The sequence below is a fragment of the Deinococcus peraridilitoris DSM 19664 genome (genome assembly GCF_000317835.1).
GTDB classification, from domain to species: Bacteria; Deinococcota; Deinococci; order Deinococcales; family Deinococcaceae; genus Deinococcus_A; species Deinococcus_A peraridilitoris.
The window spans coordinates 1517307-1571683 of sequence record NC_019793.1 but is presented as its reverse complement, the minus strand read 5'-3'; the positions used below and the strand labels follow the sequence as shown (position 1 = coordinate 1571683).

General features: G+C 63.7%; 67 protein-coding genes and 1 tRNA gene (2 of these 68 cut by a window edge). 57 read left to right on the top strand and 11 right to left on the bottom strand.

Annotated features, from left to right (window positions below):
* A protein-coding gene (locus DEIPE_RS07775) for a GH39 family glycosyl hydrolase (RefSeq protein WP_015235441.1) crosses the window boundary here: on the top strand, positions 1–340 show its final stretch. 1028 nt of this gene lie to the left of the window's left edge; 340 of the gene's 1368 nt are visible here — the last part of the coding sequence; the start codon falls outside the window, past its left edge; it ends in the stop codon at positions 338–340.
* 67 nt (positions 341–407) lie between these two features.
* Here the strand turns inward: DEIPE_RS07775 and DEIPE_RS07770 are convergent, their stop codons facing one another.
* The 4 genes from DEIPE_RS07770 to ddrC form a co-directional block, all read right to left on the bottom strand.
* Positions 408–2180 carry a discoidin domain-containing protein gene (locus DEIPE_RS07770; protein WP_245557604.1) on the bottom strand — a complete coding sequence of 591 codons (1773 nt, stop codon included), beginning with the start codon at positions 2178–2180 and terminating at the stop codon, positions 408–410.
* Positions 2181–2620: 440 nt separating this feature from the next.
* Positions 2621–3487 (bottom strand): VOC family protein, encoded by an 867-nt coding sequence (locus tag DEIPE_RS07765; protein ID WP_015235439.1) that lies wholly within the window; start codon positions 3485–3487, stop codon positions 2621–2623.
* Positions 3488–3604: 117 nt separating this feature from the next.
* On the bottom strand, positions 3605–4549 hold the full coding sequence (locus DEIPE_RS07760; RefSeq protein WP_015235438.1) for an asparaginase: 945 nt from the start codon (positions 4547–4549) through the stop codon (positions 3605–3607).
* Between the two features lie 67 nt (positions 4550–4616).
* Entirely contained in the window at positions 4617–5342 is a 726-nt protein-coding gene (gene ddrC / locus DEIPE_RS07755) for a DNA damage response protein DdrC (protein ID WP_245557603.1), read from the bottom strand.
* 101 nt (positions 5343–5443) lie between these two features.
* On the opposite strand from ddrC, the gene DEIPE_RS07750 reads away from it, so the two are divergent.
* Positions 5444–5520, top strand: a tRNA-Arg gene (locus tag DEIPE_RS07750).
* Between the two features lie 19 nt (positions 5521–5539).
* Here the strand turns inward: DEIPE_RS07750 and DEIPE_RS07745 are convergent.
* Positions 5540–6754, bottom strand: coding sequence for a site-specific integrase (locus DEIPE_RS07745; protein WP_015235436.1), 1215 nt, complete (start codon positions 6752–6754; stop codon positions 5540–5542).
* 349 nt (positions 6755–7103) lie between these two features.
* On the opposite strand from DEIPE_RS07745, the gene DEIPE_RS07740 reads away from it, so the two are divergent.
* Entirely contained in the window at positions 7104–8588 is a 1485-nt protein-coding gene (locus DEIPE_RS07740; protein WP_015235435.1) for a hypothetical protein, read from the top strand.
* A 70-nt stretch (positions 8589–8658) separates the two neighbouring features.
* Positions 8659–8811, top strand: coding sequence for a hypothetical protein (locus DEIPE_RS23865; RefSeq protein ID WP_157448800.1), 153 nt, complete (start codon positions 8659–8661; stop codon positions 8809–8811).
* Positions 8812–9087: 276 nt separating this feature from the next.
* Here DEIPE_RS23865 and DEIPE_RS07735 read toward each other — a convergent pair whose 3' ends face one another.
* Positions 9088–9723: a hypothetical protein gene (locus DEIPE_RS07735; protein ID WP_015235433.1), complete on the bottom strand. Its 636-nt coding sequence runs from the start codon at positions 9721–9723 to the stop codon at positions 9088–9090.
* Between the two features lie 218 nt (positions 9724–9941).
* On the opposite strand from DEIPE_RS07735, the gene DEIPE_RS07730 reads away from it, so the two are divergent.
* From DEIPE_RS07730 to DEIPE_RS07575, 30 genes are all read left to right on the top strand, one after another.
* Complete coding sequence (locus DEIPE_RS07730) at positions 9942–10178, top strand: helix-turn-helix domain-containing protein (protein ID WP_015235432.1); 237 nt, start codon at positions 9942–9944, stop codon at positions 10176–10178.
* Complete coding sequence (locus DEIPE_RS07725) at positions 10175–10588, top strand: helix-turn-helix domain-containing protein (protein ID WP_015235431.1); 414 nt, start codon at positions 10175–10177, stop codon at positions 10586–10588. The genes DEIPE_RS07730 and DEIPE_RS07725 overlap by 4 nt, the downstream gene beginning before the upstream one ends.
* A gap of 57 nt (positions 10589–10645) precedes the next feature.
* Entirely contained in the window at positions 10646–10825 is a 180-nt protein-coding gene (locus tag DEIPE_RS07720; protein ID WP_015235430.1) for a hypothetical protein, read from the top strand.
* Positions 10822–11157 (top strand): RNA-binding protein, encoded by a 336-nt coding sequence (locus DEIPE_RS07715; RefSeq protein WP_015235429.1) that lies wholly within the window; start codon positions 10822–10824, stop codon positions 11155–11157. Before DEIPE_RS07720 ends, DEIPE_RS07715 begins: the two co-directional genes overlap by 4 nt.
* A complete protein-coding gene (locus DEIPE_RS07710) occupies positions 11138–11386 on the top strand; it encodes a hypothetical protein (protein WP_015235428.1) in 249 nt (82 codons plus the stop codon). The genes DEIPE_RS07715 and DEIPE_RS07710 overlap by 20 nt, the downstream gene beginning before the upstream one ends.
* A complete protein-coding gene (locus DEIPE_RS22100; RefSeq protein ID WP_015235427.1) occupies positions 11386–12060 on the top strand; it encodes an ERF family protein in 675 nt (224 codons plus the stop codon). Before DEIPE_RS07710 ends, DEIPE_RS22100 begins: the two co-directional genes overlap by 1 nt.
* Positions 12038–12367 (top strand): hypothetical protein, encoded by a 330-nt coding sequence (locus tag DEIPE_RS07700; RefSeq protein WP_041230762.1) that lies wholly within the window; start codon positions 12038–12040, stop codon positions 12365–12367. The genes DEIPE_RS22100 and DEIPE_RS07700 overlap by 23 nt, the downstream gene beginning before the upstream one ends.
* A gap of 47 nt (positions 12368–12414) precedes the next feature.
* Positions 12415–12873, top strand: coding sequence for a hypothetical protein (locus tag DEIPE_RS07695; protein ID WP_015235425.1), 459 nt, complete (start codon positions 12415–12417; stop codon positions 12871–12873).
* A complete protein-coding gene (locus tag DEIPE_RS07690) occupies positions 12870–13100 on the top strand; it encodes a hypothetical protein (protein WP_015235424.1) in 231 nt (76 codons plus the stop codon). The genes DEIPE_RS07695 and DEIPE_RS07690 overlap by 4 nt, the downstream gene beginning before the upstream one ends.
* Positions 13097–13378 (top strand): hypothetical protein, encoded by a 282-nt coding sequence (locus DEIPE_RS07685; protein ID WP_015235423.1) that lies wholly within the window; start codon positions 13097–13099, stop codon positions 13376–13378. The genes DEIPE_RS07690 and DEIPE_RS07685 overlap by 4 nt, the downstream gene beginning before the upstream one ends.
* Positions 13375–13560, top strand: a complete 186-nt coding sequence (locus tag DEIPE_RS07680) for a hypothetical protein (protein ID WP_015235422.1) — start codon at positions 13375–13377, stop codon at positions 13558–13560. Before DEIPE_RS07685 ends, DEIPE_RS07680 begins: the two co-directional genes overlap by 4 nt.
* Positions 13557–14483, top strand: coding sequence for a hypothetical protein (locus DEIPE_RS07675; RefSeq protein ID WP_015235421.1), 927 nt, complete (start codon positions 13557–13559; stop codon positions 14481–14483). Before DEIPE_RS07680 ends, DEIPE_RS07675 begins: the two co-directional genes overlap by 4 nt.
* Entirely contained in the window at positions 14480–15859 is a 1380-nt protein-coding gene (gene dnaB, locus DEIPE_RS07670) for a replicative DNA helicase (protein ID WP_015235420.1), read from the top strand. Before DEIPE_RS07675 ends, dnaB begins: the two co-directional genes overlap by 4 nt.
* Positions 15856–16386, top strand: a complete 531-nt coding sequence (locus DEIPE_RS07665; protein ID WP_015235419.1) for a DNA adenine methylase — start codon at positions 15856–15858, stop codon at positions 16384–16386. The genes dnaB and DEIPE_RS07665 overlap by 4 nt, the downstream gene beginning before the upstream one ends.
* Positions 16383–16739: a hypothetical protein gene (locus tag DEIPE_RS23860; protein WP_015235418.1), complete on the top strand. Its 357-nt coding sequence runs from the start codon at positions 16383–16385 to the stop codon at positions 16737–16739. The genes DEIPE_RS07665 and DEIPE_RS23860 overlap by 4 nt, the downstream gene beginning before the upstream one ends.
* The gene (locus tag DEIPE_RS22095; protein ID WP_015235417.1) at positions 16739–19036 is read left to right on the top strand and encodes a DNA cytosine methyltransferase; all 2298 of its coding nucleotides are present in this window, start codon (positions 16739–16741) and stop codon (positions 19034–19036) included. Before DEIPE_RS23860 ends, DEIPE_RS22095 begins: the two co-directional genes overlap by 1 nt.
* Positions 19037–19048: 12 nt before the next feature.
* The gene (locus DEIPE_RS07645) at positions 19049–19717 is read left to right on the top strand and encodes a hypothetical protein (protein WP_015235416.1); all 669 of its coding nucleotides are present in this window, start codon (positions 19049–19051) and stop codon (positions 19715–19717) included.
* A 48-nt stretch (positions 19718–19765) separates the two neighbouring features.
* Positions 19766–20146, top strand: coding sequence for a thermonuclease family protein (locus tag DEIPE_RS07640; RefSeq protein WP_015235415.1), 381 nt, complete (start codon positions 19766–19768; stop codon positions 20144–20146).
* 2 nt (positions 20147–20148) lie between these two features.
* Entirely contained in the window at positions 20149–20337 is a 189-nt protein-coding gene (locus DEIPE_RS07635; protein WP_015235414.1) for a hypothetical protein, read from the top strand.
* Entirely contained in the window at positions 20327–20986 is a 660-nt protein-coding gene (locus DEIPE_RS07630) for a 3'-5' exonuclease (RefSeq protein WP_015235413.1), read from the top strand. Before DEIPE_RS07635 ends, DEIPE_RS07630 begins: the two co-directional genes overlap by 11 nt.
* Positions 20932–21786, top strand: coding sequence for a hypothetical protein (locus DEIPE_RS07625; protein ID WP_169316595.1), 855 nt, complete (start codon positions 20932–20934; stop codon positions 21784–21786). The genes DEIPE_RS07630 and DEIPE_RS07625 overlap by 55 nt, the downstream gene beginning before the upstream one ends.
* Position 21787: 1 nt before the next feature.
* Positions 21788–22057 carry a hypothetical protein gene (locus tag DEIPE_RS07620; protein ID WP_015235411.1) on the top strand — a complete coding sequence of 90 codons (270 nt, stop codon included), beginning with the start codon at positions 21788–21790 and terminating at the stop codon, positions 22055–22057.
* Positions 22054–22305 (top strand): hypothetical protein, encoded by a 252-nt coding sequence (locus DEIPE_RS07615; protein WP_015235410.1) that lies wholly within the window; start codon positions 22054–22056, stop codon positions 22303–22305. Before DEIPE_RS07620 ends, DEIPE_RS07615 begins: the two co-directional genes overlap by 4 nt.
* 34 nt (positions 22306–22339) lie before the next feature.
* Positions 22340–23149, top strand: a complete 810-nt coding sequence (locus DEIPE_RS07610; RefSeq protein ID WP_015235409.1) for a hypothetical protein — start codon at positions 22340–22342, stop codon at positions 23147–23149.
* Positions 23146–23442, top strand: a complete 297-nt coding sequence (locus DEIPE_RS07605; RefSeq protein WP_015235408.1) for a hypothetical protein — start codon at positions 23146–23148, stop codon at positions 23440–23442. The genes DEIPE_RS07610 and DEIPE_RS07605 overlap by 4 nt, the downstream gene beginning before the upstream one ends.
* A gap of 105 nt (positions 23443–23547) precedes the next feature.
* Positions 23548–24039 carry a RusA family crossover junction endodeoxyribonuclease gene (locus DEIPE_RS07595; RefSeq protein WP_015235407.1) on the top strand — a complete coding sequence of 164 codons (492 nt, stop codon included), beginning with the start codon at positions 23548–23550 and terminating at the stop codon, positions 24037–24039.
* Positions 24036–24323, top strand: a complete 288-nt coding sequence (locus tag DEIPE_RS07590) for a hypothetical protein (RefSeq protein WP_015235406.1) — start codon at positions 24036–24038, stop codon at positions 24321–24323. The genes DEIPE_RS07595 and DEIPE_RS07590 overlap by 4 nt, the downstream gene beginning before the upstream one ends.
* Complete coding sequence (locus DEIPE_RS07585) at positions 24320–24598, top strand: hypothetical protein (RefSeq protein WP_015235405.1); 279 nt, start codon at positions 24320–24322, stop codon at positions 24596–24598. The genes DEIPE_RS07590 and DEIPE_RS07585 overlap by 4 nt, the downstream gene beginning before the upstream one ends.
* Positions 24595–24807, top strand: coding sequence for a hypothetical protein (locus tag DEIPE_RS07580; protein ID WP_015235404.1), 213 nt, complete (start codon positions 24595–24597; stop codon positions 24805–24807). Before DEIPE_RS07585 ends, DEIPE_RS07580 begins: the two co-directional genes overlap by 4 nt.
* Positions 24807–25619 (top strand): hypothetical protein, encoded by an 813-nt coding sequence (locus tag DEIPE_RS07575; RefSeq protein WP_015235403.1) that lies wholly within the window; start codon positions 24807–24809, stop codon positions 25617–25619. Before DEIPE_RS07580 ends, DEIPE_RS07575 begins: the two co-directional genes overlap by 1 nt.
* 45 nt (positions 25620–25664) lie before the next feature.
* Here DEIPE_RS07575 and DEIPE_RS22995 read toward each other — a convergent pair whose 3' ends face one another.
* Positions 25665–25823, bottom strand: a complete 159-nt coding sequence (locus DEIPE_RS22995) for a helix-turn-helix domain-containing protein (protein WP_015235402.1) — start codon at positions 25821–25823, stop codon at positions 25665–25667.
* Positions 25824–25875: 52 nt separating this feature from the next.
* On the bottom strand, positions 25876–26298 hold the full coding sequence (locus DEIPE_RS07570; protein WP_015235401.1) for a response regulator: 423 nt from the start codon (positions 26296–26298) through the stop codon (positions 25876–25878).
* A gap of 282 nt (positions 26299–26580) precedes the next feature.
* Here DEIPE_RS07570 and DEIPE_RS07565 point away from each other — a divergent pair, with 282 nt between their 5' ends.
* On the top strand, positions 26581–26835 hold the full coding sequence (locus tag DEIPE_RS07565) for a hypothetical protein (protein WP_015235400.1): 255 nt from the start codon (positions 26581–26583) through the stop codon (positions 26833–26835).
* 72 nt (positions 26836–26907) lie between these two features.
* On the opposite strand, the gene DEIPE_RS24665 is transcribed toward DEIPE_RS07565, so the two are convergent.
* From DEIPE_RS24665 to DEIPE_RS22085, 3 genes are all read right to left on the bottom strand, one after another.
* Complete coding sequence (locus DEIPE_RS24665) at positions 26908–29622, bottom strand: ATP-binding protein (RefSeq protein ID WP_157448799.1); 2715 nt, start codon at positions 29620–29622, stop codon at positions 26908–26910.
* Positions 29623–29666: 44 nt separating this feature from the next.
* Positions 29667–30110, bottom strand: a complete 444-nt coding sequence (locus DEIPE_RS07555; RefSeq protein ID WP_015235398.1) for a response regulator — start codon at positions 30108–30110, stop codon at positions 29667–29669.
* 73 nt (positions 30111–30183) lie between these two features.
* Positions 30184–31824 (bottom strand): GAF domain-containing protein, encoded by a 1641-nt coding sequence (locus DEIPE_RS22085; protein ID WP_015235397.1) that lies wholly within the window; start codon positions 31822–31824, stop codon positions 30184–30186.
* 411 nt (positions 31825–32235) lie between these two features.
* Here DEIPE_RS22085 and DEIPE_RS07545 point away from each other — a divergent pair, with 411 nt between their 5' ends.
* The 22 genes from DEIPE_RS07545 to DEIPE_RS07440 all read left to right on the top strand — a co-directional run.
* Positions 32236–32478 carry a hypothetical protein gene (locus DEIPE_RS07545; RefSeq protein ID WP_015235396.1) on the top strand — a complete coding sequence of 81 codons (243 nt, stop codon included), beginning with the start codon at positions 32236–32238 and terminating at the stop codon, positions 32476–32478.
* Positions 32479–32522: 44 nt separating this feature from the next.
* A complete protein-coding gene (locus DEIPE_RS07540; RefSeq protein WP_015235395.1) occupies positions 32523–33827 on the top strand; it encodes a DNA modification methylase in 1305 nt (434 codons plus the stop codon).
* A gap of 36 nt (positions 33828–33863) precedes the next feature.
* Complete coding sequence (locus DEIPE_RS07535; protein WP_015235394.1) at positions 33864–34118, top strand: hypothetical protein; 255 nt, start codon at positions 33864–33866, stop codon at positions 34116–34118.
* An 80-nt stretch (positions 34119–34198) separates the two neighbouring features.
* The gene (locus DEIPE_RS07530; RefSeq protein WP_015235393.1) at positions 34199–34435 is read left to right on the top strand and encodes a hypothetical protein; all 237 of its coding nucleotides are present in this window, start codon (positions 34199–34201) and stop codon (positions 34433–34435) included.
* Positions 34436–34498: 63 nt separating this feature from the next.
* Positions 34499–35023 (top strand): hypothetical protein, encoded by a 525-nt coding sequence (locus tag DEIPE_RS07525; protein WP_015235392.1) that lies wholly within the window; start codon positions 34499–34501, stop codon positions 35021–35023.
* Positions 35020–36657 carry a phage terminase large subunit gene (gene terL, locus DEIPE_RS07520; protein WP_015235391.1) on the top strand — a complete coding sequence of 546 codons (1638 nt, stop codon included), beginning with the start codon at positions 35020–35022 and terminating at the stop codon, positions 36655–36657. The genes DEIPE_RS07525 and terL overlap by 4 nt, the downstream gene beginning before the upstream one ends.
* Before the next feature lie 13 nt (positions 36658–36670).
* On the top strand, positions 36671–39259 hold the full coding sequence (locus DEIPE_RS07515) for an LAGLIDADG family homing endonuclease (protein WP_015235390.1): 2589 nt from the start codon (positions 36671–36673) through the stop codon (positions 39257–39259).
* 370 nt (positions 39260–39629) lie between these two features.
* A complete protein-coding gene (locus tag DEIPE_RS07510) occupies positions 39630–41162 on the top strand; it encodes a hypothetical protein (protein ID WP_015235388.1) in 1533 nt (510 codons plus the stop codon).
* A gap of 73 nt (positions 41163–41235) precedes the next feature.
* Positions 41236–41613: a hypothetical protein gene (locus tag DEIPE_RS07505; RefSeq protein WP_015235387.1), complete on the top strand. Its 378-nt coding sequence runs from the start codon at positions 41236–41238 to the stop codon at positions 41611–41613.
* 61 nt (positions 41614–41674) lie between these two features.
* A complete protein-coding gene (locus DEIPE_RS07500; protein WP_015235386.1) occupies positions 41675–42880 on the top strand; it encodes a phage major capsid protein in 1206 nt (401 codons plus the stop codon).
* Positions 42881–42929: 49 nt separating this feature from the next.
* Positions 42930–43565, top strand: a complete 636-nt coding sequence (locus DEIPE_RS07495; RefSeq protein WP_015235385.1) for a hypothetical protein — start codon at positions 42930–42932, stop codon at positions 43563–43565.
* 11 nt (positions 43566–43576) lie between these two features.
* A complete protein-coding gene (locus tag DEIPE_RS07490) occupies positions 43577–43924 on the top strand; it encodes a hypothetical protein (RefSeq protein WP_015235384.1) in 348 nt (115 codons plus the stop codon).
* Positions 43924–44355, top strand: coding sequence for a hypothetical protein (locus tag DEIPE_RS07485; RefSeq protein WP_015235383.1), 432 nt, complete (start codon positions 43924–43926; stop codon positions 44353–44355). The genes DEIPE_RS07490 and DEIPE_RS07485 overlap by 1 nt, the downstream gene beginning before the upstream one ends.
* Positions 44345–44782, top strand: a complete 438-nt coding sequence (locus DEIPE_RS07480; protein ID WP_015235382.1) for a hypothetical protein — start codon at positions 44345–44347, stop codon at positions 44780–44782. Before DEIPE_RS07485 ends, DEIPE_RS07480 begins: the two co-directional genes overlap by 11 nt.
* Positions 44783–44805: 23 nt before the next feature.
* A complete protein-coding gene (locus DEIPE_RS07475) occupies positions 44806–45186 on the top strand; it encodes a hypothetical protein (protein ID WP_041230757.1) in 381 nt (126 codons plus the stop codon).
* 23 nt (positions 45187–45209) lie between these two features.
* Complete coding sequence (locus DEIPE_RS07470) at positions 45210–45416, top strand: hypothetical protein (RefSeq protein WP_015235380.1); 207 nt, start codon at positions 45210–45212, stop codon at positions 45414–45416.
* A gap of 59 nt (positions 45417–45475) precedes the next feature.
* A complete protein-coding gene (locus DEIPE_RS07465) occupies positions 45476–46216 on the top strand; it encodes a hypothetical protein (protein ID WP_015235379.1) in 741 nt (246 codons plus the stop codon).
* Positions 46217–46280: 64 nt separating this feature from the next.
* Positions 46281–46934: an HNH endonuclease gene (locus DEIPE_RS25365; RefSeq protein WP_083865748.1), complete on the top strand. Its 654-nt coding sequence runs from the start codon at positions 46281–46283 to the stop codon at positions 46932–46934.
* 1 nt (position 46935) lies between these two features.
* Positions 46936–47244, top strand: a complete 309-nt coding sequence (locus DEIPE_RS07455) for a hypothetical protein (RefSeq protein WP_015235377.1) — start codon at positions 46936–46938, stop codon at positions 47242–47244.
* A 5-nt stretch (positions 47245–47249) separates the two neighbouring features.
* Positions 47250–47621, top strand: a complete 372-nt coding sequence (locus DEIPE_RS07450; protein ID WP_015235376.1) for a hypothetical protein — start codon at positions 47250–47252, stop codon at positions 47619–47621.
* Positions 47622–47698: 77 nt separating this feature from the next.
* Positions 47699–48082: a hypothetical protein gene (locus DEIPE_RS07445; RefSeq protein ID WP_015235375.1), complete on the top strand. Its 384-nt coding sequence runs from the start codon at positions 47699–47701 to the stop codon at positions 48080–48082.
* 1 nt (position 48083) lies between these two features.
* A protein-coding gene (locus DEIPE_RS07440; RefSeq protein WP_015235374.1) for a phage tail tape measure protein crosses the window boundary here: on the top strand, positions 48084–54377 show its 5' portion. The gene runs 2409 nt beyond the window's last position; the window shows 6294 of its 8703 coding nt (coding positions 1–6294); the start codon lies at positions 48084–48086; its stop codon lies beyond the right edge, outside the window.

Sequence of the window (54377 nt, the reverse complement as noted above, 5' to 3'; positions counted from 1 at the left end):
GGCGCGCTCCGGGGCGAACGTCGCGCTGCGCTGGGCTCCGCAGGGTGAAGGTGGACGCTGCTGTGAAGGCAGCCAGGAGAGCCTCTGGAGTGACGTACGTCTGGCGGGCGGCGGCAGGCCCTTTCCGGCGGCGGCCACCACGCAGTCGTTTGTCGAGCACTTTTCCTCGGGGACGCCGCTGGTGAAGGTGCAGTCGTCATCACGCAGCGTGATCGCGCTGGCGTCCGCCAAACGTGTGATGCTGGTCAACACCACGGCGGCAGATGTGCGGGTCACGATCAATCAGCGCCCACCCAGTCTGCTTAAGCCGTTCGCGGTCGCTTTTCTGCCTGTTCCCTGAGCAGGCGCGGAAGTCGGATACAAGAGGCGTCCGGGCATTGCCCGGACGCCTCTTGCTGAGCGCGAATTTACCGCGGGAAGGCACCTGCCGAAGATTTGGGAGCGCCGGACTCCAAAGTGAAGTCACGGTTCCAGGGGTCATCCAGGCGGGGGTTGGCCCAGACGGAGGTGCCGAGACGGCTGCTGTCCTTGACGCCGTTGATGGTGACTTTGTACTGACCGTCGAGCTGGTAGAAGACGTTGCCGCTCTGGTTGATCGGACCATCGGTCCACACGGTGTCCTTGGTGGCGCCGCTGCGGGTCACGATGATGTTGTCGCGCAGGGTCAGGATGTCCGTGCCGCACCCTTCGCCGCAGAAGACCCCGACGTTGGTATTGAAGACCGTGTTGTGGTTGAAGACCGTACCGGGATTGGCCCCCCAGCTGCTTCCCCAGCCCCGGATGACGAGCGCTTCACCGCGGCCGTTGGTGTTGAGGGGCGCGTAGATGTTGTACTCGAAGCGGTTGTACTCGCTGCGGTTGCTGCTGCTGCCGCCCAGTTCGGTGAAGGTGGTGTCGTTGATCGAGGTGTTGTGGTGGAAATAGTTGCGCTTGGCGTAGTACAGCTCCAGGGACGCGCCTTCCACCCCGTAATCCTCGCTGCAGGCGGTGTTGCCCTCAAAGTAGTTGTGCGCCACTTCGTTGTCGTTGCCGTTCACCAGCACACCCCACGCGCCGCTGTCGTTGTCGCCGCCGTCGTCGTTGTTCTTGCTCATCACGTTGTTGTTCGTGAAGCGCGAGCGCAGGATCTTGTTGTTGTTGGCGCCGTCCTCCAGGTGCACGCCGGCGGTCAGGCCGTACGCTTCGGCATTCTGCAGGGTGTTGTTGTTGCTGCCGCTCACGAACGAGAAGCCGATGCGCCAGCCGATCGGCCCGTAGCAGCGTCCGCTGTCGACGCTCCGGGGTTTGTCAGCGGTGGCGCGGAGATTGGCAATGATCTTGTGACTGCCGCGCACGATGACCGCACCCGGGTTGCCGTTACGGATGAGGGGCAGGCTGCCGCTGCCGTACGCGTCGACGATGATGCGTGCGCTGCTGGTGCCACTCCAGCGCAGGTTGAGGGGACCGTTCCAGCTGCAGCCACGCTTGAACAGCAGGCGCTCGCCGGCGTTGAGCCAGCTGTTGTTCACCTTGCCGACACTTCTCCAGGCGCTGCCGGTCGAGGTGCCGCTGTTGCTGTCACTGCCGTTCGAGCAGTCCACGTAGTATGTCCGGCCTCCCGAGTTGGGAACGGACGCGCTGCCGGTGGCTCCCCCCGATGATCCGCCGGTGCCATTGATGACGGCTTCGGTGAGGCCGATGGCGCTGCTCTCGGTGTTGCCGTGATTGGTGACCCGGATGTAGCGCGCACCCTGGTCGGTCACGTTGTAGCGCTCCAGGTTGTTGGTACTGCCGCTGCTGGTGACTTTGCTCAGCACTTTGGTCCAGTTGCTGCCGTCCCGACTCAGTTCGACGTCGAAGGTGGCTTTGCGGTTGGCACCGCGGTAAAAGGCCAGGCTGACCGCGTCGATGGTCTTTTCGCTGCCCAGGTCGAAGCGGATCCAGCTGCCGGTGCCATTGGCGCCCCACCAGCTGCTGAGCGAGTTGTCGTGGGCCTTGCCGGGCGTCGCCGTGCTGCTGTTGCTGCTGCTCGCCGTCGCCGACGTGATGCTCAGCGCGCCATCGCTGGGGAGCGCCAGCAGGTCGATCTGCTCGTCGCCGTTCTGTACGGTATTTTCCAGCTCGGAGGGTTCAGGCGGGTTCGGCTGGGTCAAGGTGCCGCAGGACGCCAGGACGGCGCTGAGGAGGCCGAGACGGATCATCAAATGAGCATGTGGGTAAAACATTGTGACTCCTGAAATAGCGGGTGTTCGTCAGGCAGCAAAAGGGGAATTCCGTCAAGGCTGGGGCCTGTGAAACGGTGAACTGCTCGTGCTGACACCAGCACGCCAAGGCGTGCTGGTTGAATACCCGGTGTCTGCATTTCCTGACAGAACCTTGCAGTCCCGAAAGTGCAGCTACCCAGTGAGGATGACCTAAAGGTTTATTAAAAGAATTTGCCGCGAAGCGCGACCCTGCTTTTCTCATCTTTTACAGAAAGTGAGGGTTAGTGTATTGGTTTATGGTTCATTTCAATGATGAGAGGCTGACGACCAAAGCGTTCTCCCCTGACACAAGGCTGACGGACGCCCTCATTGTTTCCACAGAATCGCAGACGCGAGGTGGCTCTCACAAAGTGCACAACATGAGAAGGTGAACGTGCTCATTTACCGATCCAACCGGGCAGCTGTTGGGTTTGGGGCATGAACTCGAAGACGTGCCCCTCCGGATCGCGAACCACCAGGCTCAGGTCGTCGCGGCCGTGTTCAAGACCGGCCGCCTGCACCAGCCGCTCTACCGCGTCCACATCCGCGTACAACCGGAGCAGCGCGTGGTCTCCACCCAGCATGTCGGCCAGCCCGACTTGCGGGTCCCAGCAGTACAGCCAGCGCTGCGGCGTGCCGTTCCCGTCCCGCTCAGGCTCGCGCGCCAGGGTGAACTGCGCGAAATTGCGATCTTGCTGTGTTTTCGCCAGCGCAAAACCGTAGGCACGCGGTAGGCGCTCCAGCATGGCCTCGAAGTCGAAAAAGGCCAGCGCGGCTTCTCGCAGGCCCACCACCGGCAGCGCGTGCGCCGGTCGATGCAGCGTCCAGGGCGGAAAATAAGGCTGCCGTTCGTCTTGCAGGTTCACGGCGCGCAGCTCCAGGCCGTGGCCGAAAGGATCAAAAAAGTACACGCCCACGTCCGGCTGCTCGTCGGTACCCAGGTTGATGGCCTGCCAGGGCAGACCGTGCTCGCTGAGAATCTCCTGGCAGCGCTCCAGGCTGTCCTCGGGCACCTGCCAGGCGTAATGCAGATGTGAAGCGCCTCGTGCGCCCAGCCGGGCCAGCCGCTCGTCGTTGCGCTGCCGGCTGATGGGTTCCCAGAGGGTCAGGGTCTGGTGCGCATTCACCGAAAATTCGGCGACACCCCGCCTGGCGTCGTGATGCACGGCCTCCAGCCCCAGGACCTGCGAGTAGAACCGCACGCCGCGCGCCAGGTGATTGACTTCCAGCGTCAGGCCGGCAAGATCGAGAATCGGCGACGTCATGGTCCGAGGGTAAAGCTCAGCTCTTTCTCCGGAAAAACAGCAATGTTTCAGGTTGCCCGCGAGTGGACGCGCGACGCGCCGTCCGGCGTTGACCGCTCGTTCGGCAGTCGGGTGCCGTCAGAAGTTTCCCTGCTCGAACACCTCACGGATCTGCTCACGGCTTCGGCCCAGGCTCAGCAGCACGATGAGCAGAATGCGGGCCTTGTGGGCGTTGAGAAAGGAAGCGGGAATGGCGCCGGCACCGACCAGGGTAGCGCCACCACCTGCGTAACCGTACAGCGGCAGCACCGGCCCGGCGTGCGTGCGGGTGGCGATCACCACCGGACGTGCACACGCCGCGATCAGGGCAGGCAGTTCCGGTGGCAGATTGCCGGTGCCCAGGGCGGCAATCACCAGGCCGTCGGCGCGCTGTGCCGCTTCGTGAAAGCCTTCGCCCTGCCAGCCCGCGTAGGCATAAAGAATCTCGACGCGGGCGCTGACCTCCGGGGGCGCAAAGACCGGCCGCTCTTCCGGGCGGGCAAAGAAGCGCAGCCGCTTGCCGTCCACGCGCCCGATAGGCCCCGGGTAACCGCCGAAAGCGCCCAGGGCCGTGGTATGGGTTTTGGTGACCGTGCGCGCATCGAAGACATCCCCACCGAACACGGCCAGCGGACCGCGCCCCCGGGTCTCCGGATGCAAGGCCACTTCGGCGGCGTCACGCAGATTGCCGGGACCGTCCCAGGACGCCTCGCCCGCGTGACGCATCGACCCGGTCAGCACCACGGGAGCATGGGGCGTCAGGGTCAGGTGCAAAAAATAGGCCGTTTCCTCCAGCGTGTCCGTGCCGTGGGTCAACACCACTCCATCGAACGCCCTGCTGACTTTCTCGATCAGGTGACGCAGCCGCTGCATGTGCTCGACCCGGATGTGCGGGCTGGGCAACTGAAACGGCTGGAAGTCGGTGACCTGCACGCCCGGCATCTCGGGAATGGCAGGGGCACTTTGCGGCGTGACGCTGCCCGACCGGGCATCGAAATTGGACGCGATGGTGCCGCCGGTGTGAATCAGCGCGAGAGAAGACATAAGACGTGCCACACCTTAGCGCAAAGTGCCCCCGGCCCATTGGGCCGGGGGCTGGGACGCTGCAGGCTTACGACGCCTGACCCAGGGCGCTTTGCCAGACCTTGCGCTCGTTGTCGGCATTCTTGCGGTGTAGTTCGAGGATTTGCTCATTGCCACGCGCGGCGTGCGCTTCGATGGCCTGGGCGCTGGCCGTTTCCAGGTAGGTCAGCCGCATCAGCTCGCTGGCCGTCATGCCGTCGCGGGTGTCGCGCACACCCCGCTCACGACGAAAGGCAGCCGAGTTCATGTTGAGGACGCTGCGGTTGGACAGCGAGCTGACCTGCTGAAATACGCTGCCCTCCCCGCCGTGCCGAGCGACCGTGCTCATGAAGCGCTTGCGGGCCTCGACGCTCTCGAGCCGGGCACTGAGCCAGCGTCGCTTTTCGCCTTCCGGGTTGCGCTCGGCGATTTCGGCTGCGAGGCGCACGTCACCTTCGAGATAGCCGGCGAGCATTTCGCGGGCGCGTACACGCCAGCGCTTGGCTTCGGGGGTCTGCAGTGCAAAGGCAAGCAGCGAGAACTGGTCGTAGGACAGCGTGGGTTCGGCGCCGTGCGGCGCGCCGAAGTCGTAGTGACCTGTTCCCAGGTCGTATTTGGCACAGAGCAGCTCCCAGTTGCCTTCGTCTTCTCCCAGGGCGCGCAGGGCGTCAAGGGCACTGAGCCGCCCGTCGGGAGAGGTGCGGGCGGTGTACTTGCCAAGTTTGGTGAGGGAGACCGCGTACATCCGTACCTCCTGTTGGGCAGTGTCAGTCATGTAAATATATTGCCACAATTATGCTTTTAACATAATAAGCTGGCTTACATCCGCCCTGGTCAGCGTGGTGCCGGGAGAGTATAATGCCCGTCTGACAGCGGGCGCTCGTAGCTCAGTCGGATAGAGCGGGGGACTCCTAAGCCCTAGGCCACAGGTTCGATTCCTGTCGAGCGCACCAGCACCAGGACGCCATTTCTTCAGCTGGCGTCCTGTCTTTTTTTGCCCTTTGACGGCAACATGACGGCAACGTTTCCCTCACCGCCCTCGGCTGCCATCACCCGATCCACCGCACTGCCGAACAACCGCGACGCGGACCAGGCGGTCGCCTTGCGCATCCGCTTGCTCGAATGCACGTACGTCTTGAGGGTAAAGGCGATGTTCTCGTGTCCCATCCGGTCGCTGATCAGCTTCAGCGGCACCCCTGCCTCGTACGCGATCGAGGCGTAACAGTGCCGCAGGTCATACAGCCGGATGCGGGGTACGCCGGCCGCCTCCATCACCGACCGGAATACTTTGGCGAGGTAGGTTTCCGCCCAGGCTTTCCCGACTGGTGTGGCGAACACCAGGTCGGTGTGCTGCCATCGGTCCCCCGCCAGCTGGCGCTCGAGCTGCTGGCGGGATTGCCAGGTGCGCAACACGTTGATGGTGTCCTCATCGAGGTCCACGGTCCGGCGGGACTTCGGGGTTTTCGGTTCGCCGATGTCCGCCTTCCCAGCGATGAAGGTGATGGTCTGCCGGACGTGCAATTCATGATGCTCGAAATCCACATCCTGCCAGCGCAAACCGAGCATTTCCTCACGCCTCAGGCCGGTCACGAGGTTGACGTGCAGAAAAGGGAAGAGGCGGTGATCGTTCGCCCGTGCGTACGCCAGCACCTGCTGCGCTTCCTCCGCCCACCACACCAGAATCTGCTGCGCTTCGGTCTTCGGAAGGCGGAGGGTGCGCGCGGGATTTCGGACGATCAACTCCAACCGTTCCGCCTCGGCGAGGGTCGCCCGCAGGCGCTTCACGGTCTTGCGGTTCTGGTACGCCGTGCGCTTCTTCGTCCACTCGTTCAGCGCGGCCTGCAGCCGGGCCGGGGTCAGTTCGCGCAGCTTCACGTGGCCCAGCGTTTCAATGGCCGGCGCCAGCGCTTTGTGGTAGTCGTCCATGGTGTTTGGCCGAACGGTGAGGCTCGCATGGTAATGCTCGACCCACCCGGCAAAAGTCACGCGGCTGGGTTCGGTGAGGTCGCCCGCGTTGCGTTTCGCCAGCTGCTCGGACAGCCAGTCGCTGACGTCTTTGCGCTTACGGCTGATCTTGCTGATACGCCGCGGGTGCCCCTGCTCGGTCCGGCCCACGGTGATCCGAGCTTCGTAGCGGCCGTCCTTGCGTTTATAGATGGTGCCTTCACCGTTCGCACTTTTTCTCATGGTTACTCTTACTTACATTCTGAGAAGGACAGTCACGGCAATGACGGGCAGGGACTTCTTCATGTGCTCTCCAAGTCGTGTGGTTCGATGCTGGCACTGGGGAATACTTGGCTTTTCTGCCGTAGTTGAGCTTCTCGCACTCAGTGTTACATTTTTTATGCGTAAAAACATACTTGCGGATACATATACGCTGTCGGCCCGTTCACTTCACACTTTATTCAGAAACCGTGGCTCGACAGGCTGAATTCCAAAGGCCTGTGAGTGATGTGAGAGTTTACGCGTCAACCGATCTGGCCTGTCGCTAGAGTGAGGACAAGTCATAGAACTGCAGTCCAATGGGGAGATACCAGTGGAGCAAGAGCGCCTCAGCAAATCCGAACTCGCTTTGAATGATCCTGTTTCGTTTGATGCCCTTCTCGGCAGCGGCCGCGCCCGTGAACTCCAGGGCACGCTCATCTCACGTGAAGATCCACTGGGTCGAGCGCGTTACGCGATGTGCCTCGGAGCGCAAGGTGATCTCGCTGCATCGCTCTCGACCCTGGAGGACGTCCCGGGGAACCTGGCGAGCGGCTGGCGGCTGATGATGCTGGCGCAACTGAATTTGCATGAGCAGGCGATCCGGCTCGGCTTCACGCCAGGCGGATCGCGCAGGGTAGACCTGGAGGGGTCCTGCCACGCCTACCACGGCTTGTCCATGGCGTACACGCAATCCGGCGACCCTCAGGCCGGTCTGACGTACCTGCGCATTTCGCTGGCGTTCGCACAGCAACTCGGCATGCAGCACAAGGACGACATCTTGAGCCTGGAGCTGGAACGGGTCAGCAACCTGGTCGGTCAAGCGAACCCGGACCGGTTGCGCCTGGTTCTGGCGCGTGACTCGATCAGTCCGCGGCGTCGGGCGTTCGGCGAGGCGGTACTCGCTGAAGGATTGATGCTTTCGGGAGACTACGCGCATGCCATGGAGATCCTCCAACGTGGGGCGACTTATCATGAGCAGCAGCGGGAGCTGCTGAACGCATTGCTGCTGCACACCGGGGAAGTTCCTCGTGAAGGGGAGGCTGGAGGCGCAGGTGAAATCGCGCGCGGCATCGTGGGTCTGCTGATGCATGACGAGGACATCACCCTCGGTGAGATCACCGGTGAGCCCGAAGCGACCTACGCACGGTTGGTGCAGGCGCTGGCGTACGTGCGCCGGCCGGGCATGGCGGCGGTGGGTGCGCGAATGCTGGAGGGGCAGGTTCCCAGGGCGCCCGATCAACGCGCCTTGTGGGCGTTCGCCCTGCTGGGCGCCTTAATGCATGGCGCGCCCTGCCGTGATCCGCTGGCATTGCCGGGCGTGCTGCGCGGGGCCCTGGAGGCGATGCCGCGGACGCATTTTGTGTTGCGGTTGATGCATCGGATTGCGCCTGAGTACCTGGTCCTGGCCGGGCTCGCGCCGAATGCTCACCCGGATGTCTCGGCGCTCGTGGCGTCGACGCCTCTTCTGGTGGGTAAGCAGGTGGCGATGGGACGGATCCGCTTCGAGATGCCCGGCCGGGTCGGGCGGATTTTGGTGTTGCGCTACCTCGCTCCGGAGCTGGCGGAGCTTGAGGGATTCACGACCACCGAATTCAGACGGTTCACGGACCAGCAGTCCAACATTGGCTTCGGCCATCCGGTCAACATGGGGTTGGTTGCGCGTAGTTTGTTGCGTCTGGCCCGCGCTGCGCGTGATTACGGCGCAGTGGATGAGATTCACAGCTGGAACAACGCGTACGAAGGTGTGCTGGAGATGCTTTCCGACGATGTACGCGTTCAGCTGAAAGGTGCGCTGCGTGTGGCGACCAATCAATAAGGCGAGACGCCTGACAAACCGTGACAGGTTTTTGGTGGCATTTGGTCACGTGACGTTTTAGGCTGGCGGTATGTTGAAAAATCTGTTGTCACGGTTTGTCAGGCTCGTCATTGCCGCCTTCACGATCGCTGCTGCTGCTGCTCCTGCTGCAGCGATTCCTCCGTGCGGAGGGGATTGCTATTCCTCGCTGACGATGCAGCAAAGTTGGAAACCGTTGCGCTGAAAAGCTGTCTGGGATTGTCATGCGGGCGCCCTCAGGCGCCTGTATGCTTTCGGTATGGGTATCCAGGCACAGCACCTACGCGTCGCGGTCGCTCCACGTGGTGGGAGCTGTAACACTCCGTTCTTGTTGTAGGGAAATGGAGTTGTTGCGTGAGCAGCCAAGAGGCGAATTCCGAAGAGCGACTGCTCATCAGGTGGGTGAGCCTGGAGGAACTGGAGGAACTCTTACGCTTGCGTGCTGATCTGCGTTCGGTGGGGGAGGGCTATTCCTTTACCATCATTGCTCGTGACCTTCCCGAGTACGCGGTTCTGCAGGCGCGGCTGGGCCAACTGAGAAGTCCACACGCACAACGACGCCCACGTAACGAAAATCCCTGAGTGCTTCGCGTGGGATGTGGGTGGACGTAAAGATGTAGAGCATCCCGCCGTGTTCCATCAGGATCCAGCTCGGGTCCGAACGGACGTGCTTGTCATGAGTGAGGTCGACGGTGAGCGTGACCTTGTAGGGCGCTGGGTACTCGCGAATCGGGAATTCCCCATATACGGGTCGGTCGAGTTCGATGTGCTGGACTCGCCGGTGTTCGTGCACGCGCCGTAACTGTTCTTCGATGTATTCCGGAGCGACTAGGTTGTCGATGAACAACTCGCCGGGCTTGAAACCGATGAGTTCTTCGAACCGTCGGGTGGTGATTCCAAGCACTTGCGCGTAGACCCGCAGCCGGTCACGGTCGACTTTGCGCCAGTCTTTGACGGTCATGCGTTCCCAGGCAGAGACGACCGGCTGGGTGATCTCCTCACCGATGATTTCACTGATGCGTTCCGCGATGCGCTGCTGGGTGAAGTCGTCACCGAGCGCCAACCGGATGCGTTCGAGCTCGGTGCGAGGAATCTTGTCCTTCGCTTTTTTAGGCACGGGGGCCTCTGGCCAGCGGGAAGTCGGTGCAGTGGGATAGGACATGACCATATGCACCCCTATACGCGTTGACTTTTACGCACGTTCCCGTATGCGTCACCTTATAAGCGTAGACCCATAGAAAGGCCCCTCACAACAGGTGCAGACATGCAACACGGCTTCTAATCATGCGTTGACTTATATGTTTGCAGGCATATATAATTGTGATGGAGGTGGACATGACGTTGCGCGAACTTCGCGAGGCCCAGGTGGATGACCGTGGAAAGAAGCTCAGTGGCGACAGGATCGCTAAGAAGCTCGGGGTCAACCCAGCCACGTATTTCGCCTGGGAATGGGGAAACGCGCTTCCCAGCGGCGAAAACCTGTTCAAGCTCGAAAAAATTTTGCCCGGTTCCATGCGTGTACTTATGGATCGTTGGGAAGCTGAGCGAAATGAACAGGAAGACGTCGCATGAGCGGCGTACAGCGGGACGTCCGACATGAACGTGACGCCATGACTCCGGAGCTCAGCATCGACGCCCTGCTGGAAGACGTTGCAGAACGAGCTGCCCGGAAAGCCATAGCTGAAACGGCACCTGCCACTGCTCAACTCACCCCGGACGACGATGGCGTCTTTACCGTCCAGCAGCTCGGCGAATACCTGCAGATCGGCAAAAGCGCCGTTTACGCGCTGGTGCATTCCGCTGAGTTCCTGACGATCGTCAAAGTCACCCGTGTAGGCAACCGCACCCTGATTCCCCGTTGGCATGTCCGCCGCTGGCTCGACCAGGGCGGACACGTCACACCCGAACCGATGCCCGAAACGGCACGACTCAAACTCACCGCTCCCGCCCCCAAGGGCGTCCGGCAGCGCCACGCGCGCTGAAGCCAAACGCCGCGCTATTGGGCTGGCACCCGAGCGCGGCGAAAGGAGAACACATTCATGGTACAGCCTTGTCCCCACACCCTGCAGCGCATCGACGGTGAACGTGAACGATTGGTGCAGCACCTCAGCCCGGAAGTCGTCGCCTGGGCCCGCGCCCGGCTCGCTGGCGTGAGTTGTGAGCCGCTCGCCGCACCGCTCGACGCCTCCGACTTCATCTTCGAGGACGTGACCGGATGAGCTGGCTCGTCGTGAACCTCGGCAGCAGCGTACACACCTTCCCGCTGAGTGACCTGACGCACCTGGTGCCCTGCATCGCCCACGTCATCCGTGCCCATGTCAAGAGCACCACGCCCGAAGTCAGGGAAAGCGAAGTCTTCAGTGACAGCGAAGTCGCTCGCGCCGTCGTTCGTACGGCCTTCAGCCCCCGCGTGCGACTCGCCGGCCACACCCTGCGCTGCGTCGACATCGTGGACGTGCAGGTCACGCACCTCACGGGTGACCGCAAGCGGATTTCTCTTTTGCGGCGCGCGATTCGCCTCGGGAGGCTCTATGACGAGCTGCCCGCATGACGAAGCACTGCCTGCGGATCACCCGCTCACGTTGCTCTGGGCGGCCCACATGAACTGGGAGCGCGCCTTCGACCGCAGTTGCCACGCCCGCCTCGAAGCGCTGAAGCCGGGCGCACCCGACAACCACCTGGAAATCCAGGCGGCCCTGGACGCCGAATCCGCTGCTCTGAGTGAGCTCAAGTACGTTCGCGCGCGCTTGGCGCTGACCTTCCCATGCGAGGTGGACTGATGAAGCAATCCGAATCCATCGCACAACTCGCCGTCGCGCTGGTCACTGCGCAAGCCAACATGCAGGTCGCCATCAAGGACGCGACCAACCCGGCCTTCCGAACCAAGTACGCCGACCTCGGCGCCGTCTGGGACGCGTGCCGAGCAGCACTGCAGGATAACGCGCTGTCGGTACTGCAGGCGCCCGTGGCGTGCGAGAGCGGCTTCGCTGCACTCGAGACCATGCTGCTGCACGCTTCGGGGGAGTTCGTCAGCAGCACCGCCCAATGCCGCCTGGTCAAGGACGACCCGCAAGGCTACGGCAGCGCCATCACCTACCTGCGCAGGTACGCCCTCAGCGCCATGCTCGGCATCGTCGCCGATGACGACGACGGCAACGCCGCCAGCGGACAGACGGTGCGGGCCGCACCCAGCACCACGCCCACCGAGGGCAAGAAGCTCAACGCCACCCAGCAGGCCAGCCTCACCAAACGCCTGAACGACGCATTCGCGGGCACCCCGCACGAAGACACCAACCACCTGCAGTTCGCCACCCGCACCCTCAAGCGCAACGTCAAATCGTTCGCGGAAGTGACGGTCGACGAAGCGGCCATCCTGACCGAGACCGCCAAGCAGCTCGCCACGCCCACCGCGCGTGAGAGCGAAACGGAGGGTGACCGACGTGCGCAAGCGTGACGTGCCCCGCACGGGCACGGCCCGCATCGCCAAACGGGACAGCATCAACCTCGCTCAGCACCTCAGCAAACGCTGCGGACTCACGCGCGCGGAGCGTCTGGACTTCACTGCCTGGCTGGTCGGTCTGCCCGCGCATTCCCTTAGCAGCACGGATGACCTGACGCCCGGTGAGGGCGCGATGGCACTGGAGCGCCTGACGGGCACCGTCGAGCTTCGGCCGCTGGTCGACCAGTGGCGCGTCGCGCGTCACACGGAACGTCAATCCATCCCGACCGAAGACGCCACCCGCGCGTACCTCGGCAACTGACCCCCGACCGGGAGCGCTCTGCGCTCCCTTTCACCCCTGGAGGACGTATGACGCAGCAGTTTCCGATGTACGCCATTTTTACCGTCGAAGCCAGCCGCGCCGAAGTCAAGGACACCCACCACGCCGGGTGGGTCGCGAAGTACACCATGTCGCCGGTGGGGGACTTCCCGTTGCTGACGATGCTCGCCGCGAAAAAAGCCGATGGGCTGAAGCTGGTCGTCAAGCACCGGGAGCGCACATACGACGAGAAAAACCACACGGTCCCGGCCACCTTGCACGGCAACACCACCATCCACAACAAGGACGGCACGATGACGTTCCCTGTGAGCGTCAAGCTCGACGAACTTCACGCAGCGGGCATTGGAGTGGATGAGCTGCTGCGCGTGTGCGACCTGCGCCTGGAGTGCACCGCCGATGGCAGCACGCCCGCACAACCCTCGCTCGATGAGATCGCTCGCCAAGGCAATCAGCAAGACGGGGATGACGAGGAGGACGATGACGAATGAGTACCGTGTTCGTCACGCCCGAACACCTCGCCACTCTGCGCGCGGTCGTGAACCGACGGCGCATCAAGCGTGGCCAGGTGCTGCCCATGCTGGCCCTCGAACGCGCACAGAAACGCGTCGATGCCGGCCAGCCCTGGAAGTACACGTGGGTCGAACTGAGCTCCAACCAGACGCAGGAGCTGCTCGCGCTGTTGGCCACCGAACTGCAGGAACGAGGTGGGCCATGAGTCGGCTCGGTGACCTGCTGCACGCCAGACTCGCCATGGCCGCCAAGCTGAACCGCACGCAGGGCCTGGCGTTGCGCAACGGCTTGCAGATCCGGGTGTCTGCCGCGCCTGACACCCTGACCCTCTGGCGCAACGACGGCGACTTCAGCGGAGAGAAAGCCGAGCGCGAAGGGCGCGTGTGCGCCCGGCACCTCGGCTGGACCGATTACACCCTCGACTGGGAGCAGGGCGAAGTGCGCCGCTTCCTGAAAGTGAAACGAGGTGAGCCGTTGCTATGAGCATCGACTCGCCGCCCGAGCAGATCACGCCACAACAGGAACTCACCTGGACGATTGAACTGGCGTCGTCACATGAACGTGGCGAACACCGGGCCGTGAAGAACGCACTGCGTGACCTCGCCACGCACTACGGACAGGACGTCGCCGACCGCATCGCTCGCAACGCCGGGGTGTCGTCATGAGTCCCGGCGCCGTGAAGTGGGCCTACGACCAGCACGTAGGCAAGAACAAGTTCCTGCTGGTCACCCTCGCCATGTACGCCGATGGCTTCGGAGTGTGCCGCATTCCCCTGACCGACCTGGCCGGACTCATTGACCGTGACGAATCCACGGTCACCCGACAACTACGGCAATTGGTCGAAGGGGGCTTCGCGGAACGCATCGAGCAGGCAGCAGCAAATGGCGTGCAACTGGTGAGCATCACCAAACTGTGCCTATCAGCCAAGTACGCCGAAGAGCGTAAGCCGCACAAAGCCGCTGAAATGTACCCCCGCAATTTCCAGGGGTACCCCCGCATTCTCCAGGGCGGAACCGAGAAAACCCCGCAAAATGAGCCCCTGCAAATTGCAGGAGTACCCCCGCAGAATGCAGGACATAAAGAAAAAGATTCTTCTTCTTTAGTTCCTAACAACAACCACCTTACTGGCGCGCGAGAAGACCACCAGCGGCACCTGCTGACCATCCGGGATGCCGGGCTGTCGTCGGTGTGGTCGTCGTGGGTTCGGCACCTCGGAGCAGCCCAGACCACCCAGGAAGCCCAGAGTCCCCACTGGGCGAAATGGATTCAGGACGGCCTGAAGGCCGTCCTGGCCGAAGGTGTCGAGCAGACCATCGCGGGTGGAGCGAGCATCAACAACCCCTGGCGTTTTCTTTCCGGATTGATGAAAAAACAGGCGCAGGAACGGCAGACGGCCAACAGCGCGCAGACCACTCAGGACAGTTCCGCTGCCGTGCGCGCCGCATTCGAAGCGGGCCGCCGCGTGCGGCTCCCGAACGGTGACGAGGCGACCATCATCAGCACCGGTTCGAGCTGCATCTACACCGATCACGCGGTCTTCGAGACCGTCCCGCTCGCTCAACTCAAGAACTGCGAGGTGCTGGCATGACCGTAGCGAAACGCAACACCCGCTTCGAACCCGTGATCCGCGAAGCCTTCATCGAGGGCCGCGCCCTCCCGCACGACAAACAGGCGGAAATCAGCGCCCTCGGCAGTGTGCTGCTCGATGAAGACACCTGGCCCATCGTGGGTGGCCTGCATCAGGACGCGTTCTACTTCGAACGCAACCGGCTGATCTACCGCGCGATGCACGTCGTCGCGGGCGAGTACGGACCGAAGAAGATCAACCTCGTCACGGTGCAGAGTGTCCTGCGGGACATGCAGGCGCTCGATAACGCCGGTGGCCTGACGTACCTGATGGCCCTGAGTGACAACACGCCCACCGCGGCGTACGCGGAAACATACGCGACCATCATCCGTGAGAAGCACATCAGCCGCCGCGCCATCACCGAAAGCCTGAATATCGTCCGGCGTATTTACGACCAGCAGGAAAGCCTGGAGGAGATCCTGGCGAGCATGGCGAACCTCACGAGTCTCGCCGAGCAGGGACGCAGCCGCATGCTCAACGGCGCGGAGGTAGACCAGGAAGCCATCGACACCGCCGAGCGCTGGATGAGTGGTGGCAACAACGACGCGCAACCCAGCGGTTTTCATGACCTTGACGACCAGATCGTGGGCTTCGAGAAGGGCAGCCTCAATGTTGTGGCCGCTCGTCCGTCGATGGGGAAGACGGCGTTCGCGCTGTCTGTCGCGCATACCATCGCCAACCGCCGCACCGGCCGGGTGCTGATCGCTTCCCTGGAGATGCGTGCGCAGCTGCTGGCCCTGCGTCAACTTGCCAACCTTGGGCGGGTGAATCACGAGAAGATCCGCAAAGGCCAACTGAAAGGCCCGGACCTCGAACGCCTGCGTGCCGTGGCAGCCAAACGCGCGGACATGCAGCTCGGGTACATCGACCGTCCGGACCTGACGGTCGCCCAGCTGCACCAGGAAGTGCGCATGTGGGCGAACGTCGGCCCTCTCAGCGCACTTGTCGTCGATTACCTGCAGCTGCTGGAAGTACCCGGCGTGGAGGACGAACGCCAGAAAGTCACCCGCATCAGCCGGGCATTGAAGAAGATTGCGATGGAATTCGACATTCCGGTGATCGCCCTCTCGCAGCTCTCCCGAGCGGTGGAAGCCCGGCAGAACAAACGCCCGATGCTCAGTGACCTGCGGGAATCCGGCGCGATCGAGCAGGACGCGGACGTCGTGCTGTTCATTTACCGCGACGAGTACTACAACGAAAAATCCGATCAGCCCGGGATGGCCGAGATCATCATCGGCAAGCAACGCAACGGTCCGGTCGGCACGGTGAAGCTCGGGTACAACGCGGAGCGTGTGGCCTTCTACAGCCTGGCGCCCGAACAACCGGGGTTGATGTGACGGCAACCACCTACCGCGCTCCCTTCCCGTATTTCGGTGGGAAATCCAAAGTGGCCGCCCGCGTATGGGAACGCTTCGGTGACGTGGGCAACTACGTCGAACCGTTCTTTGGCAGCGGCGCCGTGTTGCTCGGTCGTCCTCACTCTCCACGCACCGAGACCGTGAACGACCTCGACGGCTTCATCTGCAACTTCTGGCGCGCCGTACTCGCTGACCCTGAAGGTGTTGCCGCCTGGGCAGACCATCCCGTCAATGAACTCGACCTGCACGCCCGCCATGCCTGGCTGGTCGCGCAGCGTGAACGCCTGACCACGCAGCTGCGCGAAGATCCCGACGCCTTCGACGCCAAGGTGGCCGGCTGGTGGGTGTGGGGCATCAGCCAGTGGATCGGCTCGGGATGGTGCACGCAACCCAAATGGGAAGGCCGCGCGAGCGCGCAGCGCGAACGGATCTGGTTCTCACCGCACTGCCTGCCTCCCGTTCGGGTGCGCAGTGTGCAGCACGACCTGTTTGGAGGTGAGTCATGAATCGGCTCTACGACTTCGTACGCTCTGGCGTGCTGACCCTCAAACCATCATTCCAAGCGCCCGTGATTCAGCAGGATCAGCAGCACCGTGGACATACGGTCAAAGGCCTGTCGGAGCTCTATGGATCGTTCACGGAACACTTCATATCTGCCAACGGTCGCCGTCAATACACAACCGGCGGGCAACTGAACCTTGAAGTCAGCCTCAACCTCGTGAAAGTCAAAAGTAAAGTTCCGCTCCTCGAAGTACGCCAGCAGCGCGTGTTGTTCGACGGTCAGGTGGGCGTGCCAGGCAGCCGCGTCCTCGAAATCCATTGTCGTAGCTTATCTACTGGCACACCGGGAACTGCCTGATGTCCCGCAAACAGCAGCTCCCAGACGCCCCACTGCCCCTCTTCTCCTACCTGCACGGCGGTGAGCACCTCGCCGGGAAGATGATCGTCGATCTCTTCGCGGGCGGTGGTGGGGTGTCCCTCGGCATCGAAACGGCCCTCGGACGCTCTCCCGACGTGGCGATCAACCACGACGAGGAAGCCATCGCCATGCACCAGGTGAACCACCCCTACACCCGCCACTACCGCAGTGACGTGTTCGAAGTCGACCCCATCGAAGCCACCGGCGGGAAACCCGTCGCGCTCCTATGGCTCAGCCCGGACTGCAAACATCACTCCCGCGCCAAGGGCGGCAAACCACTCGACCAGAAGATCCGCTCGCTCGCCTGGGTCGGCCTGAAGTGGGCCGGCAAAGTCCGACCGGACGTCATCGTGCTCGAAAACGTCCCGGACTTCCGCCATTGGGGACGCCTGGTCGCGCAACGCGAAGCCCTCAAAGGCCCGGACGGGAAGGTGCTCTGGCCGAACAAACCCAAATGCAAAGGCCACGCCTGCCGTCGCTGGCAGCGCGGCATGCCCAAACAGCACCCCCCGCGCGGGGCCATCAAGCTCGCTGAGGACGGCCTCACCTGCCTCGTGGCCGACAAACGCCCCCGCTACCGTGGCCGGACCTTCCGGACGTTCGTGCGGGAGCTGCGCGCCCTCGGGTACGACGTGGACTTCCGCACCCTCGTTGCCAGCGATCACGGTGCACCTACCATCCGTGAGCGGTTCTTCCTAATCGCCCGCTGTGACGGCAAAGCCATCAGCTGGCCCGAACCGACCCATGGGCCCGGCCTGCTGCCCGTGCGCACCGCGGCCGAGTGCATTGACTGGAGCATCCCGACCCGCACGATCTTTCAGCCGCACGCCCGGCGCAAGAACGACCTGGAACCGAACACCCTGCGCCGCATCGCCAAAGGCATCGACAAGTTCGTGCTGGGCGCCTCCCGGCCCTTTTTGGTCCAGTGCAACCACGGCGGTCACGACTTCCGGCAGCGCAGCGTGGACGCCCCACTCGTGACGATCACCAGCAGCCGTGACGCGAACGCCGTGGTGACCCCGTACTTCGCGCCGATGTCCTTCGGCAACGACCCGGCCGCCGTGGACGCTCCCGCGCAGGTCATCACCACGCAGGGAAACAAGCACACCCTGATCGCGCCGCACCTGACGAAGTTTCAGGAGCACAGCCCTGGTCAGGCAGCCGACGTGCCGCTCGACACGGTGCTGTCTGGCGCGACCCGCTTCGGACTCGTCGCGCCGCACATCACCAAGTTCCGCGAAGGCAGCATCGGCAGCGGCGCCGACGCGCCCCTGCATACCGCGACTGCGGGCGGCACCCCGGCGCGGCCTGGCACCGGGAACGTGCACGGACTGGTCGGCGCGTGCCTGGTGAAGCACAACGGTGGGTACTGCGCGCCGGAGAACGCCAGCCACTCACTGGAGGAACCGGCGCCGACCGTGATGGCACAAGGCGGACCGCAGGCGCTGGTGAGCGCCAGCCTGATCGGCGTGGGTGGACGCGCCGGGCAGTCCCGGCCCCGCACGGCGGCCGAGGCGATGCATACCATCACCGCCAAGGCGGACACGGCCCTGGCGGCGGCCTACCTCACCCAGTACAACGGCACGGCGACGGTGCAACCCATGGACGCCGCCACGCCGACCGTCAGTACCGTGGAACGCTTCGGTCTCACGACCGCGCACCTCACCACCTACTACGGTGACAAAAACGCGTGCGGAGACGCGCGTGGTCAGGAACTCGAAGCGGCCCTGGCGACGCAGACCACCGAAAACCGCCACGGGCTCGTCACCGCGCACCTGCTGCGCCAGTACGGCAGCAACGACGCCCGGGAAGTCGGTGACGCCCTGGGCAGCATCACCACCTGCGTGAAAGACGGTCTGATCACCACCCACCTGCATGGCAGCCTCGACGCGCGGACGCTGGCGGGCGCGCGTCGGGTGTTCGCGTTCCTGCTGGCGTACTGTCCCGAGGCACTGGACAAGGTGTCCGCAGAGGACCGCGCGCAGCAGCTCGTCACGCTCGAAGTGAACGGCGAGAAGTTCGTCATTTACGACATCGGCATGCGGATGCTCGAACCACGTGAGCTGTACCGCTGCCAGTCCTTTCCGGATTCGTACGTCATCGACTTCAGCGTGAAGGGCAGACCGCTCAGCAAGGCCGCGCAGGTGCGCATGTGCGGAAACAGCGTGCCGCCAGCTCTGGTGAAGGCCATCATTTCTGAACTCTTCTCACAAGCCCAGCAGCAAGCCGCCGACTGACCCGGAGGTCATATGCACACTGCCCGAGAACTCCCACCCATGCCCGCCCGCATCGCCAAACTACCCGTCGCCCGCGGTTACCCCGTGCCGTGGTTCGTCCAGTGGTTCGGCCTCAAGCCCGACTTTCGTGTGGTGGACAGTCGGAAGGTCGATAAGGCTGTCAAGGAAAACCGCTGCTTCGTGTGTGGCGAGAAGTTCCTGCCAGGCGAACCCTATGCGTTCGTGATCGGCCCGATGTGCGCCGTGAATCGCGTCGATGCCGAACCACCCGTGCATCACGAGTGCGGTGAGTGGAGCATCAAAGCCTGCCCGTTCCTGTCCCGCCCGCACATGAACCGCCGTGAGGATGACATGCCGGAAGGTACCCGCGAAGCGGCCGGCGAGATGATCAAACGCAACCCTGGCGTGACCGTCCTGTGGCTGACCATGTCCTACACCATCGCCCGCGTTCACAACGGTCGCCTGTTCGACCTCGGTGAGCCCATCAGTGTCGCTGCCTTCAAGGAAGGGCGTCCCGCCACTCCTGAGGAACTGCGCGACAGCGTCCTGTCCGGCCTGCCAGCGTTACGCGACGCAGCCAGGTCCGACGGGTACACCGGCTTGGCCCTGCTGAACATGCAACTCGAAGTCGCGTCGCGTGTCCTCGGAGTGAATCTCGACAACCCCGTCACCGCACCGTGACCGCCCAGGGGCAGTGAACACTGCCCCGCCTTCGCATCAGGAGGACGTATGACTGCTCCGAACATCACCGCCGAGTTCCTCTACCGTTACCGCGCCACGTGTGTGCGTGTCGTCGATGGGGGCACCGTCATTCTCAAAGTTTCCTTGGGCTTTTTTGCTTCGCTCGATATTCGCGCTCGCCTGTACGGCATCAACGCGCCCGAACTGCGCGGCGCGACATACGAGATGGGCCGTGTCTCGCGGGATTACCTGCGGGGCTTGCTGTTCGAGGGCGACAAGCCCCGTGAGCTGCTGATCCGCACGCACAAGGACAACACCGACAAGTACGGCCGCACCATCGCTGAAATCGCCGTCGTTACCTCCAAAGGCCTGCTGGACGTCAACGCGTCGATGGTCGAGCAGGGCTTCGCGCTCCGGGTGGTGAGCTGACCATGCACGAACTGATCCGCAAGCACCTGAAGCGCATCGAAGCGGCCAGCAACCGCATGATCGGCGCGGCCCTCGTGAAGGACATGCTCGTCATCACCGAAGCCGGACACGAAATCAGCGCGAGCTGCGAAGCCATCGACATCCTGCTCGACGGCGAAGCGCCGGACGTGGAGCTCGACTGTGGCGCCTGAAGCTTCCCCGCTGGCCATCTTCCGTAAGTGGGCGGCTGACCCTGACCTTGTGGTGCTCGACACTGAAACGACCGGGCTCGACAGCCACTCCGAAGTCATTGAGATCGCCGTGGTCAGCGCCAGTGGCGAAGTCCTACTCAACGAGCGCGTCAAGCCGATCAACGGCGGACCGTGGGCCGCGTCGGCAATTCACGGAATCACAGACGCGGACCTGGTGACTTGCCCTGAGTGGCCCTTGGTGTGGCCCCGCCTGGCTTGCCTGCTGGAAGGTAAGACTGTTGTGGTTTACAACGCCTCGTTCGATCAGCGAATGCTGCGGCAAAGCTTGTCGTGGGCTGGCGTACCACGGGAGGAGTGCGAATCGCCTGTGCTCTCTCATTGGCAGTGCGCGATGGGTGCGTACGCTCCTATCCACGGCGACTGGAGCGATTACCACGGCAATTACCGCTGGGCCCGTCTCGGCGTGGCGTGCCTGACTGAAGACGTGCAGGTGGACGACCTCGACGACGCGCACAGTGCCCTCGGGGACGCCTTGCGCACCTTGCGGCTCGTGCAGGCCGTGGCCAGGCGTGAGGACGCCAGCCTCACGCACCTGTGCCTGACGTGCAGCGGCCCGACGGACGACTGCGACTGCGAGGCACCCGCATGATCACCATGGTGGACAAACGAGCACAACCGGTGATCTTCCAGACGCGCATGGTACAAGGCATCCTCCGGCACGGCAAAACCCAGACGCGTCGTCTGCTGAAACCCCAGCCCAGCGCGATCGACGCGGTTGCGGCGCAATACACGGAATACGATCGGGGCCATGTCACTGTCATCACCGTGAGCGGCTTGGAAGTCGTGAGCCCGTACGGTGTCCCGGGTATTCACTTGTGGTTGCGGGAGACCTGCACCCTGCTCGCCATGCCAACCGGGCTGGAAGGCGCCGACCACCTCATTCGTGGACCACTGCTCGGTCAATCACTCGCTGACCGCTATGGTGTGCCGCACCTGGCCGGTTGGCAGCTCGCCGCCTGGCATGACGGCACACCTGACCCGGGCGGCTGGGCCACCAAACTCCGCCGAGTGTCCGGTATTCACATGCCCCGCTGGGCCTGCCGGGTCGTGCTCGAAGTCACTGCGATCCGCGCGGAACGCTTGCAGCGCTTGACCGTCAGTGACGCCCTCTCCGAAGGTGTCACGGCGCTCGGTGCCGACTGGCTCCGCGCGAACTTCCCGGAGTACGACCGCGAGTACGCCGACTACCTCACGCGCGACGCCGTCTGCCTCGCCCGCAATGAACCCATCAGCGACCAGCCGAACGCACCCATCCGCCGCGCCGCACCCCCCCTCGGCCCAGACCCCATCACGAAATACGCGCGGCTGTGGGACACCCTCAACCCCGCGCACCCGTGGTCCACGAATCCCTACGTGCGGGTCGTTTCGTTCGCTCGTCTGGAGGCCTGACATGCCCCGCAAAGCCACCCGGGTTCCGCCAACCCTGCCGTCCGTCACTGTTTCGCCACAGCAGTACTTCGAACTGCACGTTCCCGGTCGGCCCACCGTGAAACTCACCGCCTACAACGAAGACCACCTGGCGCGTCAGGTCATGCACCGCGACCTGGGTGGCACCACCTCCCGCAAGCTCGCCCATGAAGCCTGGATTTCATCGGTCGGCGCGATTATCGAAGATTCCCGCGGTACGACCCTCAAGCACCTGGAAGCAGGTTCCGCATGAAGCACTTCGCTCTGGTGATTTACGAAGGGAGCGCGCCGCGCAAGCTCGTGTTGCGCGTCCTCGCCGATGGGAAGCACGAACTGCGCAGCTTGCGTGGCCTTCCGCTGGGTGCGGTGCTTTACCTTTTGAATCCCTACGCCCTCAAGCAGGAAACGCCCGTCACGCTTCGCCCGTGGTGGCGTGGCTTCCGCCTCACGCCGGCCATTCGGGTGGAGCAGGACGACAAGGTCAGGCAGGTCGCTCGATGAAGCTTTCCCTCAAAACCCCACAGGAGATGCGTTCATGACCACCACCCGGCACGAACAGACGACCCTGCCTCCCGCGGACGGCCTGACCCCTGAGGAGAAAGCTCGCCTCGCGGCGCTGGAGCAGGTCGTCGGGTACGGCCTGCGGTCGTTCATCGAGATGGCTCAGGCGCTGCAGGAAATCCAGGAACGCCGCCTGTACCGCGAGCAGTACGTCACCTTTGAGCACTACTGCATGAAAGTCTGGAATTTCTCCCGTACCTGGGCGTACCAGATCATGCAAAGCAAAGAAGCGGCGCTGCTCGCCCTCGACCACGGAGTGCCCGTTCCTACTGAACGGCACGCTCGCGCGTTGATCGGCGTGAGTGCCGAGAACCTGGAAATCGTCGCGAGCGTGGTGAAGGCCGCTACCGGCAAGGAGAACCCCACCAGCGCTGACTACCAGGCGGTTGTGGAAACCGTGCGCGACCTCAATCACGGCGCGCACATCCCTCACCCTGCCACAGGTGAACCCGTGCCGTTCAAGGACCTCAGGCCCGAAGAGCGCACGGCGGCCGTCACGAAAGCCGTGAAGCAAGGCGCCACCGACCGCAAGCAGTTCCAGGGCAAGGACGACACCCGCCCGCTCGATTACGCCGAGCAGATGCGCGAGTCCGGCGCGCAGGTCGGCTTTTTCGGTGGAGGGGAGGGCTGGCTGTTCCAGGTGTTCGACGCCAGCAAAGGCGAGATGCTCACCGGTCCGTGGGCCAAGAGCATCTTCGAGGCGGTGCGGGCGTGGCGCGCGAAGTACGAGCCCGACTACCAACACCCCAACACCCCCACGGACCAGCAAGGAGACCGCGCATGATCGTCGCTCCACACTCCGTTCAAGCTGAGCTGCTGCTGATCGCCAACGGCGACGCCGCCAGCGTCACGACCCTCGCGTGGCGTATCCTCGAACGCCAGCACCGGGTGGTCAGCGACGGAGCCGTCCGGCTCGCCGCGGAGTCCCTCACGGCGCGTGGTCTGCTGCAGGTTGAGGAACACCAGCGGTTCCGCTTTTACCTCGCCACCCTGGAGGGTGAAGCGGAAGCGGACCTGGTCTTCGAAGCCAGGAAACGCGAACGCAAAGCCAGCCGCCGCGAGGCGAGCCATGCTTGAAGCCCGGCAGGCGAACCGCCAGCACCTGCAAGCGCACCGTGTGCAACGCCGCCGGTACCAAAGCGCACCTCGCACTCGCCTCTGGAGAACCCAGCGGAGGGCCGCGTGACCAGCGCGGAACGACGCGTCAGCGCGGCCGGAGAAACCTTGACGTTCACCATACCGGCCTTGCCGTGCTGGCGGCGTACGAAGGACAAACTCACCGGCAAGGTGCGTGAACGGCGTGACTTGCCGCAGGTGCTCAAACTGGTCGGCTATTACTCGAAGGGCAAGGTGCCCAACTGGGTGCGCTCAAAGGAATACGACGCCTGGAAGGACCACGTGCGCCTCTTCGCGCCTCTGAGGATCAAGCGCCTCAATCCACGCGATAAAAGTTCACGCGTGCAGGTGGACGTCTTCTGTTACTTCCCCTCGGCTAACCACTCGGACCCCGAGAACATTCGTAAAGGGATCGTGGACGCGCTGTTCGGCAGACGCCAAGGCAAAGACGACCAGTGGGTGTTCGGTTACCACCACTGGCCCGAGTACGACGGCCGTCAACCACGCGTGGAAGTGCACGTCACCATCCACGACGCGCAAGGAGAACTGGAGTTATGAAACGCGCCGCCCACAGCCTGATCATTCTCGCCGCGGTGCTCAACTTCATCGCGTTCACCCTGACCGGCGAACGCATCCCGGTGTACGTCGCGTTCGTCGCCCTGTTGTTACTGCTCGTCATCCCGCAGGGCGACGGGTCCAGCCGCTCGACCGACGAGCAGCCCTACGAAACCACCACCGAACGCGAAGCGCGCGAAGCCGAGGAACTCGAATTGCTCACCCGCGCCGAGGAACGCGAAGCCGCCCAGCAGCACTCGCACGACAGAAATGACGGTCGGTCATGACGCTCGAATGGAGTTGGGACGCGCAACGCTTCGATCCGAACACCCACCCGTGGCCGGCTTGCGTGGAACCCTGGTCGTTCTTGAAGGCCCGACCGCGCGACCTGTCCTTCGGCTTCGTTCACACCCGCCGAGGCAAACGACACGTGTACGCCGGTTCATGGCTGGTGCACTTCCCGAACGGCGACTTCGACGTCATGACCGACGCGGAATTCGCGCAACTGCGTGGTCACGCGAACGGCCACGCGTACACCCCGGAAGGAGGCCTGCCAGCATGACCTTTACAACCTTGCTCGCCGAACTCTACCCACCGCGCCCACCGGTACGCACAGCCCGACAGAGTGCACAAGCCCGTCAGGGCCAATTCATCATGCAAGGCGTATTCGAAGCGGCCCGTCGTCGGCGCGCCAAGAACCAGCGACTGCTCGACGAGGTCAACACCGACCATGGCGACACCGAAGCCCTGCTCGAGGAACTGGGTCGGTGATGAGCGACCTGCCGCCACCCCCGTACAGCCCGGCGCGCTGGCATCTGATCCGCTTCGCGGAACGCGCCCGGGTGTCAGGAGCCAGCCGCGCCAAGGCGTACTCGTACAGCCGTGACGCACGTGAGGAACAGAACCTCATCGCGCGCGCCATCGCCCTGGGCCATGTCATCCCTGACCGGCATCTCGTTCCGATGAACGTTGAACCCAAACAGCAAGCGCCGAGTCCACTCAGCGAGCAGCTGATCAGCACATACCAGGAACGACAGGCCGCCTTGAATGACCTGCTGCGTTACGCGGAGCGCCTGATCCGCCACCCGGAACAGCTCGACCTCGACGACCTGAGCAACGTCGCCCAGCACGTGCGGTCCGCTGACCACCTGCACCGTCGGGCACGAACCGCCTACAACAACGCCCGGATGGTGGGTGAAAATCACCTGGCAGGAACCACCCACTTCATTGAGATCGACGACGTGAAGCTGTACTTCGAGCTGGACTTGAAACGCACCCTCACAGCGCCTGACCGTGACGCCCTGCGGGTCGTCAACGCCGACACCATCGAGGATTTCACCGGCTACCGCGCGGGAGACGAAGCCTGGCACGACCTGGCACGCTGGGCTCGCTTGCACAACGGCCGCACGTGGACGGGCAGGCCGCTTGGTGACGACCGGCAGTTAATCTGGCGCGAAGATCGGGGGAGCTTGGTCATGCGCTCGCACGTTGCGCGTGACTATCCGAAGTTGCACTACGCCCTCGAAGCATTGCGGCGCAGCCTGACGCCGTACTGGGATGACCCGAACGCCGCCGAGGAATAGCGAGAGGCCCAGTCTATGCCGAGCCTCTTCGCTGCTGCAGGAAGGCTACTCTTCGACTTCGCCCGTTTCGGTTTGTATCAGTTGCAGGTTCAGGGTGTAACCAAGTGCCTGCGCGATTTCCTCAGCACGCTTCGGAGTGATGCCCTTGGTGCCGCTGATCAGCTGGCTGAGCTGGGCAGACGACACGTCGAGCTTGCGGGCCAACTCCGCTTTCCCCCCTTGCTCCCTACTACGCAGACGTTCGACCAGGCTGAGATCAGGACGCGAGGTGGGTTGAAGCGCCAGCAGGCGGGCTCAACCACTTCTCCTGCAGCGCTTCAAAGATTTCGCGCAGGTCACCTAAGTTGTTGGGCTTATGCAGGAAATCATCTGCGCCCAACTCGTAACAACGCTCGCGGTCTGTGTCGGTTTCCGAGGTGGTGAACACGACCACCGGGACATGTTGGTAGGTGGCGTGCTGCTTCATGGCCTGCAGGACCTCAAAGCCGTTGACGCGGGGCATGTTGAGGTCCAGCAGCACCAGACGGGGTAAGGGCCCTGGCTGGTGGGTGAGGTACTCCAGCGCTTCGTGTCCGTCGCTCTTGTGAATGACCTGGCGTTGCAGGCCGCATTCCTCGAAGGCGATCATGGCGAGTTCCACGTCGAGGGGGTTGTCTTCGACCAGCAGGATGGGGGGCATCAGGAACTCCTGTTCGCGGGGCGGCTCCACATGAAGGGTAACTTTGCAATCCTCCCTGAGTATATGAAGAGCATGTGGAAACTGGATTTGAGCTGAACGCAGAGCGTATCAGAAGGCTGCAGAACAGAGCCTGCATACCAGCCAAAATCATGGTGTTTCGTCGCTCTGCCGGTCGCTGCCCATCCCTACTGAAAACATCGGAATTAGCTGTAAAAAGACTTCAGGGGGTGTGGGCCGCTCGGCCTATCACGCGTTCCATCTGCCGTTTACCTTGATCGAGAGATGGATGAGGTTCTGGCGGAAATTTACAGCCTGTATGACGAACTGCTGCCCCTGGCCGTGAAATGGGGTGAAGCCGAGCGCCTGCAAAGCCACCTTGATCGAGTGAGGCAGGTCATCCGGGACGCTCCCATCGTTCCGCTCGCGCATACCGGCGTTGCGCTGCACAGCATCCTGTACGACCTGCAGGACTTCAAAAGCGAATTGCGCCAGCGGTACTGGCAAGCCCAGGCCTCCCGACCCTCACTGCCCAGCTAAACGAAAAGGAGTCATGCCGCCAGTCTCGTGCGACTTGCGAAGTCCCCACGACAGGCCAGCTGTGCAGGGCACTTACCGGGGCTTCGGTAAGCTGAAGCCGAACGTCGCGCCCTCACCCGGTTTGCCTTCCGCCCACACCCGCCCACCATGCCGCTGCACGATGCGCCGCACATTCGCCAACCCCACCCCGACGCCCTCGAACTCCTCGTGGCGATGCAAGCGCTGAAACACGCCGAACAGCTTGTCCTGATATCTCGGGTCGAACCCAGCGCCGTTGTCCCGCACAAATACGGCCCACTCGTCGGCACGGTCCTCCACCCACACCTCGATCACGGCCTCGTCCTGCTTGCTGGTGTACTTGAGGGCGTTCGACAGCAGGTTCAACATCGCTTGCCGCAGCAGCTCGTGATCTCCTGGGACCAGCGGCAACTCGCTGACCTGCCAACGAACACGCCGCTCCAGCACGTCAGACTCCAATTCAGTCCGCACCGCCGAGACCAGCGCACCCAAATCCACCAGCTTCACACGTACCGGTTGCCTTGACGTGCGCGACAGGTCGAGCATCGCGTCAATCAAAGTGTTCATTCGTTCAGCAGCGACTTCCACCACCGTCAATGCACGAGCGGACTTCTCATCAAGTTTGTCGCCCAGAGACTTGCGCAGGATGCTGGTAAAGCCAGTGATGTGCCGCACCGGCGTACGCAAATCGTGGGACACGCTGTACGAAAACGCTTCAAGTTCCTCGTTGGCCGCTTCCAGTGAACGGGTACGTTCCCGAACGCGCGCTTCGAGCTGCGTGTTGAGTTCCTGGATCGCCGCTTCGGCGAGTTTGCCTTCCGTGATGTCCTGCACCAGACCCAGGATGTGCGTGGGCGTGCCATCCTCGCTCCGGAGTACTTCGCCACGGGCCCAGATCCAGCGCACTTCCCCGTCTGCACGGCGGATGCGGCACTCGAAGTCCCAGGCCTCACCTCGCTCCAGCGCCACGCCATACTTGCGGGTCACGTCCTCCCGGTCTTCGGGAAGAACGTGCGCGATGAACACGTCGTACGTCCAGGCCGGATGCCCTTGCGGATAGCCGAAAATTTCGTCGTGCCGCAAGGACCGCGTGGCGCTCTGATCGCGCACGTCCAGTTCCCAGTCGCCCAGACCGGCCGCGTCAAGGGCGAAGCGCAGGCGGCTCTGGCTGGCGAGCAGCGCGAGCTGCGCGCGTTCCTGTGCGTCGCGCTGACGGTCGGCGCGTTCCAGAGCGAGACCGAGGGTGCCCGCCGCACGCGCCAGTAAGTCACGCTCGCCGTGCTGCCATGGTCGTGCTGCGGCGTCGCGCCAGATGACCAGGAAGCCTGCCAATTGCCCCTCTGGCGTTCTGATGGGTTCAATGCCGCAAGCCAGGGCTGGTGACGGCATCTCACTTCCGCGAGCGGCTCGGTAATCGTCGACGTAGAGGCCGTCTTGTTGCTGTGAGGCGCGCAGCATCAATGGCGCGTCGCGCAGCCTGCGTTCTTCACGCCGCAGGAAATCGAGGAGTTCCTGCGGCGCTTCGCCCCAGACTTGCATGACGTGCAAGCGGTCGCCGCTGAGTCGCACCACCAGCATGCTGTGGGCGTGCAGCACAGGTCCGAGCTGCGAGAGGGCGCGTTGCGCAACCTGCTCCGCATCCCGCGCATTCTGCAGCGCTTCCCCCAGGGCCGCCAGGACTTCCGCGCGGAGCCTCGCTTCCTGGAGCTCCTCATTGCTGGAGGCCAGCTGGGCGCGTTGACTGGCGAGCAGAGTAGCTTGCTCGGCGCGCTCGATGGCGACGCCGAGGCTGCGCACCACCGCTTCCATGACGCGGCGGCTCAGCTCTGTCCAGCCACCTGGCCCGAAGCGGGCGAAGCCCAGCACGCCCCGCACCCGTTCACTCGTCCTGAGGGGCAGCATGGCGATGGCACCGACATGGGCCGTGGTCTCAGGCGCGCTGCAGGTGCCAGTGTCGTACAGATCCTGGTAGTACGGCTCACCCGACTCGTAGGGCGACACGACATGCGTGGCGGCAGCGTAAGGCAGGCCCGCCTCATGCTGCCGTTGCAACGCTTCGTCCCCGTAGTCACCCAACTGACGCTTGACACGCCATACGTCTCCGTCCAGTTCGTAGTAGACCGTGACGCCCCTGGGCAGGTATGCGCACAGCAATTCCTGCACCCGCCGGATCAGATGGTACGGATCGGTGTCCACCGTGAAGTTCCGAGTGAACTCCTCAATGATCGCGAGGGCTTGCAACTCCGTGCTCTGCGCTTGAAGCTGCCGCTCATGCATGACGCGCTGGGTGGTTTCTTGCACCGTGACGAGCACACCGCCCACCTCGCCACGCTCGTCACGGACAGGGCTGTAACTCAGGGTGAAGTACGCTTCTTCTTCCTCGCCGTGCCGGGTCAGCACCAGGCGCTGGTCGGTGAACTGGAAGGTCTCACCGTGCTCTCGCACCCTTTGATAGATGGGTTCGTTGAACGTCCAGACTTCCGGCCAGCACTCCCGGTTGCCCTGCTCCAGACCCGCCGGATGCCGAACGCCCATCACGTCGCGGTAGCCGTCGTTGTAGAGCTGCACGAGTTCCTTGCCCCACAGCACGATCAGCGGTGAAGGGCTGGCGAGCACCACGCTGACGATGGTTCGCAGGCTCTGCGGCCAGTGCTCCACGGGACCGAGTGGCGTCTGCGCCCAGTCGAACGCGCGCATCAGCACAGCCATCTCAGTGTGACCAGGGAACAGGTGCTCAGGTTCGGGCAGTGGGTTCGGAGGGCGTGTCACGTGGTCATCCACATCATATCGGATTGCCTGGCGGCACGAGCACCCTACCTTGAAAGCTTGGAAAACCGAAACCAATTCTGATCGACCGACTGCAGCAACTCCACGTACCCCTGGATATCAGTCGGCTTCATCAGGTACGCGTTCGCCCCCAAATCATAAGCCAACCCGATCTCCTCAGGTCGAGCGGAATCCGACAGCACCAGCATCGGAATCGACTTGAATGCAGCGTCACTCCGGAGTTTCCTCAGCACCTCAAAGCCACTCTTACGCGGCATATGTAAATCCATCAGCAGCAAATCCGGCCTGAAACCATCCGAAAGCCGCGCTTCTCGCTGAAGGTCCTGGAGCACCTGCAAGCTGTCGTGCTCGACCCGTAAACGGACGTCCGGGAGGATGCGTGCCATCAGTTCTTGCAGCAACTCGGCGTCTGAGATGCTGTCGTCAACCAGCAGGACATCGTAGAGCTTGGCGTCAGTCGGGTCTATCATGGTTGCTGCCAGTATAAGAGCGACCGAGCAAATGGCAGGTTCTGCACTGCCACCCGCCGATCAATACGAACGCCTATTTGTTGCGTTCAGTCAGGCGGTCCGGGAACTCCACGAACAAGAGGGCTCCAGCCTCACCAGTCGGCGCTGCTTCCGCCCAGACGTGCCCGCCATGCCGTTGCACGATTCTCCGGGTGTTCGCCAAGCCAATCCGTTCGCTCGCCCCTAACAGCGAGCTGGGCACGTGGAACACCTCGAAGTACCGCTGCGCTTCCTCTTCACTCAGGGAGAGGCCGTTGTGCCGCACGCTCACCACGGCCTTGCCTTCACGCATCTCGCCCTCCACCTCAATTACTGCGCCAGACGTGTCTTTCGTGGCGTCCAGCGACACCGCGAGCAGCTCACCGAACACCTGCCGCAGCATCATCGGGTCCCCCACCACGTACGGCAGCGTGCCCAGCACCCACTTCACTTTCCTGCCTTTCAGCAGCGGCTCCAGATCACTCCGCACCTGCACGACCAGCTGATCAAGCGCGACGGGTTCTTCGATGAGTTCCCGGCGTTCCAGTACCGCCAGCAGTCGAAGCTCATTCATCCGGCGCTGCACGTGCTTCGCTTCTTCCCGCAGTTGAGCGAACAAGGTACCGACCCGCTCGTCCACCGAGGCGCTCAAACGTCGCTCCAGCAACCCCATGAAGGCGTCCACGCGGCGCATCGGTTCACTCAAGTCACGCGCGACACCAATCGCGTAGGCGCGCAGTTCAGCGTTCAGGTCATGCAGGTCCCGCGTTCGCTCTGCGACTTTCCGTTCCAACACGCGGGTGAGGTCATGGTTATTGGCTTCGAGTGTTTTGCGTTCAGAGATGTCCTTGAAGTACACGGACAAGCCGTCCGGAGTGGGGTGAATGACCACCTCCTCCCAGACGTGCAGGATCGGTGAGCGGGTCTCGACGCGCACCACCCGCCGTTCCCGTGCCGCTTCAAGGTGCGCGAGGTACGCTTCACTCCCGACCGCTTGCGGAAATTCTTCCCAGTACACTTTGCCGAGCAGGTCCTCGCGGCGTCGGTTCCACAGCCGCTCGGCTTCTTGGTTGACGTACGTGAAGCGCCACTCGTGATCCACTGCGTAGAACGCGTCACTGATGCTTTCCAGGATGCGGACGAGCTGCTGGTGTTCGAGCAGCTTCCGGGCATGCTGCGTGCTGCGGTCCAGCGCCACGGCACACTGCACCGCCAGCGTCTTCAGGAACTGCTGCTCCGCCCCTGAGAATTGGTGCGGCTCGCGGAAGTCGAGCACCAACACGCCCAGCGCCTGTCCGTCCAGCACGATGGGCAGCACCGCACACCCCAGAGGACTGAAGGCGCCGGTTTCCTGTTCCAGCTGCGGGTACTCTGCTTTGAGCGTCTCTGAGTCTTCGAAGAACAAGGCTTCCTGACCTTGGATGGCGTGAATGGCAGGGATGTGCCGGTCGAGCGGCCCGTCCTGCCAGATGGTCTTATGCTGCTGTTCATAGCCTTGCCGGGCAATGAGTTCCAGTTTGTCCTGCGCCGCGTTGATCAGCAGTACCGCGCCCGCGATGGCGCCGAGGCTGCTGATGGCTGGCCGCAAAATGATCTCTGATATTTCGCGCTGAGGCTGGATGGGACTGAGGGCCCGCGCGACCGTGTGGAGCTCATCGCTGAAGATGGTAGGGGCCTGCCGGGCGGGTGAAGCCATGCAAGGATGTTAGCGTCCTATGAGGATCCGGTGCCCGACCGTGCCATCCTGATTGGAGCGCAAGAGCTTGAAGTGGAAGCTGTGGCGCCCCTCTAACGGACTCCTGCGGGGCCAGCGACCGAATGTTCGCTCAGCCACGACCACCAAGGGCTGGCCAACAGTCTCGACCCCACTTACTGCGCGGTGTACCTGTTCCGTTGAGGTAGCAATGGCACGCGATGCAGTTGGCGAACCGAAGGGGAAGGCGTGTTCCTCACGCATGAGCTTGGCGAACAGGACGCGGAGATGAGCAACGCACGCCGCACGTTCACCGCTTGACAGCATTCACGCAAAAGTCGGCAGAATTTTCCTAGAGTCCACAACTGCACCGAAACTTCAGCGCCCCCACGGGCGCTTCTTCTTTGGAGTGCTATGCCGAAATCAGAGAAGTGGCAACACGTCAAGACCACCACCGTGCCCTGCATGGAACACGCCCTTGCGCGCACCGCCCTCGAACTCAACCACTACCGCCTGCAGCAGGCCGAGCAGATCGAAGCGGGCGTTGAGCGCACCGACATGCAATACCGCCGCCGCATCGTCGGTGATGACATCGTTGTGGAGATGCGTCCCCGGCGAACTGCGGTGTCCACCTTGGTGGACACCACGTCATCATAACGAACTCGCAAGGCGCATCACAGAACAGTAGTTCGGGAGGTGGCATGCGCATCATCAACCAGGAGCACGCCCTCGTCCGGCCCGAACAGCTCCAACCACACCCCCGCAACCCCAACTTGGGCGACGTGGACGCTATTGCCGAAAGTATCAAGGCGAACGGCTTCTACGGCGCAATCATCGCGCAGCGCTCGACGGGCTGCATCCTCGTCGGACATCACCGGCATCAGGCGGCCAGGCGGCAGGGCGCCACCCACATTCCCGTAATTTGGGTGGATGTGACCGACGCGCAGGCCATCCGCATCTTGCTGGCTGACAACCGCACGGCCGAACTGGCCGAGCGAAACGAAGAGATGCTCGCTCAGATCCTGCAAGACCTCGCTGGAGACGACGGTGGCCTGAGCGGTACCGGCTACGATACCGACGACCTGGGCGAGCTCCTCGTCAGCCTCGGTGCCGCGGCCACTACCGCCGGCCTCACTGAGGATGACGCCGTGCCCGAGGTGCCCGGCACGCTCACCACCAAAACTGGCGACCTGTGGGTGCTCGGCCGCCACCGCCTCCTCTGCGGTGACAGCACCAAAAGCCAGGACCTCGAGCGCGTCATGGACGGACACCAGGCGGACCTGATCTGGACCGACCCGCCCTACAACGTCAACTACGAAGGCGGCACCGACGAGCACCTCACCATCCTCAACGACCACATGCCCGCCGCGCAGTTCCAGGTGTTCCTGCTTGAGGCCTTCACCGCAGCCGCCAGCGTCGCCAAACCCGGCGCGTGCATCTACATCGCGCACGCCGAAAGCGAAGCCAGCACCTTCCGAGCCGCCATGCTGGGCGCCGGCTGGCTGTACAAACAGACCCTGATCTGGGTCAAGAACCACTTCGTGCTCAGCCGTCAGGACTACAACTGGCAACACGAACCCATCCTCTATGGCTGGAAAGCCGGCGCCGGGCATTACTTCTGCGGGGACTTCACCCAGTCCACCGTGATCGACGACAACCCCAACCTGCAAAAGCTCAGCAAGGACGAACTCATCGCCTTGCTCGAAGCCCGGCGGGACGCCACGCCCAGCAGCGTGATCTACGAGGCCAAACCCCTACGCAACGAAGACCACCCCACCATGAAACCGGTGCGGCTGGTCGAGCGCATGATCCTCAACAGCAGCCGCCGCGGTGAGCGCGTCCTCGACTCCTTCGGCGGTAGCGGCACTACTCTCATCGCCGCCGAGAAGACCGGCCGCATCGCCCACCTGCTGGAACTCGACCCGAAGTACTGCGACGTCATCGTCAAGCGCTGGGAAGAATACACCGGCCACGTTGCAACGCTCGAGGGAACACGCTCAAGTTAGGCAAGCAGGACTGATGGCCTGAATTACACTCACCGCATGAACCCTTACCGCATTACCGTCCGCATCGACAATGGTCGCGTCATCAGTCCGATGCAGGGTACGGTCATAGAATCAAACCACCCGGACATTAAAGTGCTCATCGAAGCGGTATTCGATAACGGCAGCGCCCCGAGTCAAGGCTTTGCCCCCGAGCCCTTCGTCACAGTGAACGGCGCGACCTTTCCTGCTCGTCTCGTCAGTCAAAACGTCCAGCATCCGCTTGAGATCATCCTTGAGATCCCAGCTCCCTGACACGCCCTCTGGCTTCGTCCCACCCCTGGTGATGCGCGAAATTGCCCGGGCACATTCAGAAACGCTTGTTACGCTGAGGCATGGAAGAACTTTTTGTCCGACCCCAGGTGCCCCCTCACGTGGTGGAGCAAATCAATAAAGCGATGGCGCAGACTGATCACAAAAACACCAGAGTCACCTTTGACGATCGGCAACTCCCTCTGGGGTACGGAACAGTCTTTACATTTTCGAATTCCGAAGCAGTCAAAATCCGGGCGGCGATGGACTGGTACGAACAGCAACTCGCCTCGAAAGGCTATCGAGCAGGACTCGCCTAGGATTTTAATGACCCACCCCGCCACTGCGCGGGGTTTTTTCATGCCGTAAGGAGGTGACCAGCCATGCCGACCACCGACAACAACGACCTTCCCAAGCGGCGTGGCCGTGGACCCAGGCCCAAGTACGACTGGACAGAATGGCGGCGCAAATACTACACAGGCAATCAGACCCTCGAAGAGCTCAGTGTAGAAAAGGGTGCGCCGGGCATTGACAGCCTGAAACGCCGCTCCAGCGAGGAAAACTGGTCAAAGCTGCGTGAAGAATTCCGCCACCAGGTTGACACCGAACTGCGCGCCATTCAGAAGGATGTGGCGGTGCAGGTGCGTGACCGCGTCGCCAAGATCGGCCAGGCCTTCCAGACGGTCGCCGTGCGCGGCCTCTCGCACCTCGACCCGCAAAAGCTCGAAGCGGTGGACATCGCGCGTTTCGGCAAGTACGGCGTGGAAATCGAACTCAAGGCGCGTGGCCTGGAGGAAAGCACGGTGGTGCTGCGCGCCTCGGAGAGCCTCAAGAAGCCCAGCGACCTGAAGAACCTCAGTGCCGACGAACTGCTGGTGCTGCTCAAGAAAGTACGTGAGCAGACGTGACGCGCGCCCGAGTGCGAGAGCCCCAGTTGCCCGAGTGGCTGACCGAGGACATGCTCTTCGAAGCCATTCTCGAAGCGGAACTGCGTGAGCGTGGCGTGCTGCTCCCGGAACCGGAAGTGCCCGTCACGCCGGAAGTCGTGCCGCTCACCCTCCAGGAGTTCGTGCGTCAGTTCTGGTCGGTGCTGGAGCCGGCCACGCCTCTCAAGTGGGGCTGGGCGCTCGACGCGATGTGCCTGCACCTCGAAGCCGTCGCCCGCCGGGAGATCAGGAAGCTGATCATCAACGTGCCGCCCGGCACCATGAAAAGCAGCCTCACCAACGTCTTCTTTCCGGCGTGGGTGTGGGCGGAAGTCAACCCTGGTGAGCGTTTCCTGGCGGTGTCCTACACCGAGTCGCTCAGTATGCGCGACAGCATGAACATGCGCCGCGTCGTGACCAGTAGTGAGTACGTCGAGCGGTACGGCGACAAGGTCCGCCTCACCCGCGACCAGAACGCGAAAGGCGAGTACGACACCACCGCACGGGGACGCCGGGCCGTGCGGCCCATCACCAGCGCGACGGGTGCGCGCGCCGGCATCCTGCTGATGGACGACCCCAACAACGCCGCTGAGATTCATAGTCCGCCGCACCGCCGTACCATCAACAACACGTACGACCAGAGCCTCAGCCGTCGTGGCAGCGACCCCAACACCTTCGCGCAGGTGCTCACCATGCAGCGCCTGCACGCCGAGGACCTCTCCGGTCACCTGGAAAGCAAGGGTGGCTGGACCGTGCTGCGGCTGCCTGAACGCTTCGAGCCCGAGCACCGCTGCGTGACGCCACTCTGGCAGGACCCGCGCACCGAGCGGGGCGAGCTGCTGTTCCCCGAGTACCGTGACGAGCAGGCCGTGCGTGAAGCCGAACACGACCTCGGCACGTACGGCACCGCCGGGCAACTCCAACAACGCCCGGTGCCGCTGGGCGGGGGCATCGTGAAGCGCCACTGGTGGCGGTACCACGCGCCTGCCGCGCTGCTCGACCAGTTACCCCCAGTGCGGGTGAGGCTGCCGGACGGCAGCGAGGTGGAAGCCGTCGTGATCGCCACGCCCGAGCAGTTCGACCGCAAGCTCACCAGCTGGGACATGACCTTCAAAGGCACAGCGCAAAGCAACTACGTGTCGGGAGGAGCGTGGGGTGCACGCGGCGCCGACCGCTTCCTCCTCGATCAGGTGCGCGGGCAGTGGGGATTCGTGGAAACCAAACGCCAGATGCTCACCTTCACCGCCCGCCATGCCGACATTCAGGAGCACCTGGTGGAGGACAAGGCCAACGGCCCGGCCATCATCGACGAACTGCACACCACCATTCCTGGCCTGATCGCCTGGGAACCCGAAGGCAGCAAGGAGTCACGGGTGCACGCCGAATCCCCCGTGATCGAAGCCGGGAATGTCTACCTCCCGCACCCCACGCTCGCTCCCTGGGTGCTGAACGACTACTTGCCGGAGTGGGACTTGTTTCCCAACGGCTCGCAGGACGACCAGGTGGACCAGACCACCCAGGCGCTGCAGCGCACCCGCCCGCTCCGCGTTCCCGTCGACGTTGCCGCCGTTGCCGCCGCGCAACTCACCGTGCCGGACTTCAGTGCTTACCCATGAAAGGAGGTGACGTTTGAGCCTCATCCTCGGACCGGACGGCACGCCCATCACCAGCGAAAGCCGCACGCAGGACGCCACTTCGCCCGCCACCCTGCGTGGCGCGGACCTCCAGCTGGCGTACCCTGGCGTGCGGGACGCCTGGGGTGAAGGCGTGAACGACCCGGCCGTGCGCAACGGCTGGACGTACGCGGGCGCCAACGGTCAGGCCCTCCCGGTGGGACAGTACGGCCTGATCCGCGAACTCGAACGTCGCCGCTGCCGCGCCGCGTACTTCCAGAACGCCCTCTTCCGGGGCGCCGTGCAGATCATCGCGGCCTTCCTGAGCGGTGACGCGTTCAGTTACGCCGATCCCGACGACAAAACTGCCGCGCTGGCCCTGGAGGAATTCTGGCAGGCGAACAGCCTCGGGGAACTCTTCGGTGAGCGCTGGCTGATCGAGTACCTCCTCGATGGCGAGAATGCCACGCTCTTCCCGGAGCAGGACGCCGGTCCGGATCTGCCGTCTCGGGTGGCGTTCCTGGACGTGGATCGCACCTTCCGGCTGGAGTCCAGCACCGCCTTCGGCACCGTCGCGAGTGACATGGTGCAAGGCATTCACGTCAGCACCGGTCCCGGCGTGGAGGAACCCTACCCGCTGGGCCGCTTCACCTGGACCGCGAATGACGCGCTCTGGAACGACCCGCGCGGCTGGCCCGTCGCGATGGGCGCCGTGGATCCCGCACTCGCGTACATCGGGCTGCTCAACCACCGCCTGAACGTGCACGGCCTGCAAAGCCGGGTGCTCGGCGTGTACAAAGCCGCCCTGAATCCCGCGGGTACTGACGCGAACGGCACGCCGGACGGTGGCGTGCACCAGTGGCGCATGAAGACCGGCGCGTTCCGTCAGCTTCCAGCGCAAGGTGGCATCGTGCCGCTCGTCGTGAAGCCCGGTTACACCGACCAGAACGGCAACCGCTACGACGGCTTCAGCGAAGAGCTCGACTTCCCGAAGCCCGCCAGTGGCGCCAGCGACGCCAGCACCGACCAGCGCGCCTTCTTGCGCTTGGTGGGTCTCGCGATGGGCGGGCTGCCTGAACACTGGCTGGGAGAAGGCGGCAACGTCAACCGTGCCTGCTACTCCGCCGATACGGAAACCCTGACTGTCGAAGGCTGGCGAACGTACGAGCAGATCACGCCTGACACCCTCATCGCGCAGTTCAATCCGGACAGCGCGGTCGTGGAGTGGGTGAAGGCCGGTCCACTTTACCAATATGACTACCGTGGCCCCATGTATCACTTTCACAACGCGCATCTGGACATTCTCGTCACACCCGACCACCGCATGTGGGTCAAGCGTGACCGCAACGACAAGACGCAGCGCACATATGAAATCGTCAAATCCCAAGACATCGCGGTAAACAACTGGTACTTTTCGCATCACCTTACCAGTGATGGCGATGAATTGACGCACTGGACTCTGCCCGCCCAGACGCATGGCAACGGTAAGCATGTCTACCCCGAACTCGACTTACCCGCCGACGCCTTCATTGAATTCCTCGGGTACTTCTTGAGCGAAGGCTGCGCCAACGTCTACAACCAGCGCTATCACATCAGCTTGGCCCAGAAGAAACCCGACTCCACAGCGCGCATCCGTGCCTGTCTTGCTCGGCTTCCCAGCCTGAAATGGGGCGAGTACACCGACGCGCAAGGAACGGTGCGCTGGCAGTGCAACGACAAGCGCCTGTGCTTGTGGCTGCTGGAGCACTGTCGGCGACTGGCGGAAAACAAGGAGTTCCCGGAATTCCTTCATCATCTCTGCCTGAGGCAAAGCGCCATTCTCTTCGCTGCTCTGATGGACGGCGATGGCACGCGCGACAAGCGCCCGAACAGGATCAGCGGCGCCTACTACAGCAAGTCACCGACACTCATTGATGATGTGCAACGCCTTGCCTTGAAACTCGGGCATTCCGCCAAAGTCATTGATGTGCGTGGGCGCACTCGTGTCTTTCGGCTGCTTTTGCAGTTCGGCAAGCCCGAACACCGTCTGAACGCGGCCGATGTGGAGCAGGTGCCTTACGTCGGCAAGGTGTTTTGCTTCAGCGTACCGTCTGGCCTGTTCGTCACCCGGCGAAACGGCAAGGTCGCTATTCAAGGCAACACGGCCGGGGAGATGGGCACGCCCGCAGTGCGGCTGGCGCTTCGGCGGCAAGGCACCGGACGAGGGTACCTGGACCGACTGATCCGCACGGAACTCAAACGCCGCTTCGGCAGGGAACGCCTCTACACCGTCTACCGCACGACCTACAAAGCGGACGGTCTCACGCGCGTCCGGCGGCGCTTGCGCGTCCCCGCGGACCTGCTGGAGATTTCATGGCAGTTCCCTTCCCTCACCGAAGAAACACTCGACACCCTCATCCGCCGGGCCCTCGCGGCCGACGCGCGCGGCTGGGCGAGCCCGCAGACCCTGGCGGGCTCGCTCGGCTTTGACCCTGCTGGAGAGGCTGAAAGGATGGCCGCCGTGGGTCTCACGTTCGGTCAAGCGAGACAGCTGCCTGTCACACCGGGAGGAGGTGACCTGAATGAACCGACCCCGACCATTCCCCCTGCGCGAACCGGTGAGTGACACCACCATTCGTTGTTACGCGTATGCCGTGCACCCACGGCAGGAGAACGGCGAGTCGTGTCAGTGCCACGAGTGCCGCGCCAAGCGCGAGCAGGCCACGGGCGGAAAGCAGGTGCTGCGCGAAAGGGCAGGCACGAAACTGTGGAGGTGACGCTTGCGGGCGGGCACTTCGGAAACAGCTTCCTCGACAAGCACCTCGTGCGACTGCGTCGGCCCCGCATCGGAGAGCTGGCGAACTACCTCGATTGGCCGCACTACCGATGCGTCAGCGCCTGCCACCGCGAAGCCACCCGGCGAGTCATTGCACAGGGCAAGCGACCACCGCCCCCACCGCCACCCCCTCGTGAGTGGTCGTACTGGAAGGAGCGCCATGCCGAAAAACTTGAACCGTTCACCCTGCCTCACTGCCGTCCTCACCGCTGGGATCGCCGCAGGCACTGCCACGACCACCCTGCGGGAGAACGCCGCGCCGAGCGTGACTCGCGCGGCCCTCGAACCTCCCGCGCACGTCCTCACGCCCGAACGCCTCGGGGAGCGCGAAGGGGGCGTGCAGGCCGGGCAGACGTACCAGGACGTCTCGCTGCACGAAACCAACTTCATCGCGGCCAGACCCCGCCTGAAGGAAGAAAAGCGTGGCGGCGTCACCGTCACGACCGTCACGGCGGACGTCGCGTACTGCGACGTGATCAACCGCAACGGCCGGTACTACCCCCGCAGCGCGTACGAAGCCGCGAATGCCGCGGCGGCCCCTGACCTCGCCGAAGGGGGCCTGTGGGCCCTGATGGAGCACCCGGAATGGTGGGACTCCATGAAGGGACGCCTGGAGAACATCGCCACGCTGTGGGAGTCCCTCGACATCGAAGACCGCACGATCGACGACGGTCAGGGTGGCCAGAAAACCGTCGGGGTGGTCGTGGCCAAAGGCGTGATCGTCGAAACGCAGAAGGGCCTGGACGCCAAGGCCTTGCTGCGCCAGAAAGTCAAGGTCGGCATCAGCACCAACGGCACCGCCAGCATCCAGTACGTCAAGGCAGCGCTGCTCGATCCGAACTTCTACGACCCGGAGATGCTGATTCCGGTCGTGCAGAACGACTTCACGTACGCCACCATCGATTACGTCTCTGATCCCAGCAACCTCGGCGGGCGTGCCAGCACCCAGGAAGACACCCGCCCCGGTCCGTCCGCTCCGCTTCCCGTCGCGCCGTCCACCTCAGCGCCCAACAAGGAGGGCCACATGCACCCGTTACTGAAAGCGCTGTGCGACAAGCACGGCAAAACCCTGGAGCAGGTCAAGAAAGAGCACGCGCAGGAGTATTACGGCGTGCTCGAAACCATCGCCGAGCAGGTCACGCAGGCCCAGGCGAACCCGCAGACGCCGAGCACGCCCGGCACTGCCGGCAATCCGCAGCCGAACGCGCCGCCCGCCACCGAAACGCGCCGTCCGGCTCCTCGGGCGGGCACGCCGGACGAGGAATCCCTGGAGTCCCAGGTGCTCGAGCTCACCTCCGAGCTGCGCAGCGAACGCCAGGAACGCGTGCGCACCGCACGCCTGAACATCGTCTCCACCGCACTGGAAAGCGCGAACCTGCGTCCCGTGCCCGCGCGGGGAGAGATCGACTTCGAAGCGCGTTTCCGTGAACGCCTCGAAGCGGCGGCCATCTCGGCCGACAACGACCAGGAAGCCCGCACGGTCGTGGCGGACATGATCGAGGAACGCCGTGGCCTGGTCGGTTCACGCGATGACGCTGGCCGTCCCGCTCCCCCGCGCGCCTTCGAGCACCTCGACCGCACCAACCCCGCCAACCGCGGTCCAGCCCTGCCAGTGGGCAACAACGGCGGTCATACCCTGCCCGGGCAGCCGTACGCGCCGGTGATGGAAGCCGCGCGCGATTTCGGTCTGTAAATCCTCGCCTGTCACGCCACCTTCTCACTGAAAGGCCTCCACGACGCGTGGAGGCCTTTCCCTTGGAGCTGCCATGAAAAATATGAAGCACCGCAGCCAGGACGGGCGAGGCATCACCCTCGCCCTCACCGTTCCCGCTGGCGCCACCAACGGCCGTCCGGTCGCCCTGGGCGGCGGAGGACTCTACGGCGTCCTCGAAACCGAACGCGTCACGGCGGACATGCTCAAGGCCGGCACCGCCCCGCAGGGCCTGCGTGAAGGGCAAGCGAGCGTCAACCTGCCCGGCATCGGTCAGACCATCGACGTGGGCGCGCTGCCCGTCGCCATCGCGGACTTCGGACGGGTGTACCTGACGCCGGCCGGCGCGCCTTCGGAAGTCGCGGCGGGGAACACCTGGATCGGCTGGAGGCTCGGCAACTTCGTCGGCCTGCGCAGCAACGGCGCTCAGTAACCCTCACCCGCCCTCTTTCCGGCCACCCTTCGGCCGTGTTTCGTTGCCGCCAGGAGGCGACATGAGCAACTTTCACAAGCTGCGCGCCGCGATGCGTGAAGCCGCGTACCGCAACCAACTTCCCGCCCACACCGACCCGGACCGCCTGACGGCCACGACCATCGCCCTGGCGAGCATTAAACGCTTCTACGAGGGCTACTACGGCAAGCTGCTCGGCGAGAAGATCGACGAGGGCCGCAAGCTGCGCACCACCGACGCGCAGGCGTACGAACGCACCATGGAAACCATGGAAGGCCTGCTGGGTGACCTGCACGCCATGCGCGCCGAACGTCGCGTGATCGAGACGCTCACCAGCAGCGACTTCGCGTACGGTCTGGCGCTCACGCGTGACATCGTGCGGCGCGACAATCTGCCCGCCTTCAACAGCGACCTGATGGCCATCGCGCGCCGCCGGGTGGTGAACAACTTCAAACCCGTCCGGGCGCGTGGGGGTGTCAACCTGCTCGACCGTTTCCTGCGCCTGCGTCCGGAAGCGACCAACGTGCAGTACACCGGCTTCGTCGGGGAAGGCGAGCTGTACAGCGCCGCGAACTACGAACTGGCCCTCACCCTCACCTGGGAGATGATCCTCAACGATGAACTCGGTGAGTTTCAGGACGCCATGTACGAACTCGGGCAGGCCGCGGCGCGCACGCGCGCGTGGATCATCGTGGACGCCATCCGCCGCATGGCCACCCGCGTGCCCTTACCGAACGGTGCGCTCGGTCCGGACATCGGCAACATCAACGCGATCGTGTCGTACCTCGGCGACCAGAGCGTGGGCGAGCGCAACATCAGCCGTCTCGTGACGGACATTTACGTACCGAACACCAGCGCGCCCGTCGCGCGCACCGCGATCGGCAGTCCCACCATCGCCTACGTCGGCTACCCGTCCGCCACGGGTTTCCAGGCGGGCACCGCCAACCCCGTCTACCAGATCGCGGACGTGCACCCGGAAGCGATCCTGACGGAGATGGACATCGCTGATTACCCGGGCGCGAACCGCAAGGACTGGATCGCGCTGGACCGCAACGCCGCGCCACTCGAACTGGCCGTGCTGCGCGGGTACGAAGCGGGTCCGCGCACCCTCACGAAAGTGGCGGACACCATTGAGTTCGATCAGGGCAGCTTCGACAACCACATCTTCAGCGTGAAGGTCAGCGACGTCGCCGGTGGCGCGGTGTCCGACAAGACCGCCGTGGTCATCGCGGGTGGCACGAACGGCTGACGCGCTTTTCGACCTTTCGCCCTCTCACGCCTCAACCAAAAGGACGGCCATGACTCAACCCAACCCAGCGGCCACGGACGCGCCCACCATTCCAGAGAAACTCGTCGTAACGAAACTCCTCTGGACCGGCAGCGCCTGGCTGCAGCCCGGCACGCCCTTCGATCAGCAGCAGGTCGACGAAGCACAAGTGCGTCATTACCTGACGCACGGCTTCGTCGCGGACGCCGAGCAGATCGAAGCGGCCCGTAATCCCGAAGCGACCGAAGCGAAAGTGGAAGCCAGCGCGGCTGAACGCAAAGCCCTGCAGCTTCAGACGCAACTGAAAAACGCTACCGGTGAAGTGCAGCAGCTGAACGGCAAACTGCAGACTCTCGCAGGGCAGCTCGATGAACGCGACACCGCCCTGCGCGCCTTGCAGGCCAGCCTGGACGCGGCGCAAAAGCAACGTGACGGCAACGCCGAGAAGGTGAGGACCCTCGAAGGGCAACTCGCGGAGTTCCAGACGCTCGGTCCGCTCCTGCCCGAGGGACTCACCCCGAACGCCCGCAAGAGCCTGATCGAAGCGGGCTTCGTCGGGAAGCAAGCCCTCGCGCGCGCGACAGATGAGGAACTGCGCACCCTCGACGATGTCGGCCCAGGCACCGTCACGAAACTCCGTGAGTTCGCGCCGAGCGCTTCGCAGTAAGGCGGTGCGTCATGGCGCTCAGCGCAGAGCAACTCGACGCGATTGAAGTTCACGTGGGGGGCGTGGGCTGGTCGGCGTACACCGCGCTGCCCGCCGAGCAGCGCCTCAACCTCGAAAAAGCCCTGCGGGTGCATGGCCGGGAGGATCTCGTCGCGGCGGCAGTGCTTGATGATCTCGCCGCGAACGCGCAACGCGTGAAGGCGCTGGAGGTCGGTCCGATCAAGATTGACTTCCAGGCCTCCGCGCCGTTCTGGCTGTCACGCGCCGCGCAGCTGCGCGACCGCGCCAGCCGGGCGGAAGTGGTGAGTCCGGGCAGCGCGAATCCAGCGCCGGTCATCGAACCTTGGGGAGTGGGGTGATGTTCACTCCCACCGAAATTCAGGCGCTCAGTGTCCCGGAACTGCGCGTCATCTTTGACGCCCTCAATTCGCCGGGAGTAAAGGTGCACCGCGCTGCCCCCACCAACAACGACGCGCCCCAGGAGGTGGACGCGTCCGGCAACACCATCCTCCAGCCACCCGCGCCGGAAGCGGCCAGCGTGCGCGTCAGCGGCTACGCGTACCAACTGCAAGGCCGCGAACGCCGGGAGTATGGAGGGGATTTCGCGGACATCGACGCGCCCCTCTGGCTGGTGTTACTCCTCGGAGACGCACCCGTCGGCACACCCGGCTTCGAGCTGGAAAGCAACGGATTGCGCCTGCGTCCACTCGAAGACGCCAACGATCTCGGCACGGTCGGCGTGGCGTGGCAGGTGCTGTGCCGCGCACCCGGAGCGCGGCATGGCGTTTAAACCCAACCCGCACCTGGAGCGTGAACTCGACCGCGCGCTCGACAAAGTCGGTGAAGGCATCGCGGAGGAATTCGTGTCGTTCCTGCTCGACAGACTCTCCGGTCCGGGCAGCGGTACGCACTGGCCGGGCCTGCCGAACCCGTCCTCGTCACCGGGCGATTACCCGGCCGAGCAGAGTGGCGCTTTGCTCGCGTCCATCGGGAAAAGCCAGCGCAGCCTCAACGGTATGTGGGCCGTCGGGGCGCTCAACGAGATCGCCCCGGTGCCCGTGGAAGCCTGGGCGCTCGAGTACCCCTCACCACCGGGCAGTCCCGTCAAACGCGACTCCGAGCACGGCTCCCGAGGCTGGCTCAGCAAAGCCCTCGCGGATGACGAACTGCACGCCCGACTGCACCGGAAGATCAAGGAGGTGGTGGCATCACTCTAGACCGGCTCCTGTACGACCTCGGCTTGCAGCTGGCACGTGATGACGCCGGGAACACCACCAGCTTCCGGCCACCTCACCCCCTCCCGCCCGCGGGCATGCCGTACGCGTTGACCATCGAACGCCCCGGCCTGCCCACCCTGGAAACCCTGAACGGCCTGCAGGTCCGCACGCGACCCGTGCAGGTGATGCTGTACGGCTTTCCGCGCACCGCCGCGGGTCGTCAGTCGCTCAGCATCGTCATGGCGCATTTGCGCCGACGTGCCCGCGAAATCGACCGGCATCCGGGATTGTGGGTCATTCCGGGTGCCACCACCGTCGGCACGGACGAGCCCCTCTTCGACGATCCGGATGGCAACACCATCTACGGCAGCATCCGCGTGCTGATTCAGTACCAGAGTTCGTAAATCCACTGCTGGAGGAACCACCCATGACCAAAGAACAAGAACCCGCCACGCCCGCCAAAAGCAGCGAAACCAGCGCGCCCAGCGCGAAAGGCAAAATCACCGAGCTCGACACGGGCGGGGTGCTGCTGGAAGTCAAGGAAGGTGGGAACACCTGGCGGGTCACCGCCAAGAACGAGGAAGCCGCTCGGGCGTACCTGGCGGAAGACCCGGACGCCTGCAAAGTCAAGTAACCCGTCCTGACACCCTCACTCCTGGTCCTTGACGGCCATCCTTTCGGAGGAGAACAAGCATGCCCCAAGACGTGATTCCTGCCGTACTTCCCGTCGATAACACCCCACGCGTCTACTCCAACCGTCTGATGCAGACGTACCTGCTGCGTCGCCTCGAAACCTTGCAGTTCGTCACGAGCACCCTCACTGCTGCCGCCGCAGTCGCTGCTGGAGCGGTCACGGCCAGCTTGACGGCCGCGCCGAACGTCACGGTCTACCCGGGTGACCGTCTGGACTTCAACGGGGTAGTGCTGGTCGTTGCCGGCGCGTACCCGGTCGCCCTCACTGCTGCGGCCACGAACGTGCCGATCGTCGCGGCGCCCGCTCCGGTGGCCCTCAACGCCGCCGCCACTTACGATTCGTACCTCACCGTGCCGAACGCGGAGGAAAGCAACCCGGCCATCACGGACGACGAGGAAACCATCACCGTGATGGGACGCGCCACACCGATTCGCGTCGTGAACGGGAAGGACCTCACCGCGACCATCACCATGGTCGCAGGTCTCGACGACCCGATCGTCTTGCGTCTCACGGAACTCGGCACGCAACTCAGCCCCGGGAACCGCGCGCGGTTGATCTTCCGGTACACCGACGGTTTTGCGCTGCTCGCCACAGTGAACATCGGCGCGCCCAGCAAGGGCGGCGGGGCGGGCTCGCTGCGCAGCACCTTCAGCGCCAACCTGAGCGGCAAGTTGTACTGGACGAACCTCAACGACGCCAACCCTCAGTGGAGAGAAGTCGGAGCGCTCGCAGGCGCCTGATGATCGACGCGCTGTTTCTGGGCCAGCAGGGGAGGCAAGCCTAAAGACCGTCCCAGCGCCGAAAATGATAAAATTAGTCCGGGCGGTGAGGCGCCCGGACATGTCAAATTTTACGCTGAAGTTGTGCCGAAAGTGTGGGCAGTCTTTTCCTGCGACAACCGAGCATTTCTATCAGGAAAAGAAGAAATCGGGAGGGCCGACCTTCTGCTCCCCCTGCATTCCTTGTCGTCAAGCGACCGCGAGAACAGCCGCCAGCACCCGGTATCACGACAATCCTGAACTCTACCATTCCCGTCGAGCCAATCGGAGCGAGGACCAAAAAGAAGCCAAGCGGAAATACAACCAGCGATGGAGTTACCAAAATCGTCAGCAAAAGGCGGAGCGGAGCAGAAATCGCGCTGTATCTCCCGAAGCGGCTGTCCGGCGCGACCGAGCAAAGGTGGTTCGTGCGAAGGAAAGTAGAGCGAGAGCGTCCCGGCCCTACAAGAGCCGGGACTTGATCGTGATCGCCGGAAGGCAACAAGGGTTTTGCTACTACTGCCAGCGGCCATTCGATTTCGCCGGGCTGTCCCGACCTACCGTTGACCACCGCACGCCAAAAGCTCGCGGAGGCACAGACGATCTCGACAACATCGTCCTGGCGTGTCTGAACTGCAACCAGCGTAAAGGTCCCAAAACGGCTGACGAGTTTCAAGCCTACCTGCGGGAGTACCCATGAAATGATCGATGTCCTGTTTCTCGGCAGCGAAGGCAAAGCGCCTTCGCTGGTTCTTTTTGGTGTCACGCTCCACCCGGACCGCCTGGAAGCCCTGGCGTTCCTGGCGCGCTACGACCTCACAGAAAACACCGAACTCAGCGCCCTTCACATGGAACATCCCGACTCGCGTCGCTGGGTGTCCATGCCGCACGCCGTGCGGGTCGTCGTGCCGGCTTTACGGCGAGGGTATGGCGGCAACGAACCCCCGTTTTTGCATCGCGCGCTGACCCTGACGCGCCTGATAACACCAGAATCCCTTTTTCAGGAGTGAACCTTGTGACTGACACCCGTCGTGAACGCACCGTGGAAGCCGCCAATGGCCGCCCGAACCGCAAGTACGGCCATTGGCTGGGTGAGTTGTTCGTGCCGTACCTGAGTTTCTCTTACGCCGAAATCGACGCGTGGGATGACTTGCCCGTCGAACTGGAGAAAGGCACACCCGAAGAAATCCAGGCGTCCAAGCTGCAAGCGAAAGAAGCGAACCGGGCGTTGCTGCTGCGGATGCTGCAACGCCGCATGGGCAGCAACGCCCCCGCCAGCGTGGAGGAACTCATCAGCAAATGCGGCCCGCGTGACGTGACGAAATGGCAGAGTGCGGTGCTGTCAGGTGACAAGGGAAAACCCCAGGAGGAGGTTCCGGAGAGCTGAAGCAGCTCGTTCGTCCGGACCTCCCGGTCATTTTTGCCGACCTCAACCTCGAAGACCCAGCTACCGACTGGTACGACATGCCGCTCGATCAGCTGTTCTTTTTACATGAACGTCTGCGTGACCGCGAACGCCGCGCCTTCGCGCGCAGTGTCACCAGCGGGCAGCTCGGCATGCTCGGCTTCGCCAAGGACATCAAAACCATCGCACGAGAAATCATCGAGCAAGGCGAGAAGCAAGCCGTGCCGTTCCCCTTCCAGCGAGGAGAAACGAGCGTCACGTCTTCCATGCCGACGCCCATCACGCCGTACCCAATTCACCCGGCCGTGGCGCGTGGACTGGCTCTCGCGATGAACGCCAGCCTGCTCAACGGGGATTTCATGGCGAGCTTGCCGGCCACTGAGGACGGTCTGCCGCTCAGCCGCGCGTTCGAACGCATTCAACTGGCAGGGAAAGGAGGGTGACATGCTCGGGAAACTCGGTGACCTGATCGCGGAGACAGGAGCGGACAAAACCGGTTTAATGCGGGATGTCGCGGCGATCCAGAAGGAACTCGACGCTCAGAAACTGACGTTACGGGTCGGTTCGGACGGTCTTGCTTCCATCAAGGACGCTCGGGTGGAAACCGGGAAGCTCGCGCAGGAAACCCGTGATTCCCTCCGTCAGCAAGGCCTGGAGGGCCGTAAACTCGACGCGCAGACCCGCCAGGCCCTCAAGGAACAAGGACTCGGCGCCAAAGCCCTCCGCGCGGAGTACGACGCCACGACGGGCAGCTTGCGGGCCGGCACCGCGGAACTTCAACGGCAAGCAGCCGCCGTGAAACTCAACGGTGCCACGGCCATAGCGGAAACCCAAAAGCAAGTCGCGGCCGTGCGGCTGCGCACCGCGGAAGAGCGACTCAGCGCGCAGCAGAGCGCCCAGCAGTACCAGCTGCGTTCGCGCCAGGCCCGCGAAGCGACCGCCGCACTCGCCAACGAAGCAGCCGCGTACCGTTCGTTGTGGCAGAGTGGCGTGCTGAACGGCCCGCAAGTCGTGAAGTTGCAGGAGGACGTGCGTCGCCGGGCGCTGGAGAGTGCCGCGGCGCTCGATCACACCAGCGACGCGTACAAGCGCTTCACGCAAGTCGCGCGGGTCGCGCAGACCAACGCGGACAGCGCCATGGGTATCAACACGCCCGGTGGCTTCTCGGACGGCATTCACCGGGGAGCCCTGAGCGCACTGGGATCCCTCGGGATGTTCGGGCAGCTCGCCGAGCAACTCGGGGTGTTGTGGCTGGAGTTCCGCGCGCAAAGCAAAGAAGCCCGCCAGGCCGGGCAGGAAGTCGGACAGGCAGCCGGGCAAGGTCAGCTGGCCGGATTGCGCTCACAGATGGATGACATTCGCGCGGAAGCGCGCCGGATGGGGGGCAGCATCGAGGACGCCATCCGTGAGCGCCTGCAGATCAAATCCCCTTCGCAGGTGATGTACCGCGTGGGTGAATTCGCCGCGTCCGGGTACGTGAAAGGCATCCTGTCGCAGACGAACGAAGCACGCCGGGCCGGGCAGTTCCTCGCGGACGCCGCGCGTGACGGGGCCAACCGGCCCATGCACGGACCGGGCACGAGCACCCAGAGTGTGGCAGGACTGGCGGGGGGTGTGCTGGCCGGAGGAGCGATCGAAGGTCTGTCGGAAAGCCTCGAGAAAGTCACCGGTCAGCTCGGCAAGGCCCTCCCGCAGGCCGCGCAGCAGGGCGTCGGGGCGGCCGCCGCGACCGAAGTGGCCGCGGAGGGTCTCGGTGGCGCTGCGGAAGGCGCGGCTGGGCACGTGCAGAGCCTGATCGAAGCGCACAAGGAGCACGACCCGGTCGCCCGGCAAGCTGCCCTCGGGCAAGCAAAACTCGCGATTGGCTTCGCGGCGAGTGCCGCGGTGATCGGCGGTGTCGCCCTGGCGCTCGGGAGCCTCGCGCGTATCGGCATCGAGCAGCACAAGGTCATGCAGAAGTCCTTCTCGTCCCTCGCGAACAGTGGCGTGACGGACCTCACGATGATCGAGAACCGCATCGATCAACTGAAAAACAGCGGCAATGACGCCGCGAGAACGTTCAGCAAGAGCGGCCTGGCCGCCGCACTCGCCGATACCGTCAAGGCGGGCGCCAGCGCGTCCGAAGCGATGAACGTGCTGGGTGTCTCCACCAAGTTCGCGTTCGTGGAAGGCACCAACCTGACCGAACAGTCCGGCATGCTGCTCAAAGCCATCAACCAGTACCACCTCGAAACGGAACAGGCCGCGCGAGTGGGGGACATGTTCGCCAAAGCCGGCGGTCTCGCGGCCGGATCCGCCACGGATCTCTTCACGGGCTTCAACAAAGTCGCCGGGATGGCCTTCCAGGCGAAAATCGAGATGTCCGACTTGCTCGGCATGCTGGTCGAACTGGACAACAAAGGCATGAGTGCCGCGGATACCGGCGCGGACGGATTGAATTCCGCGCTGGCGGCCTTGTCGGACATCACACCCAAAGCCACCAAGCAACTGCAGGCGTGGAATATCGCGGTGATCGACTCCAACGGCAACATCCGCCCGGCCGGGGACATCATCAAGGACCTGAGCGCCAAACTGTCCAGCCTGGGCATCACTTACAACGAAACCACCGGGAAGCTCGAAGGGACCGGTGAGGCGCTCGCGGCAGTCAACAACATCATGGACACCCAGGGTGCGCGGGCGGTGCTCAACCTGAGCGGTGAATGGCGGACGCTGGGCCACGAGATCGAGAACAGCTCAGGCGCCCTCAACCGCTACAGCGCGCAGTTCAGTGACGACCTCGAAGCGCAGCAGGCGACCTTGAAAGCCAACATCGAAGATTTGGGTGCCCTGATGACCAAGAACTTCGTGGGTCCACTCAACAACGCCCTGGAGAAACTCAACGCTTTCCTGTCGCGCCTGTCGGGTGGCCTGCCGGAATTCGGCGAGTGGCTGAACAAAAACGAAATCGACGGCACCAAACTCGACAATGACGTCTTCCAGCACCTCGGGAAGCTCGTCGAACGCCGTGAGCACCTGCAAAACCGGATCGAGTACTTCCGGAACAACCCCATCATTGGTGGTCTGTTCGCGCACGGCAGTGAAAATCCCGCGCGGATGGCCGAGGAAGTCAAGCAACTCGACGAGCAGATCAAGCATCTGCAAACCACCATCCAGCGAGGCGGGTCGATCAACCTGTCCGGTTACGCGCCTGGCAAGGCCGCAGCGGCTCAGGAAGGCGCGTCGAAGCTGGTGCTCGACACCAGCTTCAAAGCCCTCACCAGCAAGGCCACCACGGCCATCGTGGATGAATGCGCCAAGTGGGTCCGTCAGACCCTCGGGCTGGCCTACAAAGGCTCCGAGAAAGCCATCGACGAGATGTTCCGCAAGAAGCCAGACATGGTGAACGGCAAACTCATGCCGACCGCGCGGAGCGCCGCGGACAACTTCAAGGAAGCGGGACTGCTGAAACCCTACCGAGGCAAGGAGGAACTGAAAGAAGGCGACCTGGTCTTTTACACCTCGAACGGGCAGAACCACGTCGGGATTTACGTCGGGAACGGGTACGTACGCGGAAACAACCGGGTCACGAACGCGAAAACCGGAGGGCGAGACGCGCGTGGTGATGTCGCCATCGGTGCGCTGGGCAACCCCACCTCTTACGTCCGTCAGGGCGATTACGCCGCGCACCTGAACCTCAAGTTCCCCTCCGCCACCCCCACCTCGAAATACACTCCGGACAAAACGGGGGCGCCCAGCGCGGCCGACGCGAACGCCAGAACAACCGCGCTCGCCAAGCTGGAGCAGCAACTGCGCGCCCTGATCAAAGCAGAGCAGACCCTCAGCGGCGCGGCGCTCACCAAAAACCTCGGGCAGCAACGCGCGTTGATCACCCAGTTCGAGAAGCAAGGCGGGGACGTCAAACGACTCCGGGAGAACCTCAGCGATTACGAGAAAGGCCTGAAAAGTGCGGGAACGGCCGCGGAGGTGTTCCGCTCGCGCTTCGAGGATCTCAGCCTCAGCGCCAAGGCAGGTGACATCACGCAAGGGCAGTACCTGACCGGTCTGCAGAAACTCCAGCGTGAGTTGGACGCCGCGCGCAAGAAAACCGCTTTGAGTGCCGACGCCACCCGTGACCTGACCCGGGTGTACACCCAGGTGAAAGACGCGCAGCAAGGCCTGCTGCCCACGGGTGCGGACGGGTTATCGAACCGCCTGAAGGATTTGCAGCGCAACTTCAACGCCGGACGGCTCGGTGACGTGGACGGCCAAGGCCGGCAGGCGTACGCCGGAGGACTCTCGAAACTGCTCACCGAAGCCCAAGCGGCGTACGCTGCGACTGGCAACAAGGGCAGCCAGAGCGCCAAAGACCTGCTGGACGTCATCATCAACCTGCAAGGCGCGCAGAAAAGCCTGAACAAGGAAAACAAGGAGTACGTCCTCACCACCGCCGACTGGAACAAACAACGCGCGCGCGCCACCGACCTCGCGCAACGCTCGCTCAAGATCGAAGAGCGAGGTACCGAAGCGCAGAAGCTCACCTTGCGCGGTGAGATCGAACGGTACGTCAAAACGAATGACGCGCAGCGGGCAGCGTTCGACTTCGCGCGTGACCTCGCCCGCAAAACCGAGCAGTTGCAGGATCAAGCCGATCAGCGCGACGTGAACCGCGCGAACCTGCAAAAGCAACTCAACCGTGAGCTGGCGCAGGGACGGCTCAGTGACGCACAAGCGACCCTGCGGCAACTGGAAGCCGCCCGGGAAGCGAGCCTGGCGGGGGAGAAGAAAAACGCGGCTCAGCGTCTGATCATCGAACGTGAAAGCAGTCAGGCGATCCTGAACGCCCGGCTGAGCATCGCCGCACGCACCCGCGACGCGGCCATCAAAGCGGCACGGGATGAAGCGAACGCCCGACGGACCGAGCAAAACAAGCTGTACGACGGCAAAACCCCTCAAAGCATCCTGAAAGGCATTCAGCAGGTCGAGGATGCCGCCGTGGCCACCGCCCGGACCACGTACACGACCGAAACCCGCATTGCACGTGATGAAGCCACCAAACGCGTCATCATCGCGAAAGAAGCCGCGCGGGAAGAGACAGACCAACGCTCTCGCGGCATCGAGGAGGCCATTCAGAAATACGCCAGGTTACGCCGCGCGATAGACGAACTCGCGCAGGCCGGTGAGTTCAGCGGTGACAAGAAAGCCGCGCTGCTCGAACAGCTGCAGTCACTGCGGCGTGAATTGTCCGGGAAGGGCCTGGACACCGCACCTGCCGTGGCAGCGGTGGACAAACTCACCGGGGCGTTCTTTCATCACGGGGAGCGCGCGTCAGAACTCGCCGCGCAGGAAAAAGGCGTCGCGGACGCCTTCGAGTACCTCGCCAAGAACGTCGGGGCAGCCGACGACCACCTCAACCGCCGACCCATCATGGACAGCGTCAAGGTGACCCTCGACGACCTCAACCGCCTCCTGCCGGACGCCGCGATGAACTTCGACGCGGTCAGCGCCGTCATCGACGAGCTGGGCAGCAAAAGTGGCCTCGCCGCCGATGAGCTCGCGCGCCTCAAAACCGAAGCGCTCGGAATGGCCGAAGAGGGCGCGAACAGCGTCATTCGTGGTCTGGCAGGCACCCTGACCGATCAGGTCGCGCAGCTGGCCGACCTGACCGAATCAGGGGCGTTCCAGCAACTCAGCGTGCAGAGCCGCTCGAAACTCCGCGCGTACCTGGATGACCTGCGCACGCAACTGCAGCAGGCGTACGCGAACCTCCCCAACCCCTACGCGGATGGCGGTCCGCTCGCCATCACCCGCCCGGGTGAGCGCGACGCGGGTCGAGCGAGCGTCGACGCGCTCGTAAAAGTGCAGGCCGCACAAGAAGCCCTCGCTCGGCTCGGCACCGCCTCTGAAGACGAGATTGGTGGCATCATCGCCACCGTCACGAATCTGATGGCGGACGAGAACACCTGGGCTGGCCTGAGTGACCGGCTGAAGAAAGCCCTCACGGACGGCCTCGCGGACGCTGAGGAGCGTTACGGGCAGTTCGCGGAGCGACTCAAGAACACCTCCCTGGATGCCCGCGCGGCCGGGTTCGTCCCCGGTCAGGACTCTCAGCGCAAACCTGAACCTGGAGCGGGAATCGCTGGCGCTTTCGAGGCGGGCCTGCGGGTCGACCTCGGTGGCATGACCGAAGAGGAACTGCGCGCCTACTCCGAACGCATGCAGGACCTCGCTGACCGCACCCGCAACCTCGCCGGTGCCGAGCAGATCGCCCAGAAGGCCACCGAGCGGCTGGCAGAAGCGCAACGTCAACTCGACGAGCGCCTCGCCGTTCGTTTGGGTCTGGTGAACCTGCAACAGCAGACCCTCGAACAACAGCACTCGGCGGGTCTGCTGAGTGAACGCGCGTACCTCGATCAACGGGAAACCCTCGCGCTGGAAGCGGAACGCCTGCGCTTCCAGGGAGAAGAGCAGCAACTCGAGCGGGACCATGCCTCCCAGGCTCGCCGGGAGCTCGCCCTCAGTCAGCATCAAGCGAACCTGAGCGGCATCACCCGCAGCGGCAACACCGACCGCGAACGCCTCGCCCAGCAGCACGCGGCGACCATGCAGGACCTGCTGCGCGCTGCCGAAGAGCAAGACCTGGAAAGCCGCCGCAGTGCCGGTCAGCTCTCCGAACGTCAGTACCTCGTCGAACGTGAACGCCTGCAACTGCAGGCCGCCGCGGCCACCCGGGACCGGGAGTTGCAAGCCGCCCAGAGCAAC

Coding starts and splice junctions, on each gene's coding strand:
- DEIPE_RS07770 (WP_245557604.1), bottom strand. CDS start 2,180: ATGATCCGTCTCGGCCTCCTCAGCGCCGTCCTGGCGTCCTGCGGCACC.
- DEIPE_RS07765 (WP_015235439.1), bottom strand. CDS start 3,487: ATGACGTCGCCGATTCTCGATCTTGCCGGCCTGACGCTGGAAGTCAAT.
- DEIPE_RS07760 (WP_015235438.1), bottom strand. CDS start 4,549: ATGTCTTCTCTCGCGCTGATTCACACCGGCGGCACCATCGCGTCCAAT.
- ddrC (WP_245557603.1), bottom strand. CDS start 5,342: ATGACTGACACTGCCCAACAGGAGGTACGGATGTACGCGGTCTCCCTC.
- DEIPE_RS07745 (WP_015235436.1), bottom strand. CDS start 6,754: ATGAGAAAAAGTGCGAACGGTGAAGGCACCATCTATAAACGCAAGGAC.
- DEIPE_RS23865 (WP_157448800.1), top strand. CDS start 8,659: ATGTTGAAAAATCTGTTGTCACGGTTTGTCAGGCTCGTCATTGCCGCC.
- DEIPE_RS07730 (WP_015235432.1), top strand. CDS start 9,942: ATGACGTTGCGCGAACTTCGCGAGGCCCAGGTGGATGACCGTGGAAAG.
- DEIPE_RS07725 (WP_015235431.1), top strand. CDS start 10,175: ATGAGCGGCGTACAGCGGGACGTCCGACATGAACGTGACGCCATGACT.
- DEIPE_RS07720 (WP_015235430.1), top strand. CDS start 10,646: ATGGTACAGCCTTGTCCCCACACCCTGCAGCGCATCGACGGTGAACGT.
- DEIPE_RS07715 (WP_015235429.1), top strand. CDS start 10,822: ATGAGCTGGCTCGTCGTGAACCTCGGCAGCAGCGTACACACCTTCCCG.
- DEIPE_RS07710 (WP_015235428.1), top strand. CDS start 11,138: ATGACGAGCTGCCCGCATGACGAAGCACTGCCTGCGGATCACCCGCTC.
- DEIPE_RS22100 (WP_015235427.1), top strand. CDS start 11,386: ATGAAGCAATCCGAATCCATCGCACAACTCGCCGTCGCGCTGGTCACT.
- DEIPE_RS07695 (WP_015235425.1), top strand. CDS start 12,415: ATGACGCAGCAGTTTCCGATGTACGCCATTTTTACCGTCGAAGCCAGC.
- DEIPE_RS07690 (WP_015235424.1), top strand. CDS start 12,870: ATGAGTACCGTGTTCGTCACGCCCGAACACCTCGCCACTCTGCGCGCG.
- DEIPE_RS07685 (WP_015235423.1), top strand. CDS start 13,097: ATGAGTCGGCTCGGTGACCTGCTGCACGCCAGACTCGCCATGGCCGCC.
- DEIPE_RS07680 (WP_015235422.1), top strand. CDS start 13,375: ATGAGCATCGACTCGCCGCCCGAGCAGATCACGCCACAACAGGAACTC.
- DEIPE_RS07675 (WP_015235421.1), top strand. CDS start 13,557: ATGAGTCCCGGCGCCGTGAAGTGGGCCTACGACCAGCACGTAGGCAAG.
- dnaB (WP_015235420.1), top strand. CDS start 14,480: ATGACCGTAGCGAAACGCAACACCCGCTTCGAACCCGTGATCCGCGAA.
- DEIPE_RS23860 (WP_015235418.1), top strand. CDS start 16,383: ATGAATCGGCTCTACGACTTCGTACGCTCTGGCGTGCTGACCCTCAAA.
- DEIPE_RS22095 (WP_015235417.1), top strand. CDS start 16,739: ATGTCCCGCAAACAGCAGCTCCCAGACGCCCCACTGCCCCTCTTCTCC.
- DEIPE_RS07645 (WP_015235416.1), top strand. CDS start 19,049: ATGCACACTGCCCGAGAACTCCCACCCATGCCCGCCCGCATCGCCAAA.
- DEIPE_RS07640 (WP_015235415.1), top strand. CDS start 19,766: ATGACTGCTCCGAACATCACCGCCGAGTTCCTCTACCGTTACCGCGCC.
- DEIPE_RS07635 (WP_015235414.1), top strand. CDS start 20,149: ATGCACGAACTGATCCGCAAGCACCTGAAGCGCATCGAAGCGGCCAGC.
- DEIPE_RS07620 (WP_015235411.1), top strand. CDS start 21,788: ATGCCCCGCAAAGCCACCCGGGTTCCGCCAACCCTGCCGTCCGTCACT.
- DEIPE_RS07615 (WP_015235410.1), top strand. CDS start 22,054: ATGAAGCACTTCGCTCTGGTGATTTACGAAGGGAGCGCGCCGCGCAAG.
- DEIPE_RS07610 (WP_015235409.1), top strand. CDS start 22,340: ATGACCACCACCCGGCACGAACAGACGACCCTGCCTCCCGCGGACGGC.
- DEIPE_RS07605 (WP_015235408.1), top strand. CDS start 23,146: ATGATCGTCGCTCCACACTCCGTTCAAGCTGAGCTGCTGCTGATCGCC.
- DEIPE_RS07590 (WP_015235406.1), top strand. CDS start 24,036: ATGAAACGCGCCGCCCACAGCCTGATCATTCTCGCCGCGGTGCTCAAC.
- DEIPE_RS07585 (WP_015235405.1), top strand. CDS start 24,320: ATGACGCTCGAATGGAGTTGGGACGCGCAACGCTTCGATCCGAACACC.
- DEIPE_RS07580 (WP_015235404.1), top strand. CDS start 24,595: ATGACCTTTACAACCTTGCTCGCCGAACTCTACCCACCGCGCCCACCG.
- DEIPE_RS07575 (WP_015235403.1), top strand. CDS start 24,807: ATGAGCGACCTGCCGCCACCCCCGTACAGCCCGGCGCGCTGGCATCTG.
- DEIPE_RS07570 (WP_015235401.1), bottom strand. CDS start 26,298: ATGCCCCCCATCCTGCTGGTCGAAGACAACCCCCTCGACGTGGAACTC.
- DEIPE_RS07565 (WP_015235400.1), top strand. CDS start 26,581: ATGGATGAGGTTCTGGCGGAAATTTACAGCCTGTATGACGAACTGCTG.
- DEIPE_RS07555 (WP_015235398.1), bottom strand. CDS start 30,110: ATGATAGACCCGACTGACGCCAAGCTCTACGATGTCCTGCTGGTTGAC.
- DEIPE_RS22085 (WP_015235397.1), bottom strand. CDS start 31,824: ATGGCTTCACCCGCCCGGCAGGCCCCTACCATCTTCAGCGATGAGCTC.
- DEIPE_RS07545 (WP_015235396.1), top strand. CDS start 32,236: ATGCCGAAATCAGAGAAGTGGCAACACGTCAAGACCACCACCGTGCCC.
- DEIPE_RS07540 (WP_015235395.1), top strand. CDS start 32,523: ATGCGCATCATCAACCAGGAGCACGCCCTCGTCCGGCCCGAACAGCTC.
- DEIPE_RS07535 (WP_015235394.1), top strand. CDS start 33,864: ATGAACCCTTACCGCATTACCGTCCGCATCGACAATGGTCGCGTCATC.
- DEIPE_RS07530 (WP_015235393.1), top strand. CDS start 34,199: ATGGAAGAACTTTTTGTCCGACCCCAGGTGCCCCCTCACGTGGTGGAG.
- DEIPE_RS07525 (WP_015235392.1), top strand. CDS start 34,499: ATGCCGACCACCGACAACAACGACCTTCCCAAGCGGCGTGGCCGTGGA.
- DEIPE_RS07510 (WP_015235388.1), top strand. CDS start 39,630: ATGCCGAAAAACTTGAACCGTTCACCCTGCCTCACTGCCGTCCTCACC.
- DEIPE_RS07505 (WP_015235387.1), top strand. CDS start 41,236: ATGAAAAATATGAAGCACCGCAGCCAGGACGGGCGAGGCATCACCCTC.
- DEIPE_RS07500 (WP_015235386.1), top strand. CDS start 41,675: ATGAGCAACTTTCACAAGCTGCGCGCCGCGATGCGTGAAGCCGCGTAC.
- DEIPE_RS07495 (WP_015235385.1), top strand. CDS start 42,930: ATGACTCAACCCAACCCAGCGGCCACGGACGCGCCCACCATTCCAGAG.
- DEIPE_RS07490 (WP_015235384.1), top strand. CDS start 43,577: ATGGCGCTCAGCGCAGAGCAACTCGACGCGATTGAAGTTCACGTGGGG.
- DEIPE_RS07485 (WP_015235383.1), top strand. CDS start 43,924: ATGTTCACTCCCACCGAAATTCAGGCGCTCAGTGTCCCGGAACTGCGC.
- DEIPE_RS07480 (WP_015235382.1), top strand. CDS start 44,345: ATGGCGTTTAAACCCAACCCGCACCTGGAGCGTGAACTCGACCGCGCG.
- DEIPE_RS07470 (WP_015235380.1), top strand. CDS start 45,210: ATGACCAAAGAACAAGAACCCGCCACGCCCGCCAAAAGCAGCGAAACC.
- DEIPE_RS07465 (WP_015235379.1), top strand. CDS start 45,476: ATGCCCCAAGACGTGATTCCTGCCGTACTTCCCGTCGATAACACCCCA.
- DEIPE_RS25365 (WP_083865748.1), top strand. CDS start 46,281: ATGATAAAATTAGTCCGGGCGGTGAGGCGCCCGGACATGTCAAATTTT.
- DEIPE_RS07455 (WP_015235377.1), top strand. CDS start 46,936: ATGATCGATGTCCTGTTTCTCGGCAGCGAAGGCAAAGCGCCTTCGCTG.
- DEIPE_RS07445 (WP_015235375.1), top strand. CDS start 47,699: ATGCCGCTCGATCAGCTGTTCTTTTTACATGAACGTCTGCGTGACCGC.